General features: G+C 58.3%; 47 protein-coding genes and 1 riboswitch (2 of these 48 running past the window's edge). Of the genes, 30 read left to right on the top strand and 17 right to left on the bottom strand.

Annotated elements, in window-relative coordinates:
* The 10 genes from PY311_RS00520 to PY311_RS00475 all read left to right on the top strand — a co-directional run.
* On the top strand, positions 1 to 232 hold the 3' portion of the coding sequence (locus tag PY311_RS00520; RefSeq protein ID WP_286146712.1) for a trimeric intracellular cation channel family protein. 398 nt of this gene lie to the left of the window's left edge; the window shows 232 of its 630 coding nt (coding positions 399-630); the start codon falls outside the window, past its left edge; the stop codon is at positions 230 to 232.
* 530 nt (positions 233 to 762) lie between these two features.
* The gene (thrS, locus tag PY311_RS00515) at positions 763 to 2,523 is read left to right on the top strand and encodes a threonine--tRNA ligase (RefSeq protein ID WP_286146711.1); all 1,761 of its coding nucleotides are present in this window, start codon (positions 763 to 765) and stop codon (positions 2,521 to 2,523) included.
* 284 nt (positions 2,524 to 2,807) lie between these two features.
* Positions 2,808 to 3,836 (top strand): TAXI family TRAP transporter solute-binding subunit, encoded by a 1,029-nt coding sequence (locus PY311_RS00510; RefSeq protein WP_286146710.1) that lies wholly within the window; start codon positions 2,808 to 2,810, stop codon positions 3,834 to 3,836.
* A 178-nt stretch (positions 3,837 to 4,014) separates the two neighbouring features.
* Positions 4,015 to 6,030, top strand: a complete 2,016-nt coding sequence (locus PY311_RS00505; RefSeq protein WP_350309687.1) for a TRAP transporter permease — start codon at positions 4,015 to 4,017, stop codon at positions 6,028 to 6,030.
* A gap of 237 nt (positions 6,031 to 6,267) precedes the next feature.
* Positions 6,268 to 7,950, top strand: coding sequence for an efflux RND transporter periplasmic adaptor subunit (locus PY311_RS00500; protein ID WP_286146709.1), 1,683 nt, complete (start codon positions 6,268 to 6,270; stop codon positions 7,948 to 7,950).
* 3 nt (positions 7,951 to 7,953) lie between these two features.
* The gene (locus tag PY311_RS00495; protein ID WP_286146708.1) at positions 7,954 to 8,655 is read left to right on the top strand and encodes an ABC transporter ATP-binding protein; all 702 of its coding nucleotides are present in this window, start codon (positions 7,954 to 7,956) and stop codon (positions 8,653 to 8,655) included.
* Positions 8,646 to 9,905 carry an ABC transporter permease gene (locus PY311_RS00490; RefSeq protein WP_286146707.1) on the top strand — a complete coding sequence of 420 codons (1,260 nt, stop codon included), beginning with the start codon at positions 8,646 to 8,648 and terminating at the stop codon, positions 9,903 to 9,905. Before PY311_RS00495 ends, PY311_RS00490 begins: the two co-directional genes overlap by 10 nt.
* 13 nt (positions 9,906 to 9,918) lie before the next feature.
* Positions 9,919 to 11,889, top strand: coding sequence for an S-layer homology domain-containing protein (locus tag PY311_RS00485; RefSeq protein ID WP_286146706.1), 1,971 nt, complete (start codon positions 9,919 to 9,921; stop codon positions 11,887 to 11,889).
* 88 nt (positions 11,890 to 11,977) lie between these two features.
* Positions 11,978 to 12,436 carry a hypothetical protein gene (locus PY311_RS00480; RefSeq protein WP_286146705.1) on the top strand — a complete coding sequence of 153 codons (459 nt, stop codon included), beginning with the start codon at positions 11,978 to 11,980 and terminating at the stop codon, positions 12,434 to 12,436.
* 47 nt (positions 12,437 to 12,483) lie between these two features.
* Complete coding sequence (locus tag PY311_RS00475) at positions 12,484 to 12,981, top strand: hypothetical protein (RefSeq protein ID WP_286146704.1); 498 nt, start codon at positions 12,484 to 12,486, stop codon at positions 12,979 to 12,981.
* A 129-nt stretch (positions 12,982 to 13,110) separates the two neighbouring features.
* On the opposite strand, the gene PY311_RS00470 is transcribed toward PY311_RS00475, so the two are convergent.
* Entirely contained in the window at positions 13,111 to 14,340 is a 1,230-nt protein-coding gene (locus tag PY311_RS00470; RefSeq protein ID WP_286146703.1) for a class I SAM-dependent rRNA methyltransferase, read from the bottom strand.
* 101 nt (positions 14,341 to 14,441) lie between these two features.
* Between PY311_RS00470 and PY311_RS00465 the strand changes: the two genes are divergently transcribed.
* Both PY311_RS00465 and rny read left to right on the top strand, forming a co-directional pair.
* Complete coding sequence (locus PY311_RS00465) at positions 14,442 to 15,188, top strand: N-acetylmuramoyl-L-alanine amidase (RefSeq protein ID WP_286146702.1); 747 nt, start codon at positions 14,442 to 14,444, stop codon at positions 15,186 to 15,188.
* 195 nt (positions 15,189 to 15,383) lie between these two features.
* Entirely contained in the window at positions 15,384 to 16,925 is a 1,542-nt protein-coding gene (gene rny, locus PY311_RS00460; protein ID WP_286146701.1) for a ribonuclease Y, read from the top strand.
* Between the two features lie 105 nt (positions 16,926 to 17,030).
* Here rny and PY311_RS00455 read toward each other — a convergent pair whose 3' ends face one another.
* Together PY311_RS00455 and PY311_RS00450 are read right to left on the bottom strand one after the other, a co-directional pair.
* Complete coding sequence (locus tag PY311_RS00455) at positions 17,031 to 18,008, bottom strand: D-2-hydroxyacid dehydrogenase (RefSeq protein WP_286146700.1); 978 nt, start codon at positions 18,006 to 18,008, stop codon at positions 17,031 to 17,033.
* Between the two features lie 54 nt (positions 18,009 to 18,062).
* A complete protein-coding gene (locus tag PY311_RS00450) occupies positions 18,063 to 19,661 on the bottom strand; it encodes an NAD(P)/FAD-dependent oxidoreductase (protein WP_286146699.1) in 1,599 nt (532 codons plus the stop codon).
* A 187-nt stretch (positions 19,662 to 19,848) separates the two neighbouring features.
* Here PY311_RS00450 and PY311_RS00445 point away from each other — a divergent pair, with 187 nt between their 5' ends.
* On the top strand, positions 19,849 to 21,348 hold the full coding sequence (locus PY311_RS00445) for a S1C family serine protease (RefSeq protein WP_286146698.1): 1,500 nt from the start codon (positions 19,849 to 19,851) through the stop codon (positions 21,346 to 21,348).
* A 98-nt stretch (positions 21,349 to 21,446) separates the two neighbouring features.
* Here the strand turns inward: PY311_RS00445 and cdd are convergent, their stop codons facing one another.
* From cdd to spoVAD, 4 genes are all read right to left on the bottom strand, one after another.
* Positions 21,447 to 21,848, bottom strand: a complete 402-nt coding sequence (gene cdd, locus PY311_RS00440) for a cytidine deaminase (RefSeq protein ID WP_286146697.1) — start codon at positions 21,846 to 21,848, stop codon at positions 21,447 to 21,449.
* A gap of 21 nt (positions 21,849 to 21,869) precedes the next feature.
* The gene (locus tag PY311_RS00435; RefSeq protein WP_286146696.1) at positions 21,870 to 23,123 is read right to left on the bottom strand and encodes a polysaccharide deacetylase family protein; all 1,254 of its coding nucleotides are present in this window, start codon (positions 23,121 to 23,123) and stop codon (positions 21,870 to 21,872) included.
* A 117-nt stretch (positions 23,124 to 23,240) separates the two neighbouring features.
* Entirely contained in the window at positions 23,241 to 23,597 is a 357-nt protein-coding gene (gene spoVAE, locus PY311_RS00430) for a stage V sporulation protein AE (protein WP_286146695.1), read from the bottom strand.
* Between the two features lie 4 nt (positions 23,598 to 23,601).
* The gene (gene spoVAD, locus PY311_RS00425) at positions 23,602 to 24,618 is read right to left on the bottom strand and encodes a stage V sporulation protein AD (protein WP_286146694.1); all 1,017 of its coding nucleotides are present in this window, start codon (positions 24,616 to 24,618) and stop codon (positions 23,602 to 23,604) included.
* A gap of 258 nt (positions 24,619 to 24,876) precedes the next feature.
* Here spoVAD and PY311_RS00420 point away from each other — a divergent pair, with 258 nt between their 5' ends.
* The 7 genes from PY311_RS00420 (at position 24,877) to PY311_RS00390 (ending at position 32,187) form a co-directional block, all read left to right on the top strand.
* Positions 24,877 to 26,148, top strand: coding sequence for an L-cysteine desulfidase family protein (locus PY311_RS00420; protein WP_286146693.1), 1,272 nt, complete (start codon positions 24,877 to 24,879; stop codon positions 26,146 to 26,148).
* Positions 26,149 to 26,578: 430 nt separating this feature from the next.
* Positions 26,579 to 27,220, top strand: coding sequence for a thiamine phosphate synthase (gene thiE, locus PY311_RS00415; protein WP_286146692.1), 642 nt, complete (start codon positions 26,579 to 26,581; stop codon positions 27,218 to 27,220).
* Positions 27,217 to 27,882, top strand: a complete 666-nt coding sequence (locus PY311_RS00410; protein WP_286146691.1) for an HAD family hydrolase — start codon at positions 27,217 to 27,219, stop codon at positions 27,880 to 27,882. Before thiE ends, PY311_RS00410 begins: the two co-directional genes overlap by 4 nt.
* Before the next feature lie 171 nt (positions 27,883 to 28,053).
* Positions 28,054 to 28,239 carry a hypothetical protein gene (locus tag PY311_RS00405; RefSeq protein WP_286146690.1) on the top strand — a complete coding sequence of 62 codons (186 nt, stop codon included), beginning with the start codon at positions 28,054 to 28,056 and terminating at the stop codon, positions 28,237 to 28,239.
* A gap of 19 nt (positions 28,240 to 28,258) precedes the next feature.
* The gene (gene thiD, locus PY311_RS00400) at positions 28,259 to 29,053 is read left to right on the top strand and encodes a bifunctional hydroxymethylpyrimidine kinase/phosphomethylpyrimidine kinase (protein WP_286146689.1); all 795 of its coding nucleotides are present in this window, start codon (positions 28,259 to 28,261) and stop codon (positions 29,051 to 29,053) included.
* A gap of 299 nt (positions 29,054 to 29,352) precedes the next feature.
* Positions 29,353 to 29,522: riboswitch (Lysine riboswitch) on the top strand.
* Positions 29,523 to 29,650: 128 nt separating this feature from the next.
* The gene (gene nhaC / locus PY311_RS00395) at positions 29,651 to 31,036 is read left to right on the top strand and encodes a Na+/H+ antiporter NhaC (protein WP_286146688.1); all 1,386 of its coding nucleotides are present in this window, start codon (positions 29,651 to 29,653) and stop codon (positions 31,034 to 31,036) included.
* 2 nt (positions 31,037 to 31,038) lie between these two features.
* On the top strand, positions 31,039 to 32,187 hold the full coding sequence (locus PY311_RS00390; protein ID WP_286146687.1) for a M20 family metallopeptidase: 1,149 nt from the start codon (positions 31,039 to 31,041) through the stop codon (positions 32,185 to 32,187).
* 61 nt (positions 32,188 to 32,248) lie between these two features.
* Here PY311_RS00390 and PY311_RS00385 read toward each other — a convergent pair whose 3' ends face one another.
* From PY311_RS00385 to PY311_RS00355, 7 genes are all read right to left on the bottom strand, one after another.
* Complete coding sequence (locus PY311_RS00385) at positions 32,249 to 33,397, bottom strand: isocitrate/isopropylmalate family dehydrogenase (RefSeq protein ID WP_286146686.1); 1,149 nt, start codon at positions 33,395 to 33,397, stop codon at positions 32,249 to 32,251.
* Positions 33,397 to 35,325 carry an aconitate hydratase gene (locus PY311_RS00380; protein ID WP_286146685.1) on the bottom strand — a complete coding sequence of 643 codons (1,929 nt, stop codon included), beginning with the start codon at positions 35,323 to 35,325 and terminating at the stop codon, positions 33,397 to 33,399. Before PY311_RS00380 ends, PY311_RS00385 begins: the two co-directional genes overlap by 1 nt.
* 1 nt (position 35,326) lies before the next feature.
* Positions 35,327 to 36,001: a GntR family transcriptional regulator gene (locus PY311_RS00375; protein ID WP_286146684.1), complete on the bottom strand. Its 675-nt coding sequence runs from the start codon at positions 35,999 to 36,001 to the stop codon at positions 35,327 to 35,329.
* 17 nt (positions 36,002 to 36,018) lie between these two features.
* Entirely contained in the window at positions 36,019 to 37,398 is a 1,380-nt protein-coding gene (locus tag PY311_RS00370; protein ID WP_286146683.1) for a hydroxymethylglutaryl-CoA lyase-like TIM-barrel protein, read from the bottom strand.
* Positions 37,399 to 37,829: 431 nt separating this feature from the next.
* Entirely contained in the window at positions 37,830 to 39,110 is a 1,281-nt protein-coding gene (locus PY311_RS00365) for a TRAP transporter large permease (protein ID WP_286146682.1), read from the bottom strand.
* 1 nt (position 39,111) lies between these two features.
* Positions 39,112 to 39,615, bottom strand: a complete 504-nt coding sequence (locus tag PY311_RS00360; protein ID WP_286146681.1) for a TRAP transporter small permease — start codon at positions 39,613 to 39,615, stop codon at positions 39,112 to 39,114.
* 147 nt (positions 39,616 to 39,762) lie between these two features.
* Positions 39,763 to 40,776: a TRAP transporter substrate-binding protein gene (locus PY311_RS00355; RefSeq protein ID WP_286146680.1), complete on the bottom strand. Its 1,014-nt coding sequence runs from the start codon at positions 40,774 to 40,776 to the stop codon at positions 39,763 to 39,765.
* Positions 40,777 to 40,962: 186 nt separating this feature from the next.
* Between PY311_RS00355 and PY311_RS00350 the strand changes: the two genes are divergently transcribed.
* A complete protein-coding gene (locus PY311_RS00350) occupies positions 40,963 to 41,154 on the top strand; it encodes a hypothetical protein (protein WP_286146679.1) in 192 nt (63 codons plus the stop codon).
* Here PY311_RS00350 and PY311_RS00345 read toward each other — a convergent pair.
* Entirely contained in the window at positions 41,132 to 42,067 is a 936-nt protein-coding gene (locus PY311_RS00345) for an AEC family transporter (RefSeq protein WP_286146678.1), read from the bottom strand. The two genes, PY311_RS00350 and PY311_RS00345, sit on opposite strands and share 23 nt — an antisense overlap.
* A 184-nt stretch (positions 42,068 to 42,251) precedes the next feature.
* On the opposite strand from PY311_RS00345, the gene larAH6 reads away from it, so the two are divergent.
* Entirely contained in the window at positions 42,252 to 43,502 is a 1,251-nt protein-coding gene (gene larAH6, locus PY311_RS00340; RefSeq protein ID WP_286146677.1) for a nickel-dependent malate racemase, LarAH6 family, read from the top strand.
* A 53-nt stretch (positions 43,503 to 43,555) separates the two neighbouring features.
* Positions 43,556 to 44,731: an NAD(P)-dependent malic enzyme gene (locus PY311_RS00335; RefSeq protein WP_286146676.1), complete on the top strand. Its 1,176-nt coding sequence runs from the start codon at positions 43,556 to 43,558 to the stop codon at positions 44,729 to 44,731.
* 72 nt (positions 44,732 to 44,803) lie between these two features.
* Here PY311_RS00335 and PY311_RS00330 read toward each other — a convergent pair whose 3' ends face one another.
* Complete coding sequence (locus tag PY311_RS00330; protein WP_286146675.1) at positions 44,804 to 46,708, bottom strand: PrpR N-terminal domain-containing protein; 1,905 nt, start codon at positions 46,706 to 46,708, stop codon at positions 44,804 to 44,806.
* 215 nt (positions 46,709 to 46,923) lie between these two features.
* On the opposite strand from PY311_RS00330, the gene PY311_RS00325 reads away from it, so the two are divergent.
* The 5 genes from PY311_RS00325 (at position 46,924) to PY311_RS00305 (ending at position 53,751) form a co-directional block, all read left to right on the top strand.
* Positions 46,924 to 48,114, top strand: a complete 1,191-nt coding sequence (locus PY311_RS00325; protein ID WP_286146674.1) for a CaiB/BaiF CoA transferase family protein — start codon at positions 46,924 to 46,926, stop codon at positions 48,112 to 48,114.
* Between the two features lie 35 nt (positions 48,115 to 48,149).
* Entirely contained in the window at positions 48,150 to 49,070 is a 921-nt protein-coding gene (locus tag PY311_RS00320; protein WP_286146673.1) for a hydroxymethylglutaryl-CoA lyase, read from the top strand.
* Between the two features lie 644 nt (positions 49,071 to 49,714).
* Entirely contained in the window at positions 49,715 to 50,905 is a 1,191-nt protein-coding gene (gene ilvA, locus PY311_RS00315) for a threonine ammonia-lyase (RefSeq protein WP_286146672.1), read from the top strand.
* 85 nt (positions 50,906 to 50,990) lie between these two features.
* Entirely contained in the window at positions 50,991 to 52,193 is a 1,203-nt protein-coding gene (locus tag PY311_RS00310) for a dicarboxylate/amino acid:cation symporter (protein WP_286146671.1), read from the top strand.
* 274 nt (positions 52,194 to 52,467) lie between these two features.
* A complete protein-coding gene (locus PY311_RS00305; protein WP_286146670.1) occupies positions 52,468 to 53,751 on the top strand; it encodes a cation:proton antiporter in 1,284 nt (427 codons plus the stop codon).
* 73 nt (positions 53,752 to 53,824) lie between these two features.
* On the opposite strand, the gene PY311_RS00300 is transcribed toward PY311_RS00305, so the two are convergent.
* The gene (locus tag PY311_RS00300) at positions 53,825 to 55,027 is read right to left on the bottom strand and encodes a M20 metallopeptidase family protein (protein WP_286146669.1); all 1,203 of its coding nucleotides are present in this window, start codon (positions 55,025 to 55,027) and stop codon (positions 53,825 to 53,827) included.
* A 343-nt stretch (positions 55,028 to 55,370) separates the two neighbouring features.
* On the opposite strand from PY311_RS00300, the gene PY311_RS00295 reads away from it, so the two are divergent.
* Entirely contained in the window at positions 55,371 to 57,014 is a 1,644-nt protein-coding gene (locus tag PY311_RS00295; RefSeq protein ID WP_286146668.1) for a tryptophanase, read from the top strand.
* A 37-nt stretch (positions 57,015 to 57,051) separates the two neighbouring features.
* Positions 57,052 to 57,671, top strand: the 5' end (the start) of a protein-coding gene (locus PY311_RS00290; protein WP_286146667.1) for a sodium-dependent transporter. The gene runs 784 nt beyond the window's last position; the window shows 620 of its 1,404 coding nt (coding positions 1-620); the start codon lies at positions 57,052 to 57,054; its stop codon lies off the right edge, out of view.

Here is a 57,671-nt window from a genome sequence, read left to right as displayed (position 1 = left end):
GGTTACCGGCGTGGGCGGCGGACTGCTGCGGGATGTGATGGCCGGGGAGACGCCGTACATTTTTGTCAAGCATATTTATGCCTGCGCCTCGCTGATCGGGGCGGTGATCTGCGGCGTGCTGTGGCACCCGGCGGGAGAGGTGGCGGCCATGCTGACCGGCGCGGCGGCGGTGTTTGCCATCCGGTGCCTGTCGGCCCACTACCGCTGGAACCTGCCCAAGCCCCATGAATAAAAGCGGCGGAAATTTCCGCGTCTGCCGAAAATTTCCTGTGAAAATCGCCGGGGCGCCCCCTTGACAACGGCGGAGGCAAGTGCTATATTGTTTCCATTCTGAAAAAGGCTTAGAAAAGGACGCTGTCCGGGGAGAGCTTCAGAGAGATGCCGCCATGGGCTGAAAGCGGCGTCAGCAGGAGCCGGAACAGTCACCGCCTTGGAGCCGCCCGCCGATATGTAGGCCGGGACGGGACCTCCCGTTACAGAGGACACGAGCGGCACAACGATGTCGAAAGAACGCTTTGACGTGCGTACTTCCTTCGGAAAGGAAGGGTGTGTGCGGGAAACCCATCAGGGGTTTCCTGTACCATTGAAATCCGGCAAAAGTCTGAAAGGGTTTTGCCTGCTTGCACACAAGGCGGGTTTTCGCCTTGTGTGCAAGCAGGGTGGAACCGTGGAGCTTTACGCCTCACCCCTGATTAAAACAGGGGTGAGGCGTTTTTGTTTTGCCCCGGGCGGAAGCACCGCCAAAGGAAAGGAGACAGTATCATGTCTGAGGAAAATAAGGAATTCAGCTTTGAAAATGAGGAATATCGCCAGACCTACTGGCATACCTGCTCTCACATCATGGCGCAGGCCGTTAAGCGCCTGTGGCCGGAGGTGAAGCTGGCTATCGGCCCGGCCATCAAGGAGGGCTGGTATTACGATATGGACGCGCCCTTCGCCTTTACTCCGGAGCACATGGCCGAGATCGAGGCTGAGATGCGGAAGATCTGCAAGGAGAAGCTGAAGCTGGAGCGCTTTGAGCTGCCCCGGGCGGAGGCCATCCAGTTCATGAAGGAAAAGGGCGAGCCCTACAAGGTGGAGCTCATTGAGGATTTGCCGGAGGATGCCCATATCTCCTTCTATAAGCAGGGCGAGTTCACCGACCTGTGCGCCGGTCCCCATCTGGACTCCACCGGCCGGGTAAAGGGCAACGCCATCAAGCTGCTGTCCTGCAACGCCGCCTATTGGCGGGGTGACTCCAACCGCGAGACCCTCCAGCGCATTTACGGCATCGCTTTTCCCAAGAAGGAGGAGCTGGACGCCTATCTGGAGCGCATTGAGGAGGCCAAGCGCCGGGATCACCGGAAGCTGGGCCGTGAGCTGGGCCTGTTTATGCTCACCGACGAGGGCCCCGGCTTCCCCTTCTTCCTGCCCAAGGGCATGGTGCTGAAGAACACCCTGATCGACTACTGGCGTCAGGTCCACAAGCGCTACGGCTATGTTGAGGTATCCACCCCCATCATCCTGAACCGCCGCCTGTGGGAGCGCTCCGGCCACTGGGACCACTACAAGCAGAACATGTACACCACCGTCATCGATGGCGAGGACTACGCCGTTAAGCCCATGAACTGCCCCGGCGGTATGCTGGTGTATGCCAGCGAGCCCCACTCCTACCGCGATCTGCCCATGCGGGTAGGTGAGCTGGGTCTGGTTCACCGCCACGAGCTGTCCGGCGCCCTTCACGGCCTGTTCCGCGTGCGCTGCTTCACCCAGGACGACGCCCACATCTTCATGACTCAGGAACAGCTGAAGGACGAGATCAAGAACGTGGTCAAGCTGTTTGACGAAGTCTACTCCGTCTTTGGCCTGCCCTATAAGATCGAGCTGTCCACCATGCCCGAGGATCACATCGGCACCGTGGAGCAGTGGGAGCACAACCAGGATATCCTGAAGGAAGCCATCACCGAGATGGGCAAGGACTTTGAGGTCAACGAGGGCGACGGCGCCTTCTACGGCCCCAAGCTGGACTTCCATCTGGCCGACTCCCTGGGCCGTACCTGGCAGTGCGGCACCGTTCAGCTGGACAGCCAGTTGCCCGAGCGGTTCGAGCTGGAGTATACCGGCGAGGACGGCCAGAAGCACCGTCCCGTCATGCTGCACCGGGTGGTGCTGGGCAGTATCGAGCGGTTTATCGGCGTGATCACCGAGCACTTTGCCGGCGCTTTCCCCGCCTGGCTGGCTCCTGTTCAGGTGAAGATCCTGCCTGTCACCGACCGTGCGCTGGATTATGCCAAGGAGCTATCCGACGCATTGGATGGTCAGGGCTTCCGCGTGGAGATGGATGACCGCAACGAGAAGATCGGCAAGAAGATCCGTGAGGCCACTCTGGAGAAGGTGCCCTATATGATCGTTGTAGGCGATCGGGATATGGAGAACAAGACGATCTCCGTCCGTACCCGCGCCGGCGAGGATCTGGGCGCTATGAGCCTGGAGGACTTCACCGCCAAGCTGAAGGAAGTTGTAGACTCCAAGGTGATTCAGTAAAGCGTCTTCGTTCAAACTGCACAAAACACACCCCGCCGGCTGCACCGGCGGGGTGTGTTTTTGCAAGACGGACACTTGTTTTGCAAGATAGGACTGCAAAAACAGAGGTTTCGACACAATTTTGCAAGAAGCCTGTTTAAGCATTGCAAAAAAATCACTAAAAAGTGGAGTAAACACTTGCAAAATGAAATTTATACGTGTATACTATGCACATACTTACGAGGGAGCTGTTGAAAGCGCTTTGTCAGCTCCCGTGGAACTAATAAGTGAAAGAGGGATTTGAAATGAAAAAGTTTTTGTCTTTGCTTTTGGCTTTGGGTATGACGCTCTCGCTGGCTGCCTGCGGCGGCAGCAATGCTTCCTCTAACAGCGGCGATTCCTCCGGCGATGCTTCCGGCAGCAGCGCTCCTACCACGAAGCTGCGCTTTGTCACTGGCGGCGAGTCCGGCACCTATTATGCCTTCGGCTCCGTCATCGCCCAGCACGCTACCAACAATACCAATGTGGCAGTCACCGGCCTTGTAGGCAACGGCTCCAAGTCCAACGTGGAGGAGCTGGCCGACGGCAACGCGGAGCTGGCCTTCTGCCAGTCCGACGTAATGGCCTATGCCTATAACGGCACGAACCTCTTTGAAAACCCCATCGACTGCTTCTCCACCGTGGCGGCCCTGTACATGGAGGATGTGCAGATCGTGACCACCGATCCCAGCATCAAGACTGTGGCCGACCTTGCCGGTAAGAACGTCTCCGTGGGCGCCGCCGGCTCCGGCGTGTATTTCAACGCCGTGGATATCCTCAGCGCTTACGGTCTGGGCGATTTGGACGCCGAAGGCAAGTTCACCAAGATCAATGCCACCTATCAGGGCTTCGGTGACAGCGCCGACGCTTTGAAGGACGGTAAGATCGACGCTGCGTTCGTTGTGGCCGGTGCTCCTACCACCGCCATCACCGACCTGTCCACTACCAAGACCGCATATCTGGTGTCTCTGGACGATGAGCACATTGACCAGCTGCTGGCCGAGTCTCCCTATTATACCAAGCACGTCATTCCCGCCGGTACCTATAACGGTCAGGATGAGGATGTGACCACCGTGGCCGTGGGCGCTGTAATCCTTGCCCGGGACGATGTTTCCGAGGATGCTATCTATGCGCTGACTGCCGACATCTTCGACAACGCCGCTGACCTTGTCAGCAGCCACGCCAAGTACGGCGAGCTGTCCACCGAGTTCGGCGCGTCCATCACCTCCGTGCCCTATCATCCCGGCGCTGCCAAGTATTTCGCCGAAAAGGGCTTTGACGTTGCCACCAAGTAAAATCCAAACACAATCTTTATGGAAAACGAATGAAAAATGACCTGCAAGGCTGCGGCGGAGCAATTCCGCCGCAGCCCGCAGGCGTTAAAAGAAGAAAAAATGACTGTCTCCGGTTGAGAAGGACAGCGCGGCGCTGCCCCTGTCAACTGGAGATAAAAGGAATGAAGGAGGAGGCATTATGAGCTTGTTCAAAAAGCGCCGGGACCCCATGGAGCAGATGGAAAAAGAGCTGCGGCAGGAGACCCGGGAGATGGAGCATGAGGTTCATGAGATGGAGCGGGACATTCAGGCGGATGTGGACGCGGTCATGAAAAAATATGACCGGGAATCCAACACTCGTGTCTGGGAGGGCGTCCCCAAGCTCATCCTTCGGGGCCTGATGGCGGCCTTCTCCGTGTACTGCATTTTGATGACCCTGTTCAGCAAGGCACTGCCGGAGGTCCGGCTGTCCCTGTTTATGGCGTTTATCATCATCATCGGCTATCTGGTCTATCCCCTGCACAGAGGCCACGTCCGGGTGAACCATGTGCCATGGTATGACTGGGCGCTGATGATTTTGGGTGCAGGCAGCTTTTTCTATTTTGCCATTAACGCCTTTTCCATTATTCAGTTGGCCACAAAGCTCCAGCCGATTCATATCGTCATCGGTGCTGTCGGTATTCTGGTGCTCATTGAGCTGTGCCGCCGGTGTGTGGGCCTGCCGATTCTCTGCGTACTGGGTGTGCTGCTGGTCTATACGTTCTATAATCAGCTCAGCTGGAACCCCAGCATTTACAATGCGCTGAAAAACATCATCTACAAGCTGTTCTATACCACCAGCGGCGTTATCGGTACGCCGGTGAGTGTGTGCTATACGTACATCGTCCTCTTTATCATTTTCGGCGCGTTTTTGGAGCGCACCGGCATTGCCAACTTCTTCATCAGCTTTGCGAACCGGCTGGCCGGTTGGTCCTCCGGCGGTCCCGCCAAGGTGGCGGTCATTTCCTCCGCCCTGTGCGGCATGGTGTCCGGCTCCTCTGTCGGCAACACCGTGACCACCGGCTCTGTCACCATCCCTATGATGAAAAAGACCGGCTACAAGCCGGAGTTCGCCGGCGCGGTGGAGGCCGCCGCCTCCACCGGCGGGCAGATCATGCCCCCCATTATGGGTGCCGCCGCGTTTTTGATGGCGGAGTATATGAACATCCCCTACGCACAGGTGGCTGTGAAGGCCATTCTGCCTGCCCTGCTGTATTTTACCGGTATTTTCATCGCCGTTCATCTGGAGGCAAAAAAGCTGGGACTGAAGGGGATGCCCAAGTCTGAGATGACGCCGTGGTCCGCGCTGGCCAAGCAGGCGTACCTCATTATCCCGCTGGCGCTGCTGATCTATCTGGTGTCATCCGGCAGCCGCACCATGCAGTTCTCCGCCGCCGTGTCCATTCTGGCCGCTATCGTGGTGGGCTTTTTGAACAAGGAGGAGCGGCTGACGGTGGGTAAGGTCATCGAGGCGCTGGAGGCTGGCGCCAAGGGCGCTATCACCGTGGCCGTGGCCTGCGCCATGGCAGGTATGATCGCCGGCTGCATCACCGTCACCGGCCTTGCGTCCATCCTCATCAATACCATCGTGCAGGCGGCGGGCAACGCCACCATCATCGGTCTGGTGCTGACCATGGTCTGCTGCATCATTTTGGGTATGGGCGTGCCTACCACCGCTAATTACTGCATCATGGCCTCCACCTGCGCGCCCATTCTGATTCAGATGGGCTTCCCCGTTGTGGCGGCGCACTTCTTCGTGTTTTACTTCGGCATTGTGGCGGATATCACGCCGCCTGTGGCGCTGGCTGCCTATGCAGGCGCCGCCATTGCCAAGGCAAACCCCATGAAAACCGGCTTCAACGCGACAAAGCTGGCCATCGCTGCCTTTGTGGTACCCTATATCTTTGCCTACAGCCCCGCCATGCTGTTCGTGGATGTGAACAGCACGTTTGAGGTGATTCAGATCGTGCTCAGCGCGCTGCTGGGACTGTTCGGCATTGCGGCTTCCTTGAACGGGTATCTGTTCAAGCATCTGCCGTGGCTGTTCCGCATCATCCTGATTGGCGGCGGCCTTGGCATGATGATCCCCGGCACGATGTCGGATCTTGCCGGCTTTGTACTGGTGGGCGGCGTTGTGCTGCTTCAGTATCTGAGTGCGAAAAAGGAGACTGCCTGAGCTTCTGCGGGCAGGATTGTTCCATAAAATTGTCCCGTCGGTCTTAACGGACCGGCGGGATTTTTTTCAAAAATCGGAAACATTTTGCCCTGCTCATACGTCTATAGATTCGAAAGGGAAATTGTTACTGTTTTGTTGTTGATTTGCCGATAGCGGTCCATTAGGATGAAACAGAACCGAAAAGCCTTCGAGGGCCGGGCGGTATCCGGTCCGCAGAACATAAAAAGGAGAGTTGACATGGCAGAGATCATGGAGGAGAAGAACGTGCAGACGCCGGCGGAGACTGCCGCACCGGCAGAGGCCGCCGCGCAGGCTCCGGCAAAAAAACCGGAAAAGAGCCCGGCAGACAAGAAAAAGCGGCGGAGATTGATTCGCCGCATCATCGCCATCGCAGTCATTGCGGCGCTGGCAGTGGGCGGCGTGCGCCACTTTACCAAAAAGAACGGCGGCAGCAGCGAGGTCGGCACCGCTGTGGTGTCCTACGGCGCCATCAGCTCCGTGGTGGAGGGCAGCGGTCTGGTGAAGGCCAAGAACAGCGAGACCATCACGCTGACCACCGCCGGTACGGTGATGGATGTATTCGTGGAGGAGGGCCAGCGGGTGGAGCAGGGGACTCCTCTGTTCACCATCGATTCCCCCAACGCCTCCACAGAGGTCCAGAAGGCCAGGGACGAGGTAGAGGGCTACCAAAAGCAGATCAATACGCTGCAAAAGGACATTGCGGGTCTGAACCTGTCCCCCTCCTATGCCGGTAAGCTGATGGATGTGGTGACGCTGAACCCCGGCGATGAGATTTCCAAGGGCACCAAGGTCGCCACGCTGGCGGACGACACGAAAATGCGTTTGGAGCAATATTACAGCTACGCCTATGCCGGTGAGCTGAAGGCGGGGCAGAAGGTTGATGTATCCATCCCGGCTCTGATGACCACGGTGGAGGGTACGGTGGAGGCCGTGCACATGGTCAGCCGCATCACGCCGGAGGGTTCCAAGCTGTTCTCTGCCGAGATTGTCATTCCCAATGACGGTGTGCTGGCAAAGGATATGGTCGCCACCGCTACCGCCACGGTGGGCGGCGATACGGTTTACCCCTACGAGGCCGCCAAGCTGGAATACTACCGGGTGGGCGATTTGAACTCCACCGTCAGCGGCACGGTCATTTCCAGCAGGCTGGTGGATTATCTCTCTGTAACACCGGGACAGGTTCTGGTTCAGATCGACGGTGAGGACAGCGAGACAGAGATCTTCACCGCCCAGCAAAATCTGGCGGAGGCGCAGAAAAAGCTGGAGAGCGCCCAGAAGAATCTGGATATCTGCAATGCCGTGGCGCCTATTTCCGGCCAGATCATCGGCCTGAGCCTGACGCCGGGGCAGGAACTTCAGGCAAACAGCACCCTTGTGACCGTTTCCGACACCTCCACCGTGACCGTCAGCGCCACGGTGGATGAGCGGAACATCAGCTACATCAAGGCGGGTATGCCTGTGAATCTGGACCAGTGGGGCACCAGCGCCTTCGGCACGGTGGAGACGGTGAGCCTTTCCAGCACGGTGAACAACGGCGTGGCCTCCTATCCCATCACCATCTCCGCGGACAACATGGATGGCAACCTCCAGGTCAATAGCTATGTGAACTACCAGATTCAGGCCAGCCAGAACGATAACTGCCTGCTGGTGCCGGTGCAGGCGGTGCGTACTGTGGGATTGGAGGACGGTTCCTCCGCCACCGTTGTCTACGTGCAGGCAGACAGTCAGCCGGACAACGCGCTGGAGCTGCCCTATCAGGACGAGGAGATTCCCGCCGGGTTCTATCCGGTGCAGGTGGAGATCGGCATTCAGGATACCTACAACGTGGAGATCAAGTCCGGTCTGAACGAGGGCGATACGGTCTATACCCAGATGATGACCACCGAGGCATGGGGGTAGGCCATGGCAAAGCTGATTGAGCTGCGGAACGTCTATAAAATATACAGCGAGGGCCTTGAGAGCGAGGTCCGGGCGTTGGATGGCGTTTCGCTGGAGGTTGAAAGAGGCGAGTTTGTGGCGGTGGTGGGCCAGTCCGGCTCCGGCAAGTCCACCATGATGAACGTGCTGGGCTGTCTGGATATTCCCACCCGGGGCGACTATTTTCTCGACGGCGTGGATGTCCGGGAGCTTTCCGACAAGGAGCTCTCCCGCATCCGCAACAAGCAGATCGGGTTCATTTTCCAGCAGTACAACCTGATTCAAAACCTGACGGTGCTGGAAAATGTGGAACTGCCGCTGATCTATCAGGGCATCGACCCCATTGACCGGCGGGAACTGGCCATGGAGGCGCTGGGCCGGGTGGGCCTTGCCGACCGGGCGCAGCACCGCCCCACGCAGATGTCCGGCGGCCAGCAGCAGAGAGTGGCCATCGCACGAGCCATCTCCACCCACCCTCCTATCATCATGGCGGATGAGCCCACCGGCGCGCTGGATTCCCGGACGGGCCATGAGGTGCTGGGCTTTCTTCAGCAGCTGAACAAGGAGGGCAGCACCGTCATTCTCATCACCCACGATAACGGCATCGCCGCCACGGCCCGGCGGGTGGTGCGAATCGCGGACGGAAAGATCATTGAGGATCACCCACAGGAGGTGGATTGGTATTGAACATCGGGCAGGCATTTAAGATGGCATGGCGCTCCATCTGCGGCAAGAAGGGCCGCAGTGCGCTGACTATCCTTTCCATCTTCATCGGCATCGCGGCGGTGATGACCATTGTCTCCACCATGGAGGGCATGAAGGCAAAGACCATGGAGCAGTACGCCGCCATGGGCGCCAACCGTATCAGCGTGAGCATTTACTCCTATAGCTATGACATGGACGGAAATCCCATCAGCAAGGATTATTTTTCCGACCTTTACCGGTACTGCGCCGGACTGAAGGACTATGTGCTGGGTGTGACGCCCAACGGACAGGCCAATGCCACGGTGGTCTACGGTACCAAGAGCACGGCCAATATGGAGTGGAAGTACGATGACCAGTGGAACGTGATCAGCGGGCCGCCCACCCAGTATTACGGCTCGGATCAGTACAGCGTCTGCAACAACCTGACCATTGCCAAGGGGCGGGATCTGGCGTGGCTGGACTGTGAGAAGTACAACCAGATCTGCGTGCTGGGGGCGCAGGCGGCCAGGGTTTTCTTCGGCAGTGCCAATCCCATCGGGCAGGTGCTTCAGGTAAACGGCAATAAATTCGAGGTGGTGGGCGTTTACGCCGCCCGTGTGGAGCCGGATACCCCCTCCGCCTATCAGACGGATAACCTGATCGTCTACCCCTACACTGCTACCCGGCTGCTGGGCGGTTCTTCTTCCACGGAGTTTTTGGTGAAGGCAAAGGATGATGCCAGCATGAAAACCGCCATCACCGAGATCGGCGGCTACCTCAAGAGCTTTATAGACACTAACAGCGGCGGCTATAACGTGTACCCGGAAAACCAGTGGCAGGACTATCAGAACCAGCAGCTGACCATGATCTCGCTGGTGCTGGGCGGCATTGCCGCCATTTCCCTGCTGGTGGGCGGTATCGGCATTATGAACATCATGCTGGTGACGGTGACGGAGCGCACGAGAGAGATCGGCATTCGCCGAAGCCTCGGCGCCCAGCGCAGCAGCATTGTGGCGCAGTTCCTCATCGAGTCCGGTATGCTCTGCGGCATGGGCGGACTGGTAGGCATCGCTTTCGGCACCATTGGCAGTCTGGTTTTGGGAAAAATCCTGTTCCAGATGACGATTTTTCCCGCCACATGGGTGACGCTGGCGGCTTTCGGGCTGTCGGTAGCGCTGGGTGTGCTGTTCGGCAGCTACCCGGCGGCCAAGGCATCCAAATTGCAGCCTGTGGAAGCCCTGCGGGCGGATTAAAGGAGAGAGAAGAATGAAAAAACGAATTTTGACCTGCCTCATGGCGGTGAGCCTGCTGGTATCCCTGCTGGCTGTGCCGGTGGGGGCGGCCTCTGTTACGAAATTTTCCGATGTCAGCGACAGCTACACCGCCACAGCCATTGAGACGCTGCGGCTCATGGGTGTGCTGGATGGCTACGGCGACGGGACGTTCCGGCCGGACACCGTGCTGAACCGGGCACAGTTTTGTAAGATGGCGGTATACGCCATGGATGGCAGCGGCGAGCTGGGCCGGTATTCCACCGTGACTATCTTCCCGGATGTGAAGCCCTCCCACTGGGCGTCCGCTTATATCAACATGGCCTCCCGAAAGGGAATCATCTCCGGCTTTGCCGATGGTAAATTCAAGCCCGGACAGACCGTGACCGCCGGACAGGCGGTGACGATTCTCATGCGGGGCCTCGGCTATAAAGACGAGGACATGGGCGGCGTGTGGCCCCAGAGCTACATGGCGGAGGCACAGACCAACGGCCTGCTGAAATCCACCGGCATCACCTCGGCCTACGCCGGTGTGACCCGGGCGCAGGCGGCCAAGCTCTTTATGAACCTGTTTGAAGCCAAGCACGGCAAGGGCGATGTCCTGTTCAGCTACAGCGTGGGGAAGGACGAGGTCTACCTCACCGCCGTGGATGGCGGCAAGGGCACCATGACCGCCGGCGGCACGGAATATGATATGGCACATCCCGTGACCTCCACCAGCCTCATCGGCTCCAAGGGCAAGGTTGTGACCAACAGCGAGGGAGAGATTTTGACGTTCCTGCCGGTGACAGGCAGCGGCGGCGTGTCCAACGCGGCGGTCATCATCGGCAACGGCAACGCGGGCAGTACCCTCGGCGCGCTGGCCGGAAGCAGCAGCTACAATGTCTATAAGAACGGAACGCCCGCGTCTGTCGGCGACCTGAAGCGCTACGATGTGGCGACCTATTCTGCCGCCACCAATTCCATCATCGTCAGTGATACCCGGGTATCTGTGTACTACGAGGATTGCAGTCCCTCTCCCAGCAATCCCTCTACCATCACCGTGCTGAACGGCATGAAGCTCAACGTTCTGCCTACGGCGGTGGACTCCCTTTCCAAGCTGAAGCCCGGCAAGCAGATCGTGCTGCTGCTGACTGCGGACGGTCAGGTGGCCGGCGCGGAGGACGCCAACAGCGGTAACGTGCAGGGCAACGCCATGGCCTATGTGGATGGAAGCGGCAGCGTGCAGATGATCTGCGGCGGCAGCCTGCTGACAGTGGGTACGGCCAGCGATTATGCCGGTCAGGTGGTGAGCCTTTCCAGCAGCAAGAGCGGCAGTCAGAACGTGAAGCTGAACCTTGGCAAGATTTCCGGCGGTGCCGGCGGCGAGCTGAACGTGCCGGAGCGGACGCTGGGCGGCCGGAAGCTGACGGACAACGCCTTCATTTTTGATGGCGGCAAGCAGATCGGCCTTGGCGAGCTGGGTCAGTCGGTCATCAATGAGAGCCGCGTCACCTATGCCCGGACCAACTGGGCCGGACAGGTGGACCTTGTGGTGCTGAACGGCAGCGTCACCGGCGATACGGTGTATGGCCGGGCCAAGGTGGTGACGGACCGCGATGATACCACCGGCAAGGAAACACAGTCCATCTCCATTGAGACAAAGCAGAAGACCTACGGCCCCATCAAGAGCGGCAACAACGTCAGCAGCGGCGCATGGGTGGCGGTCCGCTTCAATAAGGGAGAGACCGGCTTCACCAGCTTTGCCACCATGACCAGGCTCGGCAATGTTCCCGCCAGCGCATGGGTGGGTAAGACCGCCGTGACCTACGGCAGCCGCACCTATGAGGTGCCCTCCAACGTCCAGTGCTACAATGCCGACACGGATACGTGGATGACCGATCTGGACGCCGCACGGGATTATGGCGGCACCATGAACCTCTATGTCTATGACGGAATCGTCCGTGCCGTGGAGGTCAAGGGCTAAGGCCTTACAGACAAGTTCGCAGCAGTATTTCCAAAATTGGCCCCTGTGCCGAAATGTACAGGGGCCAATTTCAGAAAGGAGCGGTCACATGAAATGGATGCTTGCAGGATTGCTTTCTGCCGTGCTTTTGTTGGGCCTGATGGGCTGCGGTAAAAAGGAAACAGCGGACGAACCGAACAAGGCGGCGGAGAAACCGGACGTTACCATCGACTACGGAGAATCTGAGCTCTACGCAAAGGAGGAGCTGGACGATGCCATTGCGGTGATCGAGGCGGAATTTTCCACTTGGGAGGGCTGTGAACTGCACAGCCTGACCTACGGCGGTGACGATGCGTGCAGCGAGGAAAATGTTGCGTGGATGAACGAGCTGAGAGATGAGGAGACCTCTCCGGAGCCGTTCACCCAATGCGTCCTGTTTGAGAGCAGCTTCCACTCTCCCGTAGAGCAGAGGGACGCATGGGACGCCGATACGGAATATGAGGGCTGGCAGTGGTGGCTGGCCCGCTCCGAGGGTGGGGCGTGGACGCTCCTGACATGGGGCTACTGATTTGCGGCGGGAAAGCTGCCGGACAACAGTGGAAAGGAGCCGTGGACATGAAAGAGGCAAAACGCGCTTGGTGGAGGGTTCCCGTATTCTGCGTCCTTGCCGGACAGGTTTGCTTTCGACTTGAGCTTGCGCTGGGGAGACGGTTTGCCATCATCAGGCTCTCGGATGGGAGCGTCAGTGTCAACAACGAGCGGTGGCTGCTGATCTCCGCCGCGCTCTTTGCGGCAACAGTCCTTGCAGGCGGTCTGTTGTTTTTCCGAAAACGGACCAGAGGTGAACTGCTGTTTTCCGCGGGCGTCATGTTTGTACTTTGCGCGGTGTGGGGACTTGCGGCGCAGCTTACCCAAATCGGCTGGCTGAGTATCGGGTATTCGGAGAGCATGGCTTGGTGTGATGTAATCTCACAGCTATTATACCGATGGAATGTGAACCAATGGGCATCGGCCATAGTGTTCTGGGCGGCGCCGTTCCTGTTTGTTCCATTCGGCAGAAGGGAGAAAGCGGCAGAGGAACCGACAGCGCCGGCTTCGGCTGAAGATTCCTGAAAAAAATTTAACAAAAAAATTGCCCCGGCACAATCCGTGCCGGGGCAATTCTTTTGATTGCACCCAAGACAGACAAAAAGGACCCGAATGCGGCAGCATCCGAATCCTTTTTGTATATTGCGATAAAATTTATACGATTTGGAATAGATAAAACTTCAGATAATCCGTTTCCTCCACGCCCCAGAGGATGGGATGGTCGCAGGATTGCTGCCGCGCCTCGATCTGCCGGAGCTGCACCCCGGCGTCATGAGCGGCGGAGCGGAGCATGGCCTCGAACTTTTCCGCCGTGGCAAAATGGGAGCAGGAGCAGGTGGCCAGATACCCGCCCCGGGGCAGCAGCTTCATGGCCCGGTAGTTGATCTCCTTGTACCCAGTGATGGCGTTGGCTACGGTTTTCCGACTTTTGGTGAAAGCCGGCGGGTCGAGGATGATGAAGTCATATTTCCGCGGCTCCTTTTCCAGCTGGGGCAGCAGGTCGAATACGTTGGCGGCCACGCAGTCCATACGGTCGGACACGCCGTTGCGCGCCGCGTTGGCCCGGGCCATCTCCACAGCGGCCTCCGATACATCCACCGCCGTGACGCAGGCGGCGCCGCCCAGTGCAGCATTCAGGGCAAAGGAGCCGGTGTGGGTGAAGCAGTCCAGAACGGTTTTTCCCGCCGCCAGACGCCCCACCGCCCGCCGGTTGTATTTCTGGTCCAGAAAGAAGCCGGTTTTCTGGCCGTTTTCCACGTCCACCAGATATTTGACCCCGTTTTCCGTGATCTCCACCACGGGACTCTCCGGCGGCGTTTCGCCGGGGAGAATATACCAGCCCTTGCCCTGGGGCAGCCCCTCCTTGTCCCGGAGGGCCACATCGTTCCGCAGAAATACGCCCCGGATGGGCTGACCGTCCTGCCGCAGAATATCCGTCAAAGCGGGCAGCAGCGTATCCTGTAGGTTTTCCATGCCTACGGAGAGCACCTGCACGCTAAGCAGATTGTGGAACTTGTCCACCGTCAGGCCGGGGAAGGCGTCCGCCTCACCGAAAATGATGCGGCAGGCGTCCAGGTCCGCCGGGTCCATGACGGATTTGCGATACTCCCATGCCCATTGGAGCTTCCGGTGCCAGAAGGCGGCGTCAAAGCGGTCATTGGCGTTGCGGGAGATGAGCCGCACCCGAATTTTGGAGCGCTCCGAGAGGAAGCCGGTCCCCAGATACCGCCCCTTTTTGCTGACAACGTCCACCAGACCGCCGTTGGCGGTCTCGCCCTCCGTATTTAAAATCTCCGCGTCATACACCCACGGATGGCCCCGCAGAATGACGTTTTCCGCCTTGGGCGTGACGGTATAAACGGGATAGCCCCGCTCCATTTTCATAAGCTGTGCTCCTTTGTGTTCAAATCGAGGTCAGTATAGCACATTTGCCGGGAAAACGCCATACCATGTGACAGAGAGAATTTGCATGGGAGGGAAAGCTGATGCCCATTGTTTATTTAAGCCCGTCTACACAGGACTGGAACCAATACGTGACCGGCAGCGGCAGCGAGGAATACTGGATGAACAAAATTGCGGACGCCATGGAGCCGTATCTCCACTCCAGCGGCATCCGCTACCGTCGCAATGACCCGAACGGCTCCGCCGCTGCCGCCATCCGGGAGGCCAACAGCGGCTATTACGACTTTTATCTGGCGCTGCACTCCAACGCCATCGGCAATGGGGAGCCGCAAAGTTCCACCCGGGGAATCATTGCGTTTTACTATCCGGGCAGCAGCGGCGGACAGCGTGGCGCGGAGCTTATCGCGGAAAATCTGCGGGAGATCTACCCGCTGCCAAATCGGGTGACCACCCGGGCCACCACCACGCTGGGGGAGGTGGCCCGCTCCCGGTTCCCGGCGGTGCTGGTGGAGATCGGCTACCATGACAACTATTCCGACGCCCTGTGGGTCGAGGGTCATGTGGAGGACATTGCCCACCAACTGGTACGGGCGCTGACGGAGTATTTCGGCATTCCGTTCATCGCGCCCATGGACCCGGCCCGGGGCGTGGTGCGATTGAGCTACGGAACGCTGAATCTGCGGAGCAAACCGTCTTCCACCGGCACGGTCATTGCCAATCTCCCCAATGGCGCGGAGGTGACGGTTTACGGCGAATGGCAGGGGTGGTACGTGGTGGAGTACAATGGACAGACGGGCTATGCCGCAGCCGCCTTTATTGAAATTCCATAAAAACACGGCGGCAAATTTACGGTAAATGGCTTGACATCGCCGATGCATCTGATTAAACTATAAAGGGATCATTATAGGCGGCAAAGGGGTGCCCGCCTGTTTGTGTTCTGAACCGTACCGGTTGGCCCTGCGGTGAGCCGGACGGTAATTTTATGGTGTTTTTTACACCGAAAGAAAAGGAAGGAAGTACACTGTATGACTTACCTCATCGGCATCGTTGCCTTTGTGGTGGGCGCTGTGATTTTCTTCCCCCTCGGAATCAATTATCGGAAAAGGGTATCTGAAAAGGAAATCTCCAGCGCCGAAGAAGAAGGCCGGCGCATTGTAAATGAGGCAATCAAGAGCGCCGAGACCAAGAAGAAGGAAGCGCTGCTGGAGGCCAAGGAGGAGATTCTCAAAAGCCGCACTGACTACGAGAAGGAAGAAAAATCCCGCAGAGCCGATCTGCAAAGACAGGAAAACCGCTTGCAGCAGAAGGAAGAAAATCTGGACCGCAAGCTGGAGACCATTGAGAAAAAAGAAGAATCCCTTGCACAGAAGCACGCCGCTATGGAAAAGGAACAGGAGGAGATTCAAACCATTAAGCAGAGCCAGACGGCGATGCTGGAAAAAATCTCCGGCTTTACCGCGGATGAGGCCAAGGAATACCTCATTCAGCAGGTGGAGAGCGAAGTGACCCACGAGACTGCCCTCAAGATCAAAGAGGTGGAGTCCCGGATGAAGGAGGAGTGCGAGATCCGCGCCCGCGAGGTGGTGGCTCAGGCCATCCAGCGCTGCGCGGCGGACTCCGTGGCCGAGCTGACCGTCAGTGTGGTTCCCCTGCCCAATGACGAGATGAAGGGCCGCATCATCGGCCGTGAGGGCCGCAATATCCGCACCATCGAGACGCTGACCGGCGTGGACCTCATCATTGACGATACGCCGGAGGCCATCACTGTTTCCTGCTTTGAGCCCGTCCGTCGGGAGATCGCCCGGCTGGCGCTGGAAAAGCTCATTGCCGATGGCCGTATCCATCCTACTCACATTGAGGAAATGGTGGAAAAGGCCCGCCGCGAGGTGGAGGCCACCATCAAGGCCGAGGGCGAGCGGGCCATGTTTGAGTGCGGCGTCCGCAATCTCCACCCGGAGCTGGTGAAGATACTGGGCCGCCTGCATTACCGCACCAGCTACGGCCAGAACGTTCTGCAGCACTCCATTGAGGTGTCCCACATCGCCGGCATGATGGCCGCCGAATTGGGTGCCGATGTCCAGACCGCCAAGCGCGCCGGTCTGCTCCACGATCTCGGCAAGGCCGTGGATCACGAGATGGAGGGCACCCATGTGCAGTTGGGCGTGGAATTTGCCCGGAAGTACAAGGAGAAGGAAGAAATCATCCACGCCATCGAGGCCCACCACAACGATGTGGAGCCCCGCACCATCATCGCGTGCCTCGTTCAGGCGGCGGATGCCATTTCCGCAGCCCGTCCCGGTGCCCGCCGCGAGAATCTGGAGAACTACATCAAGCGGCTGGAGCAGTTGGAGAGCATTGCGTCCTCGTTCCAGGGCGTTGAGAAAGCGTATGCCATTCAGGCCGGCCGCGAGGTGCGGGTCATGGTGAAGCCCGAGCAGGTCAGCGAGGATCAGATGATTATTCTGGCTCATGACCTTGCAAAGAAGATTGAGGAAGAAATGGAATATCCCGGTCAGATCAAGGTAAATTTGATTCGGGAAACGAAATGCGTCGAATACGCAAAGTAATAAACAGCCGAAAAAATCCCCCAAGGAATGTCCTTGGGGGATTTTTAGCGTTTTTTTTGAGAAAAGAACGAAATCCGGCGGTGGTCACATGGGGCAGCACCGGGGTCAATAGCCCCGCTTCCGGTCTACAAGGTGGGATAGAGGCCGCCCAGCGGCGTAGTTGGCAAGGTCCTCGCAGAACAGCTCCACATTCCGGTCACAGGTATAGCCCAGCGTCAGGTTGCCGGAAATGTGGGGCGTCAGAATCAGATGCTTGGTGTCCCACAGGGGGTCATTTTCCGGCAGCGGCTCCGGGTCGACAACGTCCAGCGCGGCGCCGGCAATGCGGTCGGTGTTCAGGGCCTCGGCCAGCGCCGCTTGATCCAGCGCGCTGCCCCGGCCCACATTGATGACAATGGCCTCCTTCGGCAGACGGGCAATTCGCTCGCGGTTAAGAATATTCACCGTCTCCGGTGTATTGGGAAGCGCCATGACCAGCAGCTCTGCGTCCGACAGCAGACGGTCCAACTGAGAGATAGGGTAGGTCTCATCGAAAATGCCGGCCTCCCGGGCCTTTCCGCTGCGGCTGAGGCCGATGATTTTTTCAGCGCCCATGCCTCGCATCCGGCGGGCAATATTGCCGCCGAGGTCGCCGGTGCCTAAAATTGTGACACGGCAGCCGTGAATGGAGCGTACCGGCGCCGGGGCAGCCCAGCGGTGCGCCCGGGCGGCATCCAGATAGGCGGGCATCTGCCGCAGCAGCATCAGCGTTACCATAATGGTGTGCTCCGCAATGGTCACGCCGTAGGCGTTGCTGTTGCTCAAAAGGCAGTTTGGGTTGGCGAAAAGGCTTTCATCCCTGCAATAGGCGTCTACCCCGGCGGAGGAGGCGCAGTACCATTTCAGTGTGGCGGGCGCGGTGCGGAGCAGGTCCGGGGAGGCGGCGTAGAGAACCTCGCAGTGCTGCACGCAGTCGCGGGCGGCGTTAAACTGGTCCTTTGTGAAGAAATACGGCGTCATGTCAGCCGCCTCTGCGGCGGCGGTGATCTGCGCCTTGTGTGCCGGGGTCAGAAAGCTCTGGAAAATGCAGATATCACGGCTCATAAATGACTCCTTTCAGCGTGGAAAAGTGAACATATAGGAAAGTAAAATAGCTTTTCAGGCTTCTTGGTTCAGCGCATTGCAGATTTGCTCAGCGCAGCGCATCCCATCCGCAGCGGCGGAGAGGATTCCCCCGGCCCAGCCGCCGCCCTCGCCGCAGGGATACAGCCCCCGAATGGGAGACTGGCAATCGGTGTCCCGCAAAAGGCGCACCGGAGAGGAGCTGCGGCTCTCCACAGCGGTGAGCACAGCGTCCGGCTGGTCATAGCCCCGCAGCTTGCGGCCCAAAATCGGCAGCGCCTCCGCGATGGACTCGGCCACAAAGTCCGGCAGACAGTCCCGGAGATTTGTCCATGTCACACCGGGGCGATAGCTGGGCTTGATGCGCCCCGGCCCCGCAGAGGGGCGGTTCAGCAGAAAATCCTCCACCCGTTGCGAGGGGGCAAGGTATCCGCCTTGACCGGCGCGGTAGGCGGCGGCCTCCAGCCGCCGCTGGAATGCAATGCCCGCCAAGGGGCTTTCGCCGCCGAAATCCTCCGGCGTGATGTTCACCAGCAGCGCGCCGTTGATGTTTTCCTGGTCCCGGGCAAATTCGCTCATGCCGTTGGTCACCACCCGGTGTTCCTCTGACGCAGCGGCTACCACCTGGCCGCCGGGGCAGACGCAGAAGGAAAATACGCCCCGGCCGTTGGAAAGATGACAGCTCAGCTTGTACGTGGAGGCCGGGAGGCCCGGATGTCCGGCGTACTGCTTGTATTGGGCGGCGTCGCAGTCTGCTTGCCGCTGCTCAATGCGGACGCCCACGGCAAAGGGCTTAGCCTCCATGGGAACGCCCCGGCGGTACAGCATTTCAAAGGTGTCCCGGGCAGAATGGCCGGGACAGAGAATCAGGTTTTGGCAAGGGAGCGTGTAGGTTCCCTCGGGGCCGGAGACCGTGATTTTCCGCAGCGCACCGCCCCGGATATCCAAATCGGTGAGCTGGCTCTCAAAGCGGAGGTCCGTCCTGGCGTCCAATAGCTCCTGCCGCAGATTTTTCAGGGCGATGTGCAGGTAATCCGTGCCGATATGGGGCTTGGCGTCGATCAGAATGTCCGCCGGTGCGCCGCACTTTACCAGCTCCTCTAAAATAAAACGGTGCCGGATGTTCTTGGTGCCGGTATTCAGCTTTCCGTCGGAAAACGCACCGGCGCCGCCCTCGCCGAACTGGACGTTGCTGGTGAGGTCCAGTGCCCCGGTGGACCAGAAGCGCTCTACATCGGCGGTGCGTTCCTCCACCCGGCGGCCACGTTCCAATAAAATGGGACGGGCACCGGCCCGGGCCAGTACCAGCGCGGCGAACAGTCCCGCGGGTCCGGCTCCCACAATGACCGGGGGACAGTCCGGGGTGGGAACGGCTTGCGGCAGCCGATAAGCGGGCCGTGGCTCTGCGCGGGATACCCGCTTGTCCCGGCAGCGGCGGAGCACAGCGTCCTCGTTGGCGGTTTCGGCCTCCACCGTATAGACCCAATGGACCCCCTCCCGGGCGTCAATGCTGCAGCGCAGGATTCGCAGCGCCAGCAGGCGTTCCTCCGGGAGCCGCAGCACCTTTAGGACCTGCGCGCGCAGTGCGGCGTCACCGCTGCCGGGCGGGAGCTTCAGATTTTCGATTCGCAGCATGAGAGTACCTCCAAGGGAATTGATAGAAGAATTTTAGCACACTCTGCGGAAAAGAGAAAGCATGGTTCATAATTGCTTTAAAAATTTTTCAGGCAGTTTTAAGATTTCCGGCCTATACTACAGTCAAAGTTAAGGAAGTCCCCGGCGGGCCGGAACTCCGGCCACCGATCTCAAGGAGGTTTGACTTATGTATAACGATGAAAATAATTTGTATCACTACACATACCGCAAGGACGGTACGGAGCCGGGCCAGCGCTATGACGCAAAGCAGCCCAGCGTAGACGAGCAGATCAACAGCTACCGTCAGCAGCAGGCCAAACAGGCGCAGGGCGAGCAGCAGGCGCAGAGCCAGGACAATGTGCAGCCACAGAGCCAGCCCACCGGCTATGGCCCGGCAGGCGGACAGCAGCCCCAGCACAAGTCCGCAAAGAGCCGTGTCGGCATGAAGGTCGCGTCCTTGGCGCTGGTGTGCGCCCTGTTGGGCGGCTTGGTAGGCGGCGGCACGGCGTACCTTGTGAGCAACCGGTCCAACAGCGATACCACGGAGGTGAATGTCTCCAACCGCAGGCCCACGGAAATTCAAGTCAAGACCGTGGACGGGAAAACCGCCATGACGGACGCGGAGCTATATGCCGCCAATGTCAACAGCGTGGTGTCCATCAACATTACTGCCACCTCTGACCCTAACTTCTTTGGCCAGACCACACAGACCGCTGGCGCCGGTTCCGGCTTCATCCTGACGCCGGACGGCTACATCGTTACCAACTACCATGTGGTAGGCGACGCCGATACCGTGAAGGTCACACTGTACAACGGCGACAGCTATGACGCCCAGTATATCGGCGGCGACGAGGACTACGATATTGCCGTCATCAAGATCGAGGCCGAAAACCTGCCTAACGTAACGCTGGGCGACAGCGACAGCCTGAATGTGGGCGATCACATCCTGGCTATCGGCAACCCGCTGGGCGAGCTGACGTTTTCCATGAGTGAGGGCATTGCTTCCTCGGTGAACCGCGCTATTGATGTAGACGGAACTCCCTTCAACATGATTCAGGTCACGGCGGCTATTAATCCCGGCAACTCCGGCGGCCCGCTGTTCAACGAGTACGGCGAGGTTGTGGGCATTGTGTCCGCCAAGTATTCCAGCTACGCCAGCCAGAGCGTTGAGGGTCTGGGCTTCGCCATCCCTATCAACGATGTGGCGGCTATGATTCAGGATATCATGACCAACGGCTATGTCAGCAACAAGGCATATCTTGGCATCACCCCCGGCACCATGAATGAGCAGATGGCCGCCCAGTATCGCTATGATGTTACCAAGGGCGTGTTCATCTACTCCGTGGAGGATGGCAGCGCCGCTGACAAAGCGGGTCTCAAGATGGGCGATGTTATCATGAAGATTGACGGTACGGATGTGGACTCCTATCAGGACCTGGTGGCCCTGAAGAAGAAGTACTCCGCCGGTGATGAATCCACGTTCACCATTTACCGTGACGGTAAGCAGCAGGACGTCTCCGTGACGTGGGGCGCCGTGCCTGCGGATCAGGCCACGGACAACAACAGCCAGTCCCAGCAGAGCCAGAACAATAACAGCAATTCCAACAACGGCTCCTATAACGGCGGCAATGGCTATTACAGCAATCCGTGGGATATCTTCAACTACTACTTCGGCAATCAGGGCTGATCAGCTCACGGTTTGAAAAATTCAGAAAAAGCAGGGCGCTGTGCATCGCACAGCGCCCTGCTTTTATTGTCCTCGTTTAAAATTGTTTTTACGAAGAATTACTGCTCACCCGGAAGGAAAGTACTGTCAAAGCCGTAGGGCAGCAGGTCCCGGAGCGTCAGCTCCAGTGCCTCCCCCTTGCCGTTGAGACAGATGACCTGCATTTCCGGCGCGAACTCCTTCATAAACTGGCGGCACATCCCACAAGGGTAGCAGTAATCGCTGCTGCGTCCGGCGATGACAATGCGTACAAAATCCGTATGTCCTTCGCTGACAGCCTTGCTCATGGCGGTGCGCTCGGCGCAGGTGCCTACCGGATAAACGGCATTTTCAATGTTGCAGCCGGTAAATACCGTCCCATCGGCGCATTCCAGCGCCGCACCAACGGGAAAATGGGAATAAGGGCAATGGGCCCGGTCCAGCATGGCTACAGCGGCGGCCTTTAATTCTTCAAGACTCATATTACTTCTCCTTTCACAGCTTTAATTGGTTTTCGGCGTCCACTTCACGCCCCGGTCCGGGCGCACGGTCAAGTCTATGATGTCCCGGGCGTCGTAGAACTGACTGTACCAGCCGATGACCTTATCGCTGCCACGGAGGGTGGTCCCGTCAGGGTGAAGCCTGTCACAGATCACGGCGCAGATGTCGGTTTTGATTTTGGAGTACGAGCTGATTCCGACGGAGGCGAAGACCCGAAAGCCCTGCTCCTGCAAATACCTGAAAATAGGACCGGTCTGCTTTACATCGTCTCCGTCCGGTCGGGCGCCGTGGGGATAGTAGAGGATGGTGGTGGGGCCTACCAGACTGCCGACCTCATCCAGCCAGCGCTTTGTATCCGCCTGCACCCGCTCCAGCGAGGAGGACGAGAGATTGATATGTCCCCATGTATGGCTTCCGAACGTCCAGCCGGTGCGCTTGAGCTCGGCGATGATGGGCTTCACTGACTCCCGCTCCTTCTGCCGGTTGGCCTCCAGCTCATCATTCCACACCTTCGTGTCCGTGTTGGTGCGGTAGCCTAAAATGCCCTGATAGCCGGTGAGGCTCAGGCTGCCCTTGGCACCGAAGGGGGAGAAGTCCGGGTGCTCCCGGACGAACTTGTCCAGAATGGTGATAGCGTCCAAATCCTGCGAGACAACCTCATTGCCCTGCGGGTCCAGACCATAGCTCCAGATAAGACCATCGTCCCCGATGATGAGCTTGTAGGTAAAGCCATCCTTGAGCATATAGTCATAATAGTTTACATCGTCATAGGAGAGAATCAAAGGCTTTTTGCCCTCCGGGAGGTACAGCGTGTTGCGGACCATGACCGGCTGACCGTTTGCGTCCGTGCTCTCGCTCCACACATCGCCTATGTCCACCAAAACATAGCCCCGGTCATAGACGCTCTGCAAAATTTTGTCATACTCGTCCACTGTTACCATCCAGTCATCGATTCCGTCAGACTGGGAATCGCCGTCAAAGGCCAGCTCGGGATAGGCCACAACGGGGTGGAAAAAGAGGTGCTCCACGATACCGTCCCACGCCGTGTAGGTCACGCCGTCCACAGTGCCCCGATCAACGGTGGGGGAGGAAATGACGTAGGGTTCCGGCTCCGTCTGCGCGGGAGTTTCAGGCTCCGGGGTTTCGGCAGGCGGTTCCTCTGGCCGTGTGGAGGTGTCTGCCTTGGGGGCGGAGGAACAGGCGGTGAGGGAGAGCGCGAGCGTCAATGACAAAAGAAAAGCGGAAATACACCGCATGAAAACAGATCCTTTCTGTCGAAAATCAGATACAGTATACCAGAAAGGCCGCGAAAAGTAGCAACAATTTGATGACAAAGTGGCAGGGCGCAGCCCTGCCGCTTTGTCATCTGTGGACTACCGCTTGTCGCCGGGCTTGAACAGCAGCGCCATCAGTACGCCGAAAACCACGGCCGCCGCGATTCCGCCGGCAGTGGCGGTGAGACCGCCGGTAAAAACGCCCAGCCAGCCCTTTTCGGCAACAGCCTTGGCAACGCCCTTTGCCAGCGCGTGACCGAAGCCTGTCAGGGGTACGGTGGCCCCGGCACCGCCCCAGTCGGCAATGGGCTGGTACAGCCCCACGGCGCTGAGCGCAACGCCCGCCACCACATAGCCGGTGAGGATACGGGCGGGGGTGAGCTGGGTGCGGTCAATGAGAACCTGCCCGATAGCGCAGAGCACGCCGCCGCAGAGAAATGCTTTCAGATATTCCATCGCTTTACCTTTCTGTGCTGACGCACACCAAATGACAGATACCGGGAATGGATTCTCCCTGAAAGCTGGAGGTGGGGGAGAGCAGCGCCCCGGTGGGGGCAAACAGCACCCGCCGCCAGCGGCCCTGCTTTAAGCCTGTGAGGATATAGCCGTTGAACACAGCGGCGGAGCAGCCGCAGCCGGAGCCGCCAGCGTGCATATCCTGCCCCTCCCGGTCATAGAGCAGCATTCCGCAGTCAAAATAGTTTTTGGAGAGGTCAACACCGTCCTGTCGGAAAAAATCCGTGACGATGCCGTGGCCCAGCTCGCCGAGGTCCCCGGTGAAAATAGCGTCATAGTCCTGCGGGCCGGTGCCGGTATCGGAGAAGTAGGCCCGGAGCGTATCGTAGGCGGCGGGGGCCATGGCCGCGCCCATGTTGTTGGGGTCGGTGATGCCCTTGTCCACGATTTTGCCGCAGGTGACATGGGTGATATACGGCCCCGGCCCTTGGGCGGAGAGCAGCGTACACCCGGCGGCAGTGGCAGTCCATTGGGTGGTAGGCGTCCGCTGGCTTCCATAGGGCACTGGCATCCGGTACTGCCGTTCCGCTGTGCAGAAATGGGAGCTGGCCTGCGCGGCGGCCTTTTCGGCGAAGCCGCCGTCAATGAGCATGGCCGCCAGCGCCAAAGATTCCCCCATGGTGGAGCAGGCGCCGTATAGCCCGAAAAAGGGAATGCTGAAGTCCCGCAGACCGAAGGAGGAGCCGATGCACTGGTTCAAAAGGTCACCCGCCAGCACATAGTCCAGCTCGTCCGGCGCAAGGCCCGCCTGCTCCAGCGCCCGCCGCAGTACCCGTTCCTGCATGGCTGACTCTGCCTTTTCCCATGTTTTTTCTCCAAAAAACGAGTCCTCGCACAGCTCGTCAAAGTATTTTGCCAGCGGTCCCTGCCCCTCCATCCGCCCGCCGATATTGGCAAAGGACAGCACCGAGGGCGGTGTCCGCAGGGCCACGGTACGCCGTCCTATCCGCTTGCCGTTCATAGACATTCCTCCCTGAAAACGGTTTTGGAAGCAGTATGCCCAAAGAACTGGAAATTATGAAAAATCGAGCGGCACGTGCTTTGGCAAATTACCAGAAATATTCGTCGAAATTGAAGGGGGCGCGGCTTGTGTTTCCATGGGGGGTGTGCTATGATAAAGACGGAAATTGAGAGAAAATGCAGATTTATGTCCACACTCGTCTTGAAGATATGCAAGGCGGTTTTGTATGGAGAATAACAAAGCCTTGGAGGGGTAGTTATGGAGAAAAAATTGTATGACAACTGTGTAGAGATTCTCAAGGAAGAACTCATCGCCGCTATGGGGTGTACAGAGCCCATCGCGATCGCCTTTGTGTCCGCACTGGCACGCAAGACGCTGGGAAGTGAGCCTGTATCCTGCGAGGTCCTGTGCAGCGGCAACATTGTGAAGAACGTGATGGGCGTTGTGGTTCCCAATTCTCAGGGTCAGCGCGGCATTGCCGTGGCGGCCGTTCTGGGAATTGTGGGTGGTGATTCCGACCGTGAACTGGAGGTTTTGCAGAGCGTGACGCCGGAGGATGTGGAGAAGGCCCGGAAGCTCATTGCCGAGGGCTTTTGCACCTGCCAACTGGCCAAGGGCGTTGAGAACCTCTTTGTGGAAGTGCATCTCAAGGATGCGGAGGGCCATACTGTCACGGCGCAGATCAAGGATCACCACAATAATGTGACGCTGCTGCAGAAGGACGATACCGTTTTGGTGTCCGCCAAGCAGGACAGCTCCGCCAACACCAAGAAGGGCGACCGGTCCCTGCTGACCATTAAGGGCATTCTGGAATTCGCCGATGAAGTGCGGATGGAGGATGTGAAGGAACTGCTGGATCGTCAGATTCAAATGAACTCCGCTATCTCTCAGGAAGGCTTGAAAAATCCCTATGGCGCCGAGGTAGGCCGTGTGCTGCTGCAGCACGGCAATGACCTCCGTACTCGTGCGCGTGCCGCTGCCGCCGCCGGCAGCGATGCCCGGATGGGCGGCTGTGCGCTGCCGGTGGTTATCAACTCCGGCAGCGGCAATCAGGGCATTACCGTCACGATGCCCATTCTCGAGTACGCCAAGGAATACCATATTGACGATGAGAAGGTCCGCCGCGCTCTGGTGGTGGCAAACCTCATTTCCGTGCACCAGAAGAAGTACATTGGCAGCCTTTCCGCCTATTGCGGCGCTACCAGCGCCGCCTGCGCCTCTGCGGTGGGTATCGCCTATATGCTGGGCGAATCCTATGAGGTGATCTGCAGCGTCATCACCAATGCCATTGCCACCATCGGCGGCATGGTGTGCGACGGTGCAAAGTCCTCCTGCGCCGCCAAGATCGCCGCTGCGGTGGAGTGTGCTCTGCTGGGTCTTGAAATGGCCCGGGGTGAGCACGTGTTCCAGCCCGGCGAGGGTCTGGTGAAGGATAACGTTGAGGATACCATCCGCAGCGTGGGCCGCATGGGCCGGGACGGCATGAAGGAGACCGATATCGAGATTCTCAACATCATGCTGGGTAAGTAAAATTGAATAAAGCAATCGCCGAAAGGGTCCGGGGAAACCCGGGCCCTGAAGCTGCCGGAAGAAACAGCAGCTTTTCCGAGGCGGTAAGGAAGGGTGTGCGCGGGAAACCAAAGAAGGGTGTCCTGCATGTTTTGAAAATTGGACTCAGCTTGGCAAAATTTTTTGCCAAGCTGAGGGTCCGGGGAAACCCGGGCCCTTTCGGTACGCTTTCTATGGAAAAATGTTGTAATCTGCGGCGGAACGTGCTATGATGGCTACTGTCAACAGGGGAGCTTGCGCGAGCGGGCTGAGAGTGGGCTGCAGCGCCCAGACCCGGAACCTGATTTGAATCATGCCAACGTAGGGAGATGCCGTTGCTGACACGTTTGAAGGCAATGCGGATATGTCTTTGCGGCATATCCGCATTTTTATTTTGATGGAGGCGTCAGGTATGAAGCTTGATAAACGCGATCTGCTGCTCTATGCCGTAACGGACCGTCACTGGCTGAACGGACGTACACTGCTGGAGGTGGTCCGGGAGAGTCTGGACGGTGGTGTGACCATGCTCCAGCTCCGTGAAAAGACATTGGAGGAGGGAGCGTTTTTAGAGGAGGCCAGAGCGCTTCAGGCCCTATGCCGGGAGCGTCATGTCCCCTTTATCGTCAATGATAATGTGGACATTGCAAGGGCCATGGGCGCAGATGGCGTCCATGTGGGCCAGAGCGATATGGAGGCGCTGGACGTCCGGGCCAAGCTGGGGCCGGACAAGATCATCGGCGTTTCCGCCCACTCGGTAGAGGAGGCGCTGCTGGCAGAGAAGCACGGCGCGGACTATCTCGGAGTGGGCGCGATGTTCCCCACCGGCTCCAAGGCCGATGTGCAGGAGCTCCCCTATGAGACACTGAAGGACATCTGCGCCGCCGTATCGATTCCAGTGGTGGCCATCGGCGGCATTTCTCAGGAGAATGTGGCCAAGCTGGCAGGCAGCGGCATCTGCGGTGTGGCGGTCATCAGCGCCATTTACGCCGCAAAGAATATCAAGTCCGCCGCAGAGGAGCTGAAAGCCGCCGCAGAGGCTATGCTGCGGGCATGATTCGGGGAGCCATCTTTGATCTGGATGGAGTGCTGCTGGACTCCATGGGAATCTGGAGGGATTTAGGCGCCCGGTATCTGCGGGCGCGGGGCATCAGTCCAGCACCGGGCCTTGGGGAGGTGCTGTTTGCCATGAGCATGGAGCAGGGAGCGGCTTATCTGAAGACCCATTATTCTCTGCCGGAAGGTGAAGTGGAAATATGGGACGGAATTGCCGCGCTGCTGGCGGATTATTACGGCTATGAGGTCCCGGCCAAGCCCGGTGCGGAGGAACTGCTGCAATTTTTCTCCCGGCGGGGTATCCCCATGGCGGCAGCGACCTCCAGCCCCCGGAATCATGTAGAGCGGGCGCTGACACGGCTGGGCCTGCGGCCCTATCTCAAAACGATACTGACCACTACAGAGATAGGGGAGAGCAAGCACGCCCCGACGATTTACCACCGGGCGGCGGTTGCGCTGGGAACAGTCCCGGCGGAAACGCTGGTATTTGAGGATTCCCTCTATGCGATGCAAACCGCCAAGGCGGCGGGCTACAGGACCGTGGGTGTTTATGACGGACAGGGCGAGCCGGATCAGGCGGGGCTGCGGCAGGCGGCGGAGGTCTATCTGACAGAGTTGGCCGCTTTCCCGGCGTATTGGCCCGCACTCAATAACTGTAACTAAATCAAAAGTTGGTACCATCAGTTGATAAGGGCAAACACGGTTTTTCGGAACTGAAACAACATCCAGCTTCGTTTTCCTCATTGCCGGGCGGCAGCCCGGCTGCTTCGTCAGCCTCGCTGAGCCGCCGTTTCCGATCCCGAAAAACTCCGAAGGACCTTCCAGCGAGCAAAAATGGGCGCTGATGCGGAAGCGGACGAAGGCTTGCTGGCGCAAGCCAAGGACAATGACAAAATCAGCGGCTATTTAGGCCGCTGGAAAGCATATTTGCCCTTATCAATTGATGATAGGGACTTACCCTATGTTCAGGCGGTACATGGGGGGCACCACCTTGTATTGCGTTGTAAAACCGTGCTGTAAAAAGAAAGGAAGTATTTAGATGAAAACAGCGTTGACCATTGCCGGAAGCGATTCCAGCGGAGGCGCCGGGATTCAGGCGGATATCAAGACCATGATGGCGAACGGCGTTTATGCCATGAGTGCTGTTACGGCCCTGACCGCCCAGAATACTACCGGCGTCACAGATATTTTGGAGTCCACACCCTATTTTTTGGGTGAGCAGCTGGACGCTGTTTTTACTGATATTTTCCCGGACGCCGTGAAGATCGGCATGGTCTCCTCTGCGGAGCTCATCACAGTGATCGCGGAGAAGCTGAAGCAGTACGGCGCAAAGCATATCGTGGTGGACCCGGTGATGGTGGCCACCTCCGGGGCAAAGCTCCTGCGGTCGGATGCCATGGAAGCACTGGCCAGGCTGCTGCCTATGGCAGAGGTGCTGACCCCCAATATTCCAGAGGCGGAAATCCTCTCTGGACTGTCCATCACGGACGCAACAGGCATGGAGACCGCCGCAAAGAGCATCAGTGAGCGGTACGGCTGCGCCGTACTGTGCAAGGGCGGCCATCAGATCAATGACGCCGATGATCTGCTGTGGCGTCATGGTGTGGGAAAATGGTTTCGGGGCAAGCGCATCAATAATCCCAATACCCATGGTACCGGCTGCACCCTCTCCAGCGCCATTGCCTCCAATCTGGCCAAGGGCTATGGACTGGATGAGGCCGTGGAGCGGGCCAAGGCGTACATCTCCGGGGCGCTGGCGGCTATGCTGGACTTGGGGCACGGCTCCGGCCCCATGAATCATGCGTTTGAGCTGCAGGGAGAGTTTATGAAGTGACTTTCCCGTAATTGCAGCGGCCTAATACCGTAGTGTGTCCGACAATAGCGGCTTGACCTTGCCGGGGACGGAAACTGAACGTAAAAAATCGGAAGATTACCTTCGGCAGAACGCCTTCCGAGATATAGCTTGGAAAATGAAAAAGTGAGAGAACACCCCGGTACGGTCAGCCGTACCGGGGTGTTTTCCAAGAAAAGGTAGCTGCGGCCTGATTTTTTTTGTGGTAAACGCTTAAATTGAGGAAATAGCGCGAAAACACTTGTAATTACTGGAAGAACGTGGTATCTTAACAGAAATTGAACGAGGATAGAGGCGCGGCGCGCAAGAGTACCCCCGGAGCCAAGGACAGGCATCCGCCGGAGGGAAAGGGCAAGCCGCCGAAGGGTCGTTGCTTTGCCTGAGGGGCGATCACCTGGGCCGTCGGAGAATATCCGCCGGACTGCCACATTTGTGGAGCGCTATCAGACCACCGTTTCGCCGCAGCCATTGGGTCTTGCGGAAAAAACAGGTGTTCCGGCTATGATCTCCACGGGGATCATAGCTTTTTTGTTATCCTTTTTCAATTCAATTTCGGTCAAAAGAGAAAGGATGACCAAGATGGAAAACAAGAGAATCGTAAGACCGTGGCAGGCGGCATGGATGCTGCTTGTCGGCATCGCCGTGATCATTGCGGGGCTGCTGGTGATGAAGCTGAACAACCGCATCGTTTTGGCATTGGACGGTGTGATCATGTGCCTGATGGCATGGTGCTTCGGCATCCCCTATGCGGAGCTGCAGCAGGGCATCAAGGAAACGGTGTCCTCCATGATCGTGGCAATTCTAATTTTGCTGTCCGTAGGCGTTTTAGTGGGTGTGTGGATGGCCAGCGGCACGGTGCCGGTGATGATTTACTACGGTATGAAGGTTTTGACGCCGGGCCTGTTTTTGCCGGTGGTGTGCATTCTCTGTACGCTGATGTCCACCATGGCAGGCACCTCCTGGGGTACGCTGGCTACTGTGGGCGTGGCCTGCATGGGTGTGGCACAGGGCTTGGGTGTGCCGCTGCCGGCGGCTGCCGGCGCGGTATGCACCGGCGCCTTCTTCGGCGATAAGATTTCCCCCCTGTCCGATTCCCCGGTCATTACCGCCACAGTCTGTGAGGTGCCGCTGATGGAGGGCATCCGCCACGCGCTCATCTCCACCGGCCCGGCCTATCTCATTTCTTTAGTGTTCTTCTTCCTCTACGGTCTGCGGTTTGCCGGCGGCACGGTGGGCGGTCAGGTGTATGAGGATATCCTCGCTACCGTCTCCGCCGAGTTCTGGCTCAGCCCGGTGCTGCTGCTGCCTGTGGCGGTGGTTGTGGCGCTGATCTTGCTGAAGAAGCCCACCATTCCCACGTTTGTAGCAGGCATCGCTGTGGGCGCCGTGCTGGCGATGGTATTTCAGGGCGAGAGCCTGAAGGACATCCTGACGGTGATGTACAGCGGCTTTTCCGTGGAGTCCGGCTCCGATGTGGTAAACTCCATGCTGAACCGGGGCGGCTTTACCTCCATGCTCTCTACCATCGGTCTGCTCATCGCCGCCGGTATCTTCGGCGCGCCGCTGCGTACCGCCGGTGTGGTGGATGTGCTGCTGGCCTTTGTGCGCCGGGTGGCAAAGAGCTCCCGCACCATGTCCCTCGGCGTGCTGCTTCTGCACGCGGTGTTCTTTACCATCACTGGCGCGTACTATGTCTCCTATCCGGTGGTGGGCGGCATGGTGAAGGACCTTTATCCGGAGTATGGTCTGGACCGTAAGAACCTGATGCGTACCCTGCTGGATACCGGCACGGGCCTTGCGCCGCTGGTGTCATGGTCCACCACTGGGTCCTATACGGCCACAACGCTGGGTATCGGAAATCTGGCCTTTTTACCCTATGCGCCGATGCTGTGGCTGTCTATCGTATTTTCTGTGATCTATGCCGTGACGGGCATCGGCACCGCGCGGGCGAAGGAGGAAAACTGACAATGGAACGCATTTTACAGCGCTGGTATGATATGATTTCCATTAACTCCGTCAACGGTCATGAGGCCGCCATGGCGGATTATGTGGCAAACGTCCTTCGGGAGATCGGCATGGATCCGCACTACAGCTATTTTGACGAGGATACTGCCCGGGAGCGGCCCTCCCTCTGGTCCGTGCTGGACAGCGGACGCCCCGGCAAGACGGTGCTGCTTATTGGCCATTTGGATACCGTGGGCGTCTCCGACCGCTGGGATACCGACCCCTTCGTACCCACGGAGATCGATGGAAAGGTATACGGCCGGGGGGCTATGGACATGAAGGGCGGACTTGCCGCTATTTTAGAGACCCTGACCTACTATGCCGCTCATCGAGACACTTTCAGGGGCAAGATTCTCGCCTGCTTCGTGGCGGACGAGGAGGGGCTGAGCAAGGGCAGCTATCAGTTGGTGGCGGAGGATGTGATTCACGCCAATTACGCCATTATGGGCGAGTGCCGCTACGATAATGTGGCGGTGGGCTTCCGGGGCCGGTACAGCTTTGAGGTGACGGTCCACGGACAAACGGCCCATGCCAGCCATTACCCGGAGGTGGGCGAGAACGCGCTGATCTCCGGCGGCAGACTGGCCGCCGCTATCGAGGCCCTGCCGACCCTTCAGCATCCCCATCTCAAGCACGGAACGTGGTGCGTGCGGTACATGGAGGGCGGAGATCCCGGTACGCTGGTGGTGCCGGAGCGGTGCTATATCTTTGTGGACCGCTACGTGGTCCCCGGCGAAACGGACAAGACCTGTATCGACCAGATTTTGGGCGCGGCCCGGGAGCTGGGACTGGAGGGCAAGGTAGATGTCCGGCTCAAGCCCCGGAAGTCTCCCTATATGCAGTCCTTTGCGCTGGAGGAGGATCACCGGCTGGTGCGGACGCTGCAGGCGCAGTTCCGGGCTGTGACGGGTGAGGACCTTCCCTGTGCTTACGATGCTTCGGTGTGCGATTCCAACATTCTTGCGGTGACGCTGGGGATTCCCACGGTCACGTTCGGCCCCTCCGGCGGCAATATGCACGGCGATAATGAGTACGGCTATGCGTGGCAGGTGAAAAACTGCGGCGAAATTTACCGCCGCACGGTGGCAGAGCTGCTGAATAACGAGGAATAAGCAAAAATAGAGCAAGGACCGTGAACGGCTGTTCACGGTCCTTGCTTTATTTAGAAAAGCGTTACAGCTTCTTTAGCAGATAATCGCCGAATTCGGCGCAGGAGGCTCCATCCCGGTGACCGGTCATGACCACGCGGCGCTCCGTTTCCGTGCACAGGTGCATGGCGGCGGCAAGGCGGTCGGCCTTGTCAGCCATGGAAATGTGCCGCAACAGCAGCTCCGCCGCCTTCAGGATGCTGGAGGGATTGGCGTAATCCCCCTCTCCGTCGGCAATGAGCCGGGGAGCGGTGCCGTGCACGGCCTCAAACATGGCGTACCGGCTGCCGGTGTTGGCGCTGCCGGCGGTACCGACGCCGCCTTGAATTTGTGCGGCCTCATCTGTGATGATGTCGCCGTAGAGATTTGGCAGTACAAATACCTGAAATTTGCTGCGGATTTCCGGGTTCACCAGGTTGGCGGTCATGATGTCGATGTACCAGTCCTCGGCGGTGATCTCCGGGTACTCCGCCGCGACCTCGTGGCAGATTCGGGAGAAGCTGCCATCGGTTTTCTTCATGATATTGGCCTTGGTGACAATAGCTACGTTGGTTTTTCCGTTGGCGCGGGCAAAGGCGAAGGCCGCTCTGGCAATGCGCCGGGTTCCGGCGTCCGTTGTGACCTTGAAATCCATGGCCAGCTTGCCGGGAATTTCAATGCCCCGGCTCCCAAGGGCGTATTCGCCCTCGGTATTTTCCCGGAAGAAGGTCCAGTCAATGCCCGCCTCCGGGACGGAGACAGGCCGCACATTGGCGTAGAGGTCCAGCTCCCGGCGCATGGCCACGTTGGCGCTTTCCAGCGTGCCGCCCTTGGGAGTCTCCGTGGGGCCTTTCAAAAGCACATCACAGGCTTTGATGGTGGATAGAACGTCATCGGGGATGGCCTTCCCCTGTGCCGTGCGGTTTTCAATGGTCAGGCCCTCAATATCGCGCAGCTCTACCCGTCCACTCCGAAGCTCCGCCGCCAGCAGACGTTCCAGGACCCGCCGGGCCTGCGTCATGATGATGGGGCCGATTCCGTCGCCGGGAATGAGGCCGATAACGATGTGCTCCATTTTGGAAAAATCCTTGGCAGGCTCGCCCTGCTCCATCCGCGTCTGCCGTTGGAGCTGCTGGGCCAGCAGCTCCCGGAAATGGGCTGCTGCATCATTGAGAATTGCTTCGTAATCTGCCATCAGTCGGTTCCCTCCTTCGTATAGCTCAGCAGCCCGCCGGCCCGCAGCATGGCGGCCTGCCGCTTTGTAAAGCTGCCATGGACGGGAATGGCGCGGTTCCCGGCGTGAAGCGTCATTTCGCCGCTGTCCAGACCGGCGTCAATGCCGGTGAGCGTCAGGGTCTCGCCCTGTGTCAGCCGGTCATAGTCCGCCGGGTCCGCAAAGGTCAGAGGCAGAATACCGGCGTTGATAAGGTTGGCGGCGTGAATCCGGGCAAAGCTCTTGGCTATGACCGCCCGGACACCCAGATACAGCGGCACCAGCGCCGCGTGCTCCCGGGAGGAGCCCTGTCCGTAGTTGCTGCCACCCACGATGATGCTCTGACCGGCCTCCTTGGCCCGCTGGGAAAAGCTCTTGTCACATACGGCAAAGCAAAATTCCGAGAGCTTGGGGATGTTGGAGCGGTAGGGCAGAATTTTGGCTCCGGCGGGCATGATATGGTCTGTGGTGATATTGTCGCCGACCTTCAGCGTCAGCTCGGCGGTGATGCTGTCCCCAACAGGTGTTCCCTGCGGGAAGGGCTTGATATTCGGCCCCCGCAGAACCTCCACCTCCCCGGCGGCCTCCGGGGAGGCAGGGGCCAGCACGGCACTGTCATCAATGAGGAAGTGGTCGGGCATCTCCACATGAAGGGCGTCCAGTCCCAGATCGCGAGGGTCGGTGATCTCGCCGGTGAGGGCAGAGGCCACAGCCGTTTCCGGGGATACCAGATAGACCTTGGCATCGGCGGTACCGCTGCGCCCCTCAAAATTGCGGTTGAAGGTCCGCAGGCTCACGCCGCCGGAGTTGGGGGAGAAGCCCATGCCGATGCAGGGGCCGCAGGCACATTCCAGCAGCCGCACGCCGGAGGACAGAATATCCGACAGCGCGCCGCAGTCGGCCAGCATGGTCAATACCTGCCGGGAGCCGGGGGAGACGGACATACTGACGGTGGGGGCAACGGTTTTTCCTTTCAGCATGGCGGCGGCCTTGAGCATATCGTACAGAGAGGAATTGGTGCAGGAGCCGATGCAGACCTGATCCACCTTGGTGCCCTTCAGGCTGCGGACGGTAACAACATTGTCCGGCATGTGGGGACAGGCAATCAGCGGCTCCAGCGTATCAAGGTCAATGGAAATGACCCGGTCATAATCCGCGTCCGAATCGGCGGCAAGGGGGGTAAAATCGGCTTCCCGGCCCTGTGCCTTTAAAAAGGCGCGGGTCACCTCATCAGAGGGGAAAATAGAGGTGGTAGCGCCCAGCTCCGTTCCCATATTGGTGATGGTGGCACGCTCCGGCACGGACAGACTGGCAATGCCGGGGCCGCCCCACTCGATGACATGGCCCACACCGCCCTTGACGGAGAGGATACGCAGCAGCTCAAGGCTGATGTCCTTGGCGGTGACAAAGGGCCGCAGCGTGCCGGTGAGCTCCACCCGGATGACCTTCGGCATATTGATGTAGTACGCGCCGCCGCCCATGGCCACGGCCACATCCATACCGCCGGCGCCGAAGGCCAGCATCCCGATGCCGCCAGCGGTGGGGGTGTGGCTGTCGGAGCCAATCAGGGTCTCTCCGGGAACGCCGAAGCGCTCCAGATGGACCTGATGACAGATGCCGTTGCCGGGACGGGAGAACCAGATGCCGTGCTTTGCGGCAACGGTCTGAATATAGCGGTGGTCATCGGCGTTTTCAAAGCCGGATTGCAGTGTGTTGTGGTCCACGTAGGCGACAGACCGCTTTGTCCGCACCCGGTCAATTCCCATGGACTCAAATTCCAGATAGGCCATGGTACCGGTGGCGTCCTGCGTCAGTGTCTGGTCGATTCGCAGAGCCACCTCGGCGCCCGGCTCCGTGCTGCCGCTCACAAGATGCGCTTCGATGAGCTTTTGCGTCAGGCTCTTTCCCATATCAGTTTTCCCCCTTCTGCGTAATTCCGGCGATGTTGGCCCGGGCGTTGGCCACATGGCGCAGGGCGGCCTCTGCCGCGGCCTTGCCATCGTGCGCCGCCAGCGCGGTATAGATGGCGGTGTGCTCCTCCAGCGCGTGTACCGCGCGGCTGTGCTTTGTAATGGACGCCTTGCGGTATTTGATGATCTTCTTATGCAGGGAGATGAGGGTATCGGTAAAGGGGCGGCTGCCGCAGCTTTGGTACAGCAGCTCATGGAACCGGGAATCCAGATTTTTGATCTGGTCGGAGTTTTCCCCAGGCTCCCGCTCACTTTCAATATAGAACTTCTGAAGGCCCAGCGTTTCCTTCATCTCCCGGAGGGTGTCATCGGAGATGGCAACCGCCGCACGCTCTGCGGCGATGCCCTCAAGCCGTTGGCGAATCTCGTAGATGTCCAGCATATCCTCCCGGGAGATGCCGACTACCACCATGCCACGGCTGGTGTCCTCCAAAATATGCTCCTGCTCCAAGCGGCGGACAGCCTCCCGGATGGGCGTCCGGCTGACGCCCAGCTCTCCGGACAGCCGCAGCTCGCTGAGCACCTCTCCCTGCGGGTATTTCCCGGAGAGAATATCCCGCTCCAACTGCTCAAACACCTGATCCGCAATGGAAACAGGCTTGTGATCTCTCATCATGGTACTGCGCTCCTATCTTAATACTTGGACTTCAAGGCCCCGCCGGACAGCTCCGCGATTTTTCCCTCCAGCTCCTCATTGGAAAGGGCGGTGGTGCGGCCCCCGGCGTATTGGGCGTCCACCCAGTCCTTCAGCTTTTCCACCAGCGCATCGTGCTTGTTGAGCTGACGTTCGCCCTTCAGGCGGTAGTTCTGGTTGATCCAGTAGGCGATTCCGGCAAGGCCGGAGGTCTTGCTCACCGCCACAGCGGCGGGACGGTCCAGCAGCTTCTCCGTGTTGAAAATGTTGTAGATCTCCTCGTCCTTCAAAAGCCCGTCGGCGTGAATGCCCGCCCGGGTGACGTTGAAGTTCCGGCCCACAAACGGCGTCATGGGCGGGATGCGGTAGCCGATCTCGCGCTCGAAATAATCCGCGATCTCCGTAATGGCGGTGGGGTCCATGCCATCCAGAGAACCCCGCAGAGAGGCGTATTCAAATACCATGGCCTCCAGCGGCACGTTGCCGGTGCGCTCGCCGATGCCCAGCATGGAGCAGTTGACGCCGCTGGCACCGTACAGCCATGCGGTAGCGGCGTTGGAGACCGCCTTATAGAAGTCATTGTGGCCGTGCCATTCCAGATATTCACTCTCGACGCCGGAGTAGTGCTGCAGGCCGTAAATAATACCCGGAACACTGCGGGGCAGGGCTACCTCTGTGTAGGGCACGCCGTAGCCCATGGTGTCGCAGGCCCGGATGCGGACGGGAATCCCGGCCTCCCGGGACAGCTCCATCAGCTCATTGACAAAGGGGACTACAAAGCCGTAGAAATCCGCACGGGTAATGTCCTCCAGATGGCACCGGGGCATGACGCCGGCATCGAAGGCATCCTTCACCGTGGCAAGGTAATAGTCCAGCGCCTGTCGACGGGTCATCTGCATTTTCTTGAAGATGTGATAGTCGCTGCACGAAACGAGAATTCCGGTTTCCTTGATGCCAAGGTCCTTTACCATGCGGAAATCCTCCCGCGTGGCGCGAATCCATGTGGTGATCTCCGGGAACCGCAGCCCCAGCGCCTGACAGCGCTCAATGGCCTCTCGGTCCCGCTTGCTGTAAATAAAGAACTCCGTTTGCCGGATAAGGCCGTAGGGCCCGCCCAGCTTGCTCAGGAGCTTGAACAGGTGCTCGATCTGCTCCGGGGTGTAGGGGTTCATGGATTGCTGACCGTCCCGGAAAGAGGTGTCGGTGATCCAGATATCTGCCGGCATGGACATGGGCACCCGCCGGTGGTTGAAGGCCACCTTGGGGACCTCATCGTAGTTGTATACATCCCGGTACAGCACCGGGTCCTTTACATCCTGAAGGGAGTAACGGTAGTCATTTTCTTCCAGCAGATTTGTTTTTGATGATAATTCAAGCATAGCGGTCTCCTTCCCGGCAGGTTCTCCTGCAAGATTGTATATCTGTATACATATATACACCGCAGCGGATAAAATGTCCATACGTCCGCAATAATTTTATGAAATTTTACCAGTCAATTTTTGTGGCATGAGCGTTCATCACGCAAATGTCCGCCAAAGGCGGAGACAAAAGCAGTCTGCGCTCATATTCTTGTGCGCTCTGCCTGCGGGTGCTCTGCCAGCCAGCCTTAGCCGCATACACCGGTCGGCGATGGATTGCAGGTGGTTTTTACCCTTAAGCCGCAGGCGGGCTGACACACGCGAAGCAGAGAGAAAATTACCGGGGGATACGCGCCTGCCGGCGCATATTTCTCGGCCAAAGGTATTGGAAAGCAAAAAAATACAGAGGATCGAACGATCCTCTGTATTTTTTTGCTTGGAAGTCCCTTCGATTACAAACCCGTCAGGCTGGGCAGCCAGGTGACGATCTGGGGGAAGAGCACCAACAGAATTGCGGTGACGATCAGACCGCCCACATAGGGAAGAACTTCGCGGCTGATCTTCTCAATAGAGACCTTGCCGATATCGCAGGCAACGAACAGGCACAGGCCCACAGGAGGCGTAACCTGACCGATAGCCAGCACGAACACCAGGAACACGCCGAAGTAGCAGATGTCGATGTTCATGGCCTGAACCACGTTGACGAAGATGGGGGTCAGCAGAATAACGGCCACGGCGTTATCGAGGAAGCAGCCGGCAATCAGCAGCACGATCATAATCAGGAACATGATCATGGTGGGGTTGGTGGTCAGGCTGGTCATCAGGATAGCGAGCTTCTGCGGAATCTGCTCACTGGAGAGCAGATAGCTGAAGATGTGGGCGTTTGCCACAAGGAACAGAATGGAAGCGGTGGAGGAGGCGGAAGCAGACAGCACATGGATAAAGTCCTTCCAGCCCATGTTGCGATACACGAAGGCGCTGACGATAATGCCGTAGAACACAGCGATGGCAGCAGCCTCGGTGGGGGTGAACAGACCGGAATAGATACCGCCCAGAATAATGACGGGCATCAGCAGAGCCCAGATACCGTTCTTGAAAGCGGTGGCGACCTCCTTGGCAGTGACACGCTCGGTACCGACATAGCCGCGCTTCTTGGAAATGACATAGTTGATGATGATAATGACTGCGGTCATCAGCAGGCCGGGGCCGACGCCACCGATGAACATTTTACCGACGGAGGCGTTTGCCAGCGTGCCGTACATAACCATGGTGTTGCTGGGGGGGATGATCAGACCGATGGTACCGGAGGCGGCGACCACAGCGGCGGTGAAGGCCTTATCGTAGTTGCGCTTCTCCATCTCGGGCACCATAACGGCGCCGATAGCGGAGGTGGTAGCGGGGGCGGAACCGGAGATAGCACCGAAGAAGGTGGAGGACAGCGTTGCCACGTGAGCAAGGCCGCCGGGCATCCGGCCCACCAGCGTTGCGGCCATATCGGTCAGGCGCTTGGAAACGCCGCCGCGGGCCATAACGTTACCGGCAAACACGAAGAAGGGGATTGCCAGCAGGGTGAAGGAGTCGATGGCGCGGAACGTTTTCTGCACCAGATTGATAACGGGGATTGCGCCTGTGGTCATAACCGCCGTGAAGGAGGAAATGGACAGGGCGAAAGAAATGGGGACACCGATGAACAGCAGCAGGAAGAAGCTGACCAGCAGAACAATTACCAGCATATTACTTTACCTCCCGCTTTCCGGTGGCAACGCCCCAGATTTTTTCGATCTCAAACAGAATGTACACAATGTAGTTCAGGGGAATCTGGAAGAAGACCCAGCTCATCTTGATCCAACGGATGTTAGTGGTGGTGGAGCCGGTGTTATTATACTTAATCACCATCATGGTAGAATAATAGCAGACGATGCAGCAGAAGACCGCGACGATGATGTAAGTAATGATAGCTAAAGCCTTGCGGGCCTTGGGACTTTTCTTTTCAATGATGCCGGTGATAGCGGTCACGCTCAGGTGACCATCGTTGCGAAGCACGTTGGCGGCGCCGAAATAGGTCAGCCAGCTGAACGCATAAATCGTAAATTCCTCAAGCCAGGGCACACTCACGCCGGCCTCCCGGAAAATGACCTCAAAGAGCGTCCAAATGCTCATCAGGCCAAGGAGGATCATCATGATGACGTTGTATACCTTGGTGATGCCGGTATTAAACTTGACCAAGCCGTTATACATACGATACCTACTTTCCTTTTGGTTGGATTGTCCATAAATGCTTGCGGGATACGTATAGGCGCGCCTACACGTATCCCGCAAGGCTATCTCTCTATTCTACTCTGCGATATAATGCGATGGAATGCTTGAAAAATGTACGGACCGAGCTCAGATCTTCAGAGCGGCAGCCTCGGTGTAGTTAGCCTCGTAAGAAGCGTTGGTCTCGGCAGCGAACTCCTTCCAGAGCTCACGATCGGGATCGATAACGGTCATCTGGCCCTCCAGATACTCGCGGTTCTCAGCGTCGGTATCCTTAGCATGCTGATAAGCCCACTTGGAAGCCTCGAGACCGGCCTCCTGGAACATGGCCTGATCCTCAGCAGACAGGCTGTCGAACAGCTCCTTGGACATGACCAGAGGCTCAGCAGTGTGAGAGTGCATGGTCACGCACATATAGCTCTGGACCTCGTAGAACTTCTTATCGCGGATGTTGGCGAAGGGGTTCTCCTCGGCCTCGCAGGTGCCAAGCTGAAGAGCCTGATACAGCTCGGAGAAGGACACGTTGGTGACAACGGCGCCGGCGTTGGTGAACATGGCGCGCAGAGGCTCGTTGGTCATGACGCGGATCTTCAGACCGGCCAGATCCTGAGGAGTATTGATCTCCTTGTTGGCGGTGATGTTACGGAAGCCGTTCTCGAAGAAGGAGATAACGAACATCCCCTTATCCTCCAGCTTGCCGGAGAGGTAAGCGCCCAGCTCACCGTTGAGGTTCTCATCAACGTCATCAACGTCATCGAACAGGAAGGGCAGGCCCACATAGCCCCACTCGGGAGCGTACTTGGCCAGAATGTCATCGGAAGTAACAGCCAGATCCAGAGTGCCCAGAGAAACGGCGTCCAGAACCTCTTCCTGAGAGCCCAGAGCGTTTGCGGCGAAGATGTCGATGACGTACTTGCCGCCGGACTTCTCCTCGACCAGCTCAGCAAACTTCTTGCTCATCAGGTCATAGGGGCCGCCCTCAGCAGAGGGATGGCTCAGCTTGAAGTGGACCGCCTCGGTGTTGGCGGAGTCACCGGTGTTGGCGGCATCGCCGCTGGTGGAACCGCCGGAGCTGCTGCCGCCGCAGGCGGCCAGAGATGCGACCATTGCGACAGAGAGAAGCAAAGACCAAAACTTTTTCATAACTTTCCTCCTAAAAATATGATGGTACAAAATGGACCATGCGGTACGCACCGCCAGACGGAAACCCGTTCCTTGGGGTGTACCGCTGGTAACACTCTAATCCAGAATGCACAACTGCGTCAATTCGGTGAAAAGTACCAGTAATTTTGACGCCGATTTGTTTCTGACAGAGCATGAAAAACAGCCGTGGAACAATTTGAAGCGATTTTAAAACCGTTCGCAGAGAAAAAACACAGAAGCAATTTTGCAATTGCTGAACAAAAGACGGTCAAACTGCACAAAAAGATGTCCCACTTTTGTGGAAACTGGGGGATTTCTCTCGAAAAAACTGCTGGAGAGCGGAAAAGAAATTTGCTTAAAATGCGCCCAGAGACTTGAACAGGAAACACCAGAGGAACAGCGTAAAGGGGCAAAGAGTGCTGGTGACAACGATGAGCGCGCCGGAAAGCTCCACATCGCCGCCCAGTTGGCGGGTCATGGCAAAGGAGGAAACGGCGGTAGAGGTGGCGAACACACCCAGCAGCGCCGCAAATTCCATACCCCGGAAGCCAAGGCAGTAGCCCAGCGTCAGGAAGATAGCGGGCATGACCAGCAGCTTCATGGACGCGCCTAAAACTACCTGTTTGCGGTAACGGGACAGCGCGTCAAAACGGAAGAAGGCACCCAGCAGAAACAGCATCATGGGCGTTGACACAGCGGCCATCTGCCGCACCGCCGTCTGAACGAAGCGAGGCAGGGGGACGCGGAGCCACAGGCAGAGCAGTCCTGCTGCCGTGGAGAGAATCAGCGGATTTTTCAATACCTTTATAAATATGCTCCGGAAGCTGACGCGCCCGCCGCCGTACAGGGACAGCACCACCACCGCCAGCACGTTGAACAGCGGGATGACAATGGCGCCGAGTACCGCCACGGAGCCGACGCTGCCATCGGGCACCAGCGTTTCCGCGATGTAAAGCCCGATGAGCACAAAATTGGAACGGAATATACCCTGCGTCATAACGCCCCGCTGCTCCCTGGGCAGCAGCTTGGAGGACAGCGCGAGGCCGATGCCGCAGGACGTCAGCACACCCAATGCGGAAAAGAGAATCAGCCCCGGACGAACGGCGGTGCTCAAATCGGAAAAGTAAATGCTTTTAAATTGATTGACCGTGAGAAAGAAATTGAAGACCACCGAATTGAACCGGGATACGTCCTGACTGTCGATTTGCTTAAGCCTGCGGGCAAGGTAGCCTGCCGCCAGATAGAGAAGGAGAGGTGCGGTGGCGTCCAGGCAGATTTGAAAATTTCCCATACTGTGCTCCTTTTGCCGGTTCTCCGGCATTTTTTCGTCTTGCCCCGCGTTTGCGGAGCGATTAAATTATCTTTCAGTATAGGTAGAGCGGCAAATTTTGTCAAATCCTAAACGTTAGAATTGACAAAAAACCGTTTCGGCATATAATCTAAACTACAAATAGGAACAGAGGAGGGCTTCATTTATGGACATCACTCTGAAGATCGGCACCCGCAGCGAAACGGTGCAGGTGCCGGAGGCAAATCTGCAGGGCATCCTGACGCCCAACGAGGTGCCGGTGGCGCTGACCGGCGAGGCGGAGGTCCGGCGGGCGCTGAACGAGCCCATCGGTACGCCCCGGCTGCGGGACATCGTGCACCCCGGCGAGAAGATTGCCATCATCACCAGCGATATTACCCGCCCCATGCCCACATGGAAGGTGATGCCCGCCCTGCTGGACGAGCTGTATGACGCCGGTGTCAAGCGGGAGGACATTACGCTGGTGTTCGCCCTCGGCAGTCACCGCTGCCATACGGAGGAGGAGCAGCGCCATCTGGCCGGAGACCGTGCGTGGAGTGAGATCACCTGCGTGGACGGCAACACGGCGGACTGCGTACATATCGGCGTGACCTCCCGGGGCACGCCGGTGGATATTGTCCGAACCGTGGCGGAGGCGGACCGCCGCATCTGCCTCGGCAATATTGAATATCACTACTTTGCCGGTTATTCCGGCGGCGCCAAGGCCATCATGCCCGGCGTTTCTACCCGGGCGGCGATTCAGGCCAACCACAGCCGCATGGTGGAGGAAACTGCCCATGCCGGCAAGCTGGAGGGCAACCCCGTCCGGGAGGATATTGAGGAGGCCGCCGCCATGGTGGGGGTGGACTTCATCGTAAACGTGGTGCTGGACGCGCAAAAAGAGATCATTCGGGCTGTAGCAGGCGATGTGACTGCCGCGCACCGGGTCGGCTGCGCCTTTTTGGACACCCTGTACCGCAAGGAGATTCCGCAGCGGGCGGACATCGTTTTAGTGTCGCAGGGCGGCGCCCCCAAGGATTTGAACCTCTACCAGACCCAGAAGGCGCTGGACAACGCCAAGCACGCGGTCAAGCCCGGCGGCGTGGTGGTGCTCATCGGCTCCTGCAAGGAGGGGCTGGGCGAAAAGACCTTTGAAGAATGGCTCACCACCGCCCCCACGCCCCATTCTCTTATCGAGCGAATCAAAAAGGAGTTCCGGCTGGGCGGCCATAAGGCGGCGGCCATTGCCATGGTTCTGGAAAAGGCGGATATCTACCTTGTCAGCGATATGGAGGACGCGCTGGTGGAGCGGCTGTTCATGAAGCCGTTCCACAGCGTACAGGTGGCCTATGATGCCGCTGCGGAAAAGTGCGGCGCCAATGCCTCGGTGCTGGTGATGCCCTACGGCGGCTCCACGCTGCCGCGTGTGGCGGAATAAGTTTCTTTCCGGCACTTCCGCCGGAGCAAATACGATAAACGGAGGAGAAAACAATGGATTACGCAAAGGAATCTCTGAGACTGCACTATGAGTGGAAGGGCAAGCTGGAGGTCACGCCCCGTGCGGCAGTGGACAGCAAGGACGCGCTTTCGCTGGCCTACACCCCCGGTGTGGCCCAGCCCTGCCTCGAAATTCAGAAGGATGTCAACAAGAGCTATGAGCTGACCCGCCGCTGGAACACCGTGGCCGTTGTGACGGACGGTACTGCCGTTCTGGGCCTTGGCGACATCGGCCCCGAGGCCGGTATGCCCGTTATGGAGGGCAAGTGCGTTCTGTTCAAGGCATTCGGTGATGTGGACGCCATCCCTCTGTGCATCCGCAGCAAGGATGTGGACGAGATCGTCAACACCGTGGCTCTGCTGGCCGGCTCCTTCGGCGGCGTGAATCTGGAGGACATTGCCGCGCCCCGCTGCTTTGAGATTGAGAAGAAGCTGAAGGAGCGCTGCGATATCCCCATTTTCCACGATGACCAGCACGGCACCGCCGTCATCACGCTGGCGGGCCTGACCAATGCGCTGAAGGTTGTAAACAAGAAGATGGACGAGATCAAGGTTGTCATCAACGGCGCTGGTGCCGCCGCTATCGCCATCGGCAAGCTGCTGCTTTCCGCCGGTGTGAAGGATTTGGCGCTCTGCGACCGCAGCGGCGCTGTATATGAGGGCCGCCCCAAGGGCATGAACCCTATTAAGGACGAGATGGCCAAGGTCACCAACCTCTCCAAGAAGGCGGGCAGCCTTGCCGATATGCTGGTGGGGGCCGATGTGTTCATTGGCGTGTCCGCTCCCGGCGCTGTGACCACCGAAATGGTGAAGACCATGAACCATGACGCCATTATCTTTGCCTGCGCCAACCCCACCCCGGAGATTTTCCCCGACGATGCCAAGGCCGGCGGCGCCAAGGTCATTTCCACCGGTCGTAGCGATTTCCCCAACCAGATCAACAACGTGCTGGCGTTCCCCGGTATCTTCCGCGGCGCGCTGGACGCCCGTGCCAGTGACATCAATGACGCTATGAAGATCGCCGCCGCCAAGGCGCTGGCGGGATTGATCTCCGATGAGGAGTTGAACGCCGACTACATCATCCCCGCCGCCTTCGATCCCCGGGTGAAGGACGCCGTGGCCAATGCTGTCAAGCAGGCCGCCTACGATTCCGGCGTGGCCCGCATCTGAGCTGCTCGGACACACAACATATAAATACAAAAAGAAGCAGCGCTCCGCCATTCGGCGGGGCGCTGCTCTTTTTTATTCGATGGGTTCGGGACTGTCTGTATCTTCCCCGGCATCGGAGACACCGGCCTTTTTCTGAATACGCCACAGCGTTGTGCGGCCAAGGCCCAGCTTATCGGCAATGACGCTGTTGTTGTACTTTAAAATGCGCTTCATTGCGGCAACACCTGCCAGAACCTCCTCCGGCGGGCTGTTGGCTGCGTCCGTCAGGGCTGGGTATTGCCGGTAGATGTCGGAGAGCAGCTCGTCCTCGCCGATGGCGCGGATGAGAATCTGCTGCTTGGCACTGGGAGAGGGATTCATGGCCTGCTGGTAAAGGAGGATATACCGCTTGCTGACAGCGGAAAGAGAAATGAGGTTAGCGGGCCAAGAGTAAAAGGACAAAATTTCCTCCAGCTCCTTCTGCGTCCGGGGCGGCATCAGAATGGACTCTCGCAGCAGAAAGAAGCGGAACAGGGTGGATACATCCTCCTGCCGGTCCTTTAGAAGCGGCAGATTCAAGGAAAAAACAGAGAGCTGGTCCCACAGGTCCCGGGGAATCCGGCGGCGCTCCTCCGGCGTTACCAGCGCTAAAAGCCGCGCGCTGAAAGGTATCGTGGTTACGCCGCCCACGGCGAAATAGGAGTGCTGAAGAAGCACCTGTCGCAGACAGGAGAAAAACGCTTCGGAGGCGTCTCCCAAGCCCTGCAAGGCAATGGTGCCGCCGCCGGCCAGCTCAAAAAGGCCCATCCGGGGCTTGGCGCCGTCATCGCTGCCGAACAGTACCCGGGCGGCATCCTGCTGGGCAATGGTCCCGGCGTTGATGACAATATATGGCTTTTTGGCCCGGGGAGAACCGTTGTGGATGCACTGGGCGAAAAAGCTCTTGCCGGTGCCGTTTTCGCCGATGAGGGCCACAGGGTCCTCCATTTCCGCCAGCGTTTTGCCCTCCGCCACCACCCGCCGGATGACGGAGGAGGTGCCGAGGACGTCTTTCCACTGGTGATGGGCAAAAAATTCCCGGGTGCTGTCCATTTTCTTGCGGCGGGAGTTATCCGCCTGTAAGGTTGTGAGCATCCCGATCTGCTGGTCGCCCTGCAAAAGCCGGGTCTGGATGCAGCGCACCATGGCTCCGTCAAAGAGGTGCTTGCGGTCGGACTGAATCTGTCCGCTTTTATAAAACGCTGCATAGGAAAGGGAGGGAATCACATCGGAGAGGAACTGGCCCCGGAGTTTCTGCTCCTGAAAGCCGGTGAGCTTCTTCGCCTGCTTATTGAAGGTGGTGATGCGCCCGTTTTCATCCGTGATGATGATTCCGGCAGGCACATTGCGGATGATGGCGTTAGTAATGGACTCCTTCCGGGAGGCGGATTGCAGCTCTGCCGCCAGATTGCGGGCCTGATCGATGCTGGAACGAATGGTGTACTCGCCCTCGTAGATCAAAATGCCCTTCAGACCCAGCCGCTCGGCAATCTCGTTGGCAAGGGCCGCACCGATGACGCAGTCGCAGTCCGTATGGGAGAGGTTATACTCCAGCTCCGTTTCACTTTGATAGTAAATGGTGTGGATGGGAATTTTCGTGAGGCTCTGAAGTACATCGAAATCCACCTTCCGGCTTTTGCGGTGAACCGTCACGGCGATTTTTTTCGCCCCCAGCTCCTTGGCCCGCTGAAGGCAGTACAGATAGTCGGACATATCGATGTGCAGCTCGATAAGATGCTCATAAAACCGCCGCTTGAACTCCTCGGCATTGGCGGAGCCGGCCACAAAGACCTGACAGCCTTCGCTGATGGCCTCGTTGACCGCCTGTACCAGTGTTTCAATGGAGCACTCTTTTAAAATGATAGTTGTATCGGAATAATTCAGGTGCTCAATGACCTGATGCGCCAATTCTCCCAGTTTTTTATAGCCGAGAAAGCAGATTTTGTAAGTATCAGACAAACCGTTCCCTCCCATGTTACGGAAAAACGCTCCCTGCATCGGGGAAATATGTTTCACTGCTTCAAATATACCACAAGACGGAACAAAAGTGAACTGAATTTTTCACGTTCGACAAACAATTGACCCGTCAAGGCCGAAAATATAAAATAATCGTGCAAGCGCAAACCGCCGTAAGGCGGGTTTTTTAAGATTTTCAACAGGAGGTCATATTTGGTATGGAAGGTTTGTTGGATGGAGTCGTAGTGCTGGACCTTGGCCGCGTGCTGGCCTGCCCCTATGCCGCAACGCTGTTGGCGGACATGGGCGCAACGGTCATCAAGATCGAAAATCCCAAGGGCGGCGATGATACCCGGAAGATGGGCCCCTTCGTCAACGGTAACAGCGTGTATTACGCCAACTTCAACCGCGGCAAGATCGGCGTGACGCTGAACCTGAAGGAGCCGGAGGGCAAGGAAATTTTCAAGGAAATGGTCAAGAAGGCCGATGTGGTTCTGGAGAACTACCGTCCCGGCACCATGGAAAAGCTGGGCCTTGGCTATGATGTGCTCAAGGAGGTCAACCCCGGCATTGTGTACGGCGCCGTGTCCGGCTTCGGTCACACCGGCCCTCTGAGCAAGCGCGCCGGCTATGATATCGTCGGTCAGGCCATGGGCGGCCTGATGAGCACCAGCGGCTGGCCCAACAGCCCCGCTACCCGTTCCGGCACCCCCATGGGCGATGTGCTGGGCGCTTTGAACATGACCGTCGGTGTGCTGGCGGCTCTTGTGAACAAGCAGAAGACCGGCCTTGGCGAAAAGGTGGATGTGGCTCTGGTGGACTCCGTGGCCGCTTCCATGGAGAACATCACCATGATCTATCAGTCCACCGGCCGTATCCCTCAGAGAATCGGCAACCGCTATGAGTCTACTTATCCGTATGATACCTTCCCCGCCAGCGATGGCGATGTGGTCATCGCCGCCGGCAACAACAAGCTCTATGGCATCCTGTGCGATGTGATGGAGCGTCCCGACCTGAAGACCGATCCCCGTTTCCTTGAGGTCAAGGACCGTGTTGCCAATCACGATGCTCTCCGCGCTGAGATTTGCCCGTGGACCCAGAAGCACACCATCGACGAGGTGGATAAGATGCTCAATGATGCCGGCTGCCCCGCCTGCCCCGTGAACACCATCGACCGTCTGGTGGTAGACCCTCAGATCGCCGGCGCCCGCGGTATGTTCCCCGAGATCGACCAACCCGGCATCGGCAAGCTGCAGATCACGGCAATCCCCCAGCATCTGACCCGCACCAGCACCCAGCCCCGCAAGGCCGCGCCTCTGCTGGGTGAGGACAACGCCAAGGTTTATGGCGAGATGCTGGGTCTGGACGAGGCCAAGCTGGCTGAGCTGAAGGAAAAGGGCGTTATCTAAGCCCTGCGGATAAGATATCAGGAGGAAATTGAGCTATGGAAAAGAAGAAAATCAATATTATCGAGGTTGGTCCCCGTGACGGCTTCCAGTCCGTCAGAGGTGACTTTATTCCCACGGAGTTGAAAAAGGAAATCATCGACCTGCTGGTGGATGCCGGCGTGAAGCATCTGGAGTACACCTCTTTCGTCAGCCCCAAGGCCATTCCCCAGCTGGCTGACGCCGCTGAGGTCAGCGAGTATGTGCTGAGCAAGTACCCCGACCTTGACCTGATGGTGCTGGTGCCAAATATGCGCGGCGCCACCAACGCTCACAATCTGGGCGTGAAGAAGGTCTGCAATGTGGTCTCCTACAGCGCCAGCCACAACAAGGCCAATATCAACCGTACCCACGAGGAGTCTCTGAACGCCTATCGCGAGATGGTGGAGGCTTACCCCGATATGGAGTGCGTGCTGGATCTGGCCACCACCTTCGGCTGCCCCTTCGAGGGCAAGGGCGGCAAGTATCAGGACCCCGATGCCATCATGGAGTTCCTGCGCCCCTATAAGGAAGCCGGTATGAAGACCGTGAACTACTGTGATACCATCGGCGTTGCCGATCCCGAGCAGGTGAAGAAGGTCATCCGCGCCAGCCAGAAGGCATATCCCGATGTGCACATTCAGGTGCATCTGCATGATACCCGCGGCCTCGGCATGGTCAACGCCATGGCTGCCATCGAGTGCGGCGTAACGGATGTTCAGACCGCTCTGGCGGGCCTCGGCGGCTGCCCCTTCGCTCCCGGCGCCTCCGGCAACCTCTCCACCGAAGATACCGTCTGGATGCTCAACGAGGCCGGCTATGATACCGGCATCAACTTCTCCAAGATTCTGGCTGCCGCCAAGTATCAGGTCGGTAAGATTCCCGGCAACTACAGCGGCCACCACATCACCATCGACAAGGAGACCCCCTGCTGCTTCTAAGCAACATTCCGGGAATCGAATGAAAATCGAGACTGTCGATAAAGTGGTAAATTCTCCGCAACGGTAAGGAAGGGTGTGCGCGGGAAAACCAAGAAGGGTGTCCTGCGTCATTGAAATCCTTAGTTTTCAGAACTTTTATGAAGTTCTGAAAACTTGTTCAGCGGGGAGAAAAGACTTTTTCGACACACTGAAATCCCGCTCCTTTTTAAAGGAGCGGGATTTTTGCGCTGCGGCAGCGCGGATGGTCCAGTGCCGGACCGGAACTTTCTTGTTGGACGTCCGCGATGGGGCTGGTTTTCATCCCCTTGGCTTGTCGGCTGTACAGACACTGAGCGTCCACGGTACGAGGACATTCGGCGAACGAAGTCATAAAATCACCCGATTTTTAGCGGCGATTTTGCGGGAAAGGCGGGCATCAAAACCAACAAAAATATAGGAAAACAATAGGATTCTATTTCACAAAAAACACAAATTGTCCGCATCTGACAATAAAATGTGCGTCTTTGACGGGCTGTTTGTGCAAAGTGATTGTTTCCCCGCAATGCTTTTGGAGGAATTGTGTATTGCAAATCCGCTGTGTCCACCGTACAATGACAGTAGAACAAGCTATGGTTCCTGAAACATAGACGAAGAAGGGGATATTTATGGTTACTTTGAAAATGGTCCAAGAGGCACAGGAGGCGCTGAAGGGCATTGCCCGGAAAACGCCGTTGGAGAATGCCAACCGTCTTGGCGAGAACATTTACATCAAATCCGAAAACCTGCAGCTCACCGGCGCATTCAAGATTCGCGGCGCTTATAACAAGATCCGCTCCCTGACGCCGGAGGAGGCTTCTCACGGTGTCATCGCCTGCTCTGCCGGCAACCACGCACAGGGCATCGCTCTGTCCGCCACGAAGCTGGGCATCAAGTCCGTGATCTGTATGCCCGAGGGCGCACCCATCTCCAAGGTGGAGGCCACCCGCAACTATGGCGCCGAGGTAGTTCTGGTTCCCGGTATCTATGATGATGCCGCCCGGGAGGCCGAGCGTCTTTCCAAGGAGCACGGCTACACCTTCGCGCATCCCTTTAACGATCCCTATGTCATTGCCGGTCAGGGCACCATCGGTCTGGAGATCCTGGAGCAGCTTCCCGAAGTGGAGCAGGTCGTGGTCCCCATCGGCGGCGGCGGTCTGATCTCCGGCGTGGCGCTGGCCATCAAGGAGCTGAAGCCCTCCTGCAAGGTCATCGGCGTGCAGGCCGGTGTGGTTGCCTCCATGTATGCTTCCCGCAAGGCCGGCAAGGTCACCACGGTAAAGGACGCCGCTACGCTGGCTGACGGCATCCATGTGCTGACGCCCGGCGACCTGACCTTTGAGATGTGCCAGAAGTATGTGGATGAGATCGTCACCGTCAGCGAGGACGAGATCGCCGCTGCCATTCTGGCTCTGCTGGAGGTCCAGAAGACCGTGGCAGAGGGCGCCGGCGCAACGCCTGTGGCAGCCTTTATGTCCGGCAAGGTGGATACCTCCAAGAAGACCGTGTGCGTGGTCTCCGGCGGCAATGTGGACGTCACCACGCTCTCCCGCGTTATCACCCGTGGCCTGACCTACACCGGTCGTATTACCACCATCACCACGAAGCTGGCCGACCGTGCCGGCAGCCTGATGAACCTGCTGAATGTGGTCAGCGGCACCGGCGCCAACGTGGTCCGTATCCATCACGAGCGTGAGGACGTCAATTCCGAGGTCAACGCCTGCGTGGTGTCCATGGTCCTTGAGACTCGCAATTCCGAGCACGTTCAGCAGATCAAAGATAAGCTGACGGAAAAGGGATATTCTCTGCTGGAGGCGTAAGCGCCGGCGGTTGAATATAAGGAGAAAGAGAAAAAAGGAAAATCAGAAAAGGAGGGTTCCGTATCAAAGCATACGGACGAATGAAATGAAAGAAAAGAAAAAGATGAGCCTGCTGCTCAAGCTGATCATCGCCATCGTACTCGGTATTGTGGTCGGCTTCGTGACCCCGGGTATGGGTGCGTTCGGTGAGGTCATCATCCGCATCGGTGCTACCTACAACAGCATCTTCGGCAACTTCCTGAACTTCGTGATCCCCCTGATCATCATTGGCTTCGTGGCTCCCGGTATCGCTGATCTGGGCGCCGGCGCCGGCAAAACGCTGGCTGCCACCACCGGTGTGGCCTATGGCTCCACCATCATCTCCGGCACTCTGGCCTTCGTTGTGGCCTCCCTGCTGTATCCCCACATGGTCCACGCCGGTATGTTCATGGAGAACGCCGCCAACGCGGAGGAAACCGTTCTGGCTGGCTACTTCACCATTGAGATGCCCGCCATCATGGGCGTTATGACCGCTCTGCTGATGGCCTTCATTCTGGGCCTCGGCATGGCTGTCATCAAGGGCAATGCCATGAAGACCGTGATGAACGAGTTTGCTGAGATCATTGACAAGCTGGTCAGCAACATCGTCATCCCCCTGCTGCCCTTCCATGTGTACGGTATCTTCGCCAAGCTGGCTTATGCCGGTACCATCGTGGAGATCATGGGCTCCTTCATCAAGGTCTTCGCTATGATCCTCGTTCTGCACTGGGTCATCATCGTGTTCCAGTACACCGTGGCCGGCAGTGCCGCGAAGAAGAATCCCTTCGCACTCATCAAGAATATGCTGCCCGCTTATACCACCGCTATCGGCACCCAGTCCTCTGCCGCTACTATCCCTGTTACCACCCAGTGCACCAAGAATAACGGTGTCTCTGACGGTATGGCTGAGTTCGTGTGCCCCCTGTGCGCTACCATTCACCTCTCCGGCTCCACCATCACCCTGACCAGCTGCGCTATGGCTGTTATGGTGATGATGAACCAGTCCATCGGCTTCGGCAAGATGTTCCCGTTTATCCTGATGCTGGGCGTGACCATGGTTGCAGCCCCCGGCGTTCCCGGCGGCGCTGTGATGGCGGCTCTGGGTATCCTGCAGTCCATGCTGGGCTTTGACGAGACCATGTGCGGTCTGATGATCGCCCTGTATATCGCTCAGGACAGCTTCGGCACTGCCTGCAACGTCACTGGCGACGGCGCTATCGCTGTCCTCATGGATGCCATCACCGGCAAGACGAAGGCTGCCGCGAAATAACGCGATAACCTCATATCTCTCTATCTCTCCTAAAGCTCCCAGTGGGAAAGCAGGAGGCGGTCCGAAGGGACCGCCTCCTGTTCTTTATTTTTATATGACTGTACGGGTGTCAAGACACCTGTACAGTTTTTTGCAATTGGAATATTTTAACATATTTTGGTCACATTTTTGTGCGAATTGACGGTTGCAAAAGGCGGGAAAAGCGATAAAATAAGAAGCCTTGTGAAATTAAAGTATGAGCGTGGAGCGCGGCTCCGCGGAGAGGAGCGGTCAAATGTCATATCATTATTTGCTGGATCTGGCACTGATTCTGCTGAGCACGAAGCTGCTGGGGCTTCTGACCCAGCGTTTTCAGATGCCGCAGGTGGTGGGCGCACTGCTGGCGGGCCTGATTTTGGGGCCTGCGGGTCTGAACGTCCTGACGGAAACGGAGTTCATCTCCCAGCTCAGCGAGCTGGGCGTCATCGTTCTGATGTTCTCCGCCGGTATGGGAACGGACATCAATGAGTTGAAGCACAGTGGAAAGGCAGGCTTCTGTGTGGCGCTGCTGGGTGTGCTGGTGCCGCTGGTTATGGGTGCGGCGCTGGCGTGGGGCGCTGCCGCCGCAGGGCTCATTGAGAGCAGCGGAATGCTGGAAAATGTGTTCGTTGGCACGATTTTGACCGCAACCTCCGTCAGCATCACGGTGGAGACGCTGAAGGAAATGGGCAAGCTGGAGACAAAGGTAGGCAACACCATTTTGGCGGCGGCATTGATCGACGATGTGCTGGGCCTTGTCGCTCTGACGCTGGTAAGCAGTCTGGCCGGCGGCGGGGAGAGCATCGTGTGGGTGCTGGTGAAGATCGCGGGCTTCTTCGTGTTCGCCGTTGTTGTGGGCTATGGGGCCAACCGCCTGTTCTGCTGGATGCTGAAGCGGCAGGGGGGCTGGGCCAGCCACCGCAACTCCGTGCTGGCCTTTGTGCTCTGCCTTGTGATGGCCTACTGCGCCGAGGAATTTTTCGGCGTGGCGGATATCACCGGCGCTTACGCCGCCGGTCTGGCCGTGGCCTGCACCCCCAAGGGGACGTACATCCAGTCCAAGTATAATCCCTTGGGCTACCTGCTTTTGACGCCGGTATTCTTTGCCGCCATCGGTATCAACGTGAAGCTGGACGGTGTCAGCGGCGGTATGCTGGCCTTCTCCGCGCTGCTGCTGGTGATTTCCGTGCTCTCCAAGCTGCTGGGCTGCGGCCTTGGCGCACGGCTGTGCGGCTTTACGGACCGGGAAAGCGTTCAGGTGGGCGTTGGCATGGTCTGCCGCGGCGAGGTGGCGCTGATCGTGGCGAACCGGGGCTTGTCCATGGGCGTGCTCAGCGCCGCCATGATGACGCCGGTGGTTATCACCGTGGTGGGCGGCACGATTTTGACGCCGATTCTGCTGAAGCTGGTGTTCCGCGGAGAAACGCAGGAGCAGTTTGTGGAGAGCAACTTGGCGGACCGCTACGAAAAGACGGAGCAGCTGGAGGATGCCGCGCAGCAGCTCCTGGACGCCGATTCCGCTCTGAGAAAGAAGCATTAAGCGAACAAAAGCGAGCATGGCAAAATAAAACCGGTGGGCCGGATATCCGGTCCACCGGTTTTGCGTCATTCGGTTAGTTGTCCGCCGAATCCGCCAAAGATCGGAGGGCGAACAGAGTATGCAGCGCTGCCCCCAGCGGCAGAATGTCCTCATTGAACACCACCGCCTCGTTGTGCATGGGCTTGCCGTAGCGAGGGTCCTCCTGCGGCGTTCCGGCCCCCAGCAGCAGGTAGGCGCAGGGCAGCTCATAGGTGAAGGAGGCGAAGTCCTCGGAGCCCATGCCACCCTGATTCAGACGGTACACCCGCTCCTTGCCAGCCAGCTCCTCCGCCCAGCCCGCGACCTGCTCCATCAGGGCGGGATCATTTACCAGCGGCGGCGCGGAGGCGATCTCCTCCACCTGGGCGCTGCCCCGGAAGGCCGCCGCCGTGTTCTCCGCGATGGCTTGGATCCGCTCCATGATCCGGGCGGTGAGTTCCCGGTCAAAGGTGCGGATAGTGCCCTCCAGCACGGCCTCCTCCGGGATGATGTTGGGGGCCTGTCCCCCCTGGAACCGGCCCACCGTCACCACGGCAGGCTTCTTCGCGGAGATCTCCCGTGCGGTCAGCTCCTGCAGGGAGAGGTAGATGTGGGCGGCGATGTTGATGGGGTCCACGCCGGTCTCCGGCATGGCGCCGTGGCAGCCGGTGCCCCGGACAGTCACGCGGAACAGCGTACAGCCTGCCATAAACGTGCCCTCACCGCAGAGCACCATGCCCGAGGGGGTGCCGGAGTTGACATGAAGGGCCAGCGCGGCCCGAGGGACAGGGGCTTCCTTCAGGACCCCGGCCGCCAGCATGGACTTGGCCCCGGTGAAGCCCTCCTCATCCGGCTGGAACACCAGCCGTACCGTGCCCTGAAGCTCCGCTTGGTGCTGCCGCAGCAGCGCGGCGGCGCCTAAGAGCATGGCCGTGTGCAGATCATGGCCGCAGGCGTGCATGGCGCCGTTTTCGGACTGAAATTCCAGTCCGGTGGCCTCCCGAATCCGCAGCGCATCCATGTCGGTCCGCAGCAGCACGCAGCGGCCAGTATCCGTTCCGGTGATGTCCGCCGTGACGCCGCCGGCCATGTCTCGGGGCGCATAGCCCAGTTCTGTCAGGCGCTGCTTGACATAGGCTGCTGTATGGGGAAGCACGGGACCTGCCTCTGGATTGCGGTGCAGCGTCCGGCGGTCCGTCAAAAGCGCGGGGCGCAGGGTCTCGGCTTCGGCCAAAAGCGTTTTTGCATCGATAGACATAAAAAGCACTTCCTTTATGGGAATTAGAGAAAACTGGCCTCGCCTGCGGCGGAGCGGCTTTCTGATTGGCGAGATCATTCTCTATTATACCACACGGAGGGGCCCTGTCAAACCTCCGTAAAAAACAACGGGCGGCATGAGAGGCAATCAAATTTGACATTTTTTTATTCTCGGGTATGATAGAGTGGTCTCGACAACAGGGAAAAGGGGCTTTTCCCCGGACTGTTTGTTGTGATACTGTCCGCCAGACGCAGAGCGGGTGCGGAAAACCCGGCTCTCCGCCCACCGGGGTATCTCCAAAAAACAGGGTGCGATGCACCCGAAGTATGGAGGTAAACGAAGTATGAACACACAATATCCGTTGAATGTTCCCGTGCCCCATCATTTTACCTTTGCCGTCCGCGATATTCCCGAGGTTACGGTTGAGCAGCGGGAGCGGGCCCTGAAAGCCACACACTACAATGAGTTCGCCTTCCCCTCCGGCCTTTTGACGGTGGATATGCTCTCCGACTCCGGCACCACCGCCATGACGAACCAGCAGTGGGCCGCCCTGTTCCTGGGGGACGAGGCCTACGGCCGCAACACCGGCTACTACATACTGCTGGACACGTTCCGGGACATTTTCGAGCGGGGCGGGGAGAAAAACTGGAAAAAGATCATTGACCTTGTCCGCACCGATTGCCGGGATGTGGAGAAGATGATGGATGAGGTCTATCTCTGCGAGTACGAGGGTGGCTTCTTCAACGGCGGCGCGGCCCAGATGGAGCGTCCCAACGCCTTTATCATCCAGCAGGGCCGGGCGGCGGAGTCCGTGCTGATGGAGATCGTGCGGAATATCCTGAGTAAGCGTTACCCCGGCAGGAAATTCACCATTCCCTCCAATGGCCATTTCGATACCACCGAGGGCAACATCAAGCAGATGGGCTCCATTCCACGCAACCTTTACGATAAAGAGCTGCTGTGGTCGATCCCGGAGGGCGGCCGCTATGAGAAGAACCCCTTCAAGGGCAACATGGACATCGAAAAGCTGGAGCAGCTCATTGAAGGCGTGGGGCCGGAGAATGTGCCGCTGATCTTCTGCTGCATCACGAATAACCCCGTGTGCGGGCAGGCCGTTTCCATGCACAACATCAAGGAGATCAACCGGGTGGCCCACAGCTACAATATCCCGGTGGTGTTCGATGTGGCCCGCTGGGCGGAAAACTGCTACTTTATCAAGATGAACGAGGAGGGCTACGCCGATAAGTCCATCGCGGAGATCGCCACGGAAATGTTCTCCTACTGCGATGCCTTCACCATGTCCGCCAAGAAGGACGGTCACGCCAACATGGGCGGTATGCTGGCCTTCCGGGACAAGGGCCTATTCTGGAAGAACTTCTCGGAATTCAATGAGGACGGCAGCGTGAAGACCGATGTGGGCGTACTGCTGAAGGTCAAGCAGATCTCCTGCTACGGCAATGACTCCTACGGCGGTATGAGCGGCCGGGACATCATGGCGCTGGCCTGCGGCCTGTATGAAAGCTGCGACTTCAACTACATGAACGAGCGGGTGGCCCAGTGCAATTATCTGGCGGAGGGCTTTTATGACGCGGGGGTCAAGGGTGTTGTGCTCCCCGCCGGCGGCCATGCCGTGTACATCAATATGGACGAATTTTTCGATGGGAAGCGGGGCCATGAGACCTTCGCGGGGGAGGGTTTCTCGCTGGAACTCATCCGCCGGTACGGCATCCGCGTGTCCGAGCTGGGGGATTACTCCATGGAGTATGACCTGAAGACCCCGGAGCAGCAGGCCGAGGTGTGCAACGTGGTACGTTTTGCCATTGACCGCAGCCGACTGACCCGGGAGCATCTCGATTACGTTATCGCCGCAGTGAAGGAGCTCTATGAGGACCGGGAGAACATCCCCAATATGCGAATCGTCTGGGGCCACAATCTGCCCATGCGGCATTTCCACGCATTTTTGGAGCCGTATCCCAACGAGGGATAACGGCGTGTAACGAGCTTGTGCTTTAAGGAGGGAGTCTATGTCAGAGCAGAACATAGCAAATCTGGAAAACCGGGACGGATTTCGATCTCAGTGGGGATTTATCATGTCGGCAGTGGGCTCCTGCGTCGGCATGGCCAACATCTGGCGCTTCCCCATGCTGGTGTCCAAATACGGCGGGCTTACCTTTCTGATTCCCTATTTCATCTTTGTGTTCGTTATCAGCCAGTCCGGCATGATGGAGGAATTTTCCCTTGGCCGCTGGGCCGGCTTCGGGCCGGTGGGCTCCTTCGGCAAGGCCATGGAGAACGGCGGCAGATCCAAGCGGGCCGGAGAGCTGATCGGCGGTGTGCCGGTGTTTGCCTCCCTGTGTCTTGGAATCGGCTACTCCGTTATCATGGGATGGGTGTTTTACTACACTAAAATGGCCTTTACCGGGGAGCTGGTGGCCATGGGGCAGGATATGAATGTCATCGGCGGCACCTTCGGCGCGGTGGCCCCGGAGGCAGCCTCTCTGGGCGAGGCCATCAAAATGACCTTTGCCACCGGCGGCGCCAATAATCTCTGGATCATCATTGCCATTGCCGCCTCTTTTGCCATTATGATCTTCGGCATTTCCGGCGGCATTGAACGGGCCTGTAAGGTCATGATTCCCGCGCT

Origin of the sequence: Neopoerus faecalis, assembly GCF_029218125.1 — a bacterium.
In the GTDB taxonomy this organism is placed as follows: Bacteria; Bacillota; Clostridia; order Oscillospirales; family Oscillospiraceae; genus Oscillibacter; species Oscillibacter faecalis_A.
This window is presented reverse-complemented; position numbering and strand designations above follow the sequence as displayed.

What these genes read in the sequence shown, in the direction of transcription:
- ilvA (WP_286146672.1), top strand. Translation starts at nt 49,715, where the DNA reads ATGGTTACTTTGAAAATGGTCCAAGAGGCACAGGAGGCGCTGAAGGGC.
- PY311_RS00485 (WP_286146706.1), top strand. Translation starts at nt 9,919, where the DNA reads ATGAAAAAACGAATTTTGACCTGCCTCATGGCGGTGAGCCTGCTGGTA.
- PY311_RS00335 (WP_286146676.1), top strand. Translation starts at nt 43,556, where the DNA reads ATGGATTACGCAAAGGAATCTCTGAGACTGCACTATGAGTGGAAGGGC.
- PY311_RS00345 (WP_286146678.1), bottom strand. Translation starts at nt 42,067, where the DNA reads ATGGGAAATTTTCAAATCTGCCTGGACGCCACCGCACCTCTCCTTCTC.
- PY311_RS00420 (WP_286146693.1), top strand. Translation starts at nt 24,877, where the DNA reads ATGGAGAAAAAATTGTATGACAACTGTGTAGAGATTCTCAAGGAAGAA.
- PY311_RS00455 (WP_286146700.1), bottom strand. Translation starts at nt 18,008, where the DNA reads ATGAGCCGTGATATCTGCATTTTCCAGAGCTTTCTGACCCCGGCACAC.
- PY311_RS00325 (WP_286146674.1), top strand. Translation starts at nt 46,924, where the DNA reads ATGGAAGGTTTGTTGGATGGAGTCGTAGTGCTGGACCTTGGCCGCGTG.
- PY311_RS00495 (WP_286146708.1), top strand. Translation starts at nt 7,954, where the DNA reads ATGGCAAAGCTGATTGAGCTGCGGAACGTCTATAAAATATACAGCGAG.
- PY311_RS00410 (WP_286146691.1), top strand. Translation starts at nt 27,217, where the DNA reads ATGATTCGGGGAGCCATCTTTGATCTGGATGGAGTGCTGCTGGACTCC.
- PY311_RS00480 (WP_286146705.1), top strand. Translation starts at nt 11,978, where the DNA reads ATGAAATGGATGCTTGCAGGATTGCTTTCTGCCGTGCTTTTGTTGGGC.
- PY311_RS00370 (WP_286146683.1), bottom strand. Translation starts at nt 37,398, where the DNA reads ATGCTTGAATTATCATCAAAAACAAATCTGCTGGAAGAAAATGACTAC.
- PY311_RS00445 (WP_286146698.1), top strand. Translation starts at nt 19,849, where the DNA reads ATGTATAACGATGAAAATAATTTGTATCACTACACATACCGCAAGGAC.
- PY311_RS00510 (WP_286146710.1), top strand. Translation starts at nt 2,808, where the DNA reads ATGAAAAAGTTTTTGTCTTTGCTTTTGGCTTTGGGTATGACGCTCTCG.
- PY311_RS00470 (WP_286146703.1), bottom strand. Translation starts at nt 14,340, where the DNA reads ATGAAAATGGAGCGGGGCTATCCCGTTTATACCGTCACGCCCAAGGCG.
- PY311_RS00500 (WP_286146709.1), top strand. Translation starts at nt 6,268, where the DNA reads ATGGCAGAGATCATGGAGGAGAAGAACGTGCAGACGCCGGCGGAGACT.
- PY311_RS00475 (WP_286146704.1), top strand. Translation starts at nt 12,484, where the DNA reads ATGAAAGAGGCAAAACGCGCTTGGTGGAGGGTTCCCGTATTCTGCGTC.
- PY311_RS00305 (WP_286146670.1), top strand. Translation starts at nt 52,468, where the DNA reads ATGTCATATCATTATTTGCTGGATCTGGCACTGATTCTGCTGAGCACG.
- PY311_RS00465 (WP_286146702.1), top strand. Translation starts at nt 14,442, where the DNA reads ATGCCCATTGTTTATTTAAGCCCGTCTACACAGGACTGGAACCAATAC.
- PY311_RS00365 (WP_286146682.1), bottom strand. Translation starts at nt 39,110, where the DNA reads ATGCTGGTAATTGTTCTGCTGGTCAGCTTCTTCCTGCTGCTGTTCATC.
- PY311_RS00320 (WP_286146673.1), top strand. Translation starts at nt 48,150, where the DNA reads ATGGAAAAGAAGAAAATCAATATTATCGAGGTTGGTCCCCGTGACGGC.
- spoVAE (WP_286146695.1), bottom strand. Translation starts at nt 23,597, where the DNA reads ATGGAATATCTGAAAGCATTTCTCTGCGGCGGCGTGCTCTGCGCTATC.
- larAH6 (WP_286146677.1), top strand. Translation starts at nt 42,252, where the DNA reads ATGGACATCACTCTGAAGATCGGCACCCGCAGCGAAACGGTGCAGGTG.
- PY311_RS00310 (WP_286146671.1), top strand. Translation starts at nt 50,991, where the DNA reads ATGAAAGAAAAGAAAAAGATGAGCCTGCTGCTCAAGCTGATCATCGCC.
- PY311_RS00450 (WP_286146699.1), bottom strand. Translation starts at nt 19,661, where the DNA reads ATGCTGCGAATCGAAAATCTGAAGCTCCCGCCCGGCAGCGGTGACGCC.
- thiE (WP_286146692.1), top strand. Translation starts at nt 26,579, where the DNA reads ATGAAGCTTGATAAACGCGATCTGCTGCTCTATGCCGTAACGGACCGT.
- thrS (WP_286146711.1), top strand. Translation starts at nt 763, where the DNA reads ATGTCTGAGGAAAATAAGGAATTCAGCTTTGAAAATGAGGAATATCGC.
- PY311_RS00295 (WP_286146668.1), top strand. Translation starts at nt 55,371, where the DNA reads ATGAACACACAATATCCGTTGAATGTTCCCGTGCCCCATCATTTTACC.
- PY311_RS00375 (WP_286146684.1), bottom strand. Translation starts at nt 36,001, where the DNA reads ATGATGAGAGATCACAAGCCTGTTTCCATTGCGGATCAGGTGTTTGAG.
- spoVAD (WP_286146694.1), bottom strand. Translation starts at nt 24,618, where the DNA reads ATGAACGGCAAGCGGATAGGACGGCGTACCGTGGCCCTGCGGACACCG.
- PY311_RS00435 (WP_286146696.1), bottom strand. Translation starts at nt 23,123, where the DNA reads ATGCGGTGTATTTCCGCTTTTCTTTTGTCATTGACGCTCGCGCTCTCC.
- PY311_RS00505 (WP_350309687.1), top strand. Translation starts at nt 4,015, where the DNA reads ATGAGCTTGTTCAAAAAGCGCCGGGACCCCATGGAGCAGATGGAAAAA.
- PY311_RS00380 (WP_286146685.1), bottom strand. Translation starts at nt 35,325, where the DNA reads ATGGGAAAGAGCCTGACGCAAAAGCTCATCGAAGCGCATCTTGTGAGC.
- PY311_RS00360 (WP_286146681.1), bottom strand. Translation starts at nt 39,615, where the DNA reads ATGTATAACGGCTTGGTCAAGTTTAATACCGGCATCACCAAGGTATAC.
- PY311_RS00385 (WP_286146686.1), bottom strand. Translation starts at nt 33,397, where the DNA reads ATGGCAGATTACGAAGCAATTCTCAATGATGCAGCAGCCCATTTCCGG.
- cdd (WP_286146697.1), bottom strand. Translation starts at nt 21,848, where the DNA reads ATGAGTCTTGAAGAATTAAAGGCCGCCGCTGTAGCCATGCTGGACCGG.
- PY311_RS00405 (WP_286146690.1), top strand. Translation starts at nt 28,054, where the DNA reads ATGGGCGCTGATGCGGAAGCGGACGAAGGCTTGCTGGCGCAAGCCAAG.
- PY311_RS00300 (WP_286146669.1), bottom strand. Translation starts at nt 55,027, where the DNA reads ATGTCTATCGATGCAAAAACGCTTTTGGCCGAAGCCGAGACCCTGCGC.
- PY311_RS00355 (WP_286146680.1), bottom strand. Translation starts at nt 40,776, where the DNA reads ATGAAAAAGTTTTGGTCTTTGCTTCTCTCTGTCGCAATGGTCGCATCT.
- PY311_RS00390 (WP_286146687.1), top strand. Translation starts at nt 31,039, where the DNA reads ATGGAACGCATTTTACAGCGCTGGTATGATATGATTTCCATTAACTCC.
- thiD (WP_286146689.1), top strand. Translation starts at nt 28,259, where the DNA reads ATGAAAACAGCGTTGACCATTGCCGGAAGCGATTCCAGCGGAGGCGCC.
- rny (WP_286146701.1), top strand. Translation starts at nt 15,384, where the DNA reads ATGACTTACCTCATCGGCATCGTTGCCTTTGTGGTGGGCGCTGTGATT.
- nhaC (WP_286146688.1), top strand. Translation starts at nt 29,651, where the DNA reads ATGGAAAACAAGAGAATCGTAAGACCGTGGCAGGCGGCATGGATGCTG.